Here is a 57,671-nt window from a genome sequence, read left to right on the forward strand (position 1 = left end):
GGGCGGCGCAGTGGCGCCGGGCTGAGCGAGCAGGCGCTGCCCCCGACACCGGCCTGGCCGATGCCGCCGACGCCCGGTTGGGGGTGATCGAAGACGCGGCACGGTCACGCCTGCTGTCCATGCTGTCGGCGGCGGTAGGCGGCGGAACGGTCCTTGCTACCGCAAGCGTCGCTGGAACACCAGCGGCGGCGCCCCGGACGGCTGGTGTCGACGAACAGCAGCGCGCATTCAGGGCTCGCACATTCGCGAATGCGATCGGCGTACTCGCCGGCGAACAGGTCGATGGCGTCGCGGGCCACAGTGCTCAGCGCGGCTGCTTGGGCATCGGTTTCCGGGGCTCGGAGTCGGCGTGTCCCTCGGCGGAAGGACGGAATCAGCGGCGGCTCTGCGGCGGCGGCGTTGATGAGCGCTTCGTCGGCGTCGACTGGTCGGCGTCCGGCGATCAGGGCCTTGGCGCCGCAGTGGATCGCCTCGCGGAGCGTGCGGGCGGCGTCGAGCCCGCTCTGCGTCACGGCGATCGTCTCGTCGAGCAGGCCGGCCTCGCGGTACCAGCGAGCCACGTCCTCGGGGGCGCGCAGGCGTTCGTAGTTGCCGCGCCAGCGTTCGCCGACCGTGGCGACGAACGCCAGGCACAGCCGCCCGGAGCGGAAATTGAACACCAGCTCGTCGGGGGGCACGTCCTGGGTCGGTGTTGCGTCCGGCTTCACGTCACGAGTATAACTCGTGACGTGAGCGAGATTCTGAACGAACCCGCATCCGACAACCGTTCCGTCATCGAGGAGTTCCTGCGCTCTCGGGGTTCCGCGGACATGGCACATCCCGGTACCGAGGACCTGCGCGCCTTCCTGGACGTCACCGCAGCCAACGAGCTCGACGTGTTCGAGCACGACGAGGACCTGGCGACGCGTTCCGGCCCCGGGCTGTACCGGCTGCTGGAACCCGTGCACGCGCTGCTGTCCACAGCCGGGTGGGAGGCGGTGCGGCGCGAGCTGGGCGCCCGCACCGCCGGTTCGTGAAGTCGGCCAAGCCGCCGATACCCGCCTCGATCATTCCGGTGGCCCTGGTCACCCAGGTCGCCGTGTCCATGGTCCAGCAGGGACTGCCGAGTATCAGCATCCCGCTTCAGCGTGATCTGCACGTGGGCCTGGCCGGTCTCGGCCTCGTGCTGGGAGCGGCGAACGCGGCGACGGCGGCGAGCGTCTATGCGTGGGGCCGGTGGTCCGATCGGGTCGGGGACCGGCGGGTCCTGCTGGCCGGGCTGTCGGTCGCGGTTCCAGGGCTGGTCGCCGCAGGTGGCGCTGCCTCCTCCGAGTACCGTGCCTGGACGATCGCGGGGCTGTCGGTCGCCGGCGTCGGAGTCGGTGCCGGCACCGCGGCTTTGGCGCGAGCGCTGGCCGACAGGGTCCCGGGACGGCGTTTAGGCCTGGTACTGGGGCTGCGCCAGGCCGCTGTTCCGGTCGGCGGCCTGGTGGCGGCAGCGCTGCTGCCCGCGGCGGTGGGCATGGCCGGGGTCGGCGCGGCGTTCGACGTGCTGGGTCTGGCATGCATCGTCGCCGGCCTGGGCGTGGCCTTCGGGCTGCCCGCGACGCCTCGGCCCGTTCCACCATCGGACGCGGCGGCGATCGCCGAAGCACCCGCCATACCGGCGGGACGACTGGCCGGACTCCCGACGTTGCTGGCCGCCAACGCCTGCTACTGCGTGGCCCAGACAGGCGCCGTCGCGCTGTCGGTCGCCGCCTGGCACACCGCGATCGGCATCGGCGTCACACCGGCAGTGATCATGTTCGTCGCGGTCCAGTCGTTCAGCGGCGTCCTACGCATCGGACTGGGCCGGTTCGGTGACCGGCGACCGGATCAGGAGCCTGCAGTCCTGATCGTTCTCGGCGCCTGCACCGCGACGCTGCTGACGATGCTCGCGCTCGCCCACATCGCCCGGGTCCCGGCCGCACTCCAAGCCGGGCTGCTGATGGCGGCATGCCTGCCCGCAGGCGGCTGGAACGGGCTGGCGTTCGCCGTCAGCACCCGGCTGGCGGTACGAAGCGGCAACAGACACCGCCTCGGACGCATCCACGGCCTGCAGAACACCGTGCTGTTCACGGCCGTGGGACTGACTCCGCCAGCTCTGACAGCCGTCACGGCATCGGCCGGCTGGACGGCCTGCTGGGCGCTGCTCGCAGCAGGCGCCGCCGCAGGCGCCCTCATTCATGCTCTGTCATCTGCTTCATTCGCTCGGCCCGTTCCACCATCCACCGCACGACAGGAGCCACTCGCATGCGCATCGCCCGCGCCGACCACTTCGTCCTGACCGTCCGCGACATCGACGCCACCGTCGAGTGGTACCGCACGGTCCTGGGAATGCAGCCGATCGTCTTCGGAGACGGCAGGCATGCCCTCGCCTTCGGCACGCAGAAGTTCAACCTCCACCAGGCCGGACGCGAACTGGAGCCCAAGGCCGCTACGCCGACCCCGGGCTCGGCCGATCTGTGCCTGATCAGCGCGGTCCCGCTCGACACTGTCCAGGCGCACCTGCACACGCTCGGCGTACCGGTCGAACTCGGTCCGGTCGCCCGCACCGGCGCGACCGGACCGATCACCAGCGTCTACCTGCGCGACCCCGACCAGAACCTGATCGAGATCAGCGCGTACGACGCCGGACGGCCCCAGGCACCGGACCCCTACGACCTGCTCCCGCCGGTCCCCGCCATCAGCCTGACCAGCGGAGACATCACCGACGGCATGGCCCTGGACGAGCGCCACATCCACGACGGGCTCGGCGGAGGCAACCAGTCCCCAGCGCTGTCGTGGGCCGGTGCGCCAGACGCCACCCGCGGATATGCAGTCACCTGCTACGACCCGGACGCCCCCACCGGAAGCGGCTTCTGGCACTGGATGCTCCTAGGCCTGCCCGCCGACTGCACCGGTCTGCCCGCCGACGCCGGGAGCGGAGACACCACGCACCTGCCGAATGGGGCTTTCCACCTGCGCAACGATTTCGGCCAGGCCGCCTACGGCGGCGCCTACCCGCCGGCCGGAGACCCGGAGCACCGCTACCTGTTCGCCGTCCACGCCCTGGACACCGAGGACCTCGGCCTGCTGTCCGAATCCCCGGCCGGCTACGCCCGCTTCGTCCTCACCGCACACACCATCGCCCGCGGCGTGCTGCGGCCCACTTTCCGGCGCGACTGATGGCCCGCATCGACTACGACCCGGCAACGGCCGCGAGTTTCAAGGAAGTCCGCGAGATCCCGCGCGACGGATTGACCGCCTGGAAGGACGCGATCGCTCAGCATCTGGACCCCGTCAACGGCATGACCGTCGTGGATGTCGGCGCTGGAACCGGGGCTTTCGCGGCGGCCCTGTGCGACTGGTTCCCGGTCAAAGTGATCGCTGTCGAACCGGCCGCCGCCATGCGTACCCTGATACCCCGCCGCCCCGACATCGAGATCCTCGACGGGCACGCCGCCGCCATCCCCGTCCCGCAGGCCAGCGCCGATGCGGCGTGGTTGTCCACCGTCACCCACCACATTCCCGACTTGCGAGCCGCGGCACGTGAGATCCGCCGCGTGCTCCGTCCCGACGCACCGGTCCTCATCCGCAACGCCTTCGCCGGACGCCATGAACGGCTCCGCATCGCTCGCTGGTTCCCCGAGGTGACCCGCCTGCTCGACACCTATCCGACAGTCGAGCAGACCTGCCAGGCATTCGCAGCAGCCGGATTCGCCCCGACATCCTTGGAACCGGTGCCGCAGACCGACATCACGAGCCTGACCGAGCTCCTCGATCGACTGGACACCCTACGTGGCGCCGACACTCTGATGCGCAGCTTGACCGACGCCGAGTACCAGCGCGGCAAACACCGGCTCCGCGAAGCCGCAGCCAGTGAGACACCCGGCGACGTCGATCTCACATCGGCCCTGGACCTGCTCGTCCTGCGCTGACGACCACCCACATCCACGACAAGGAAGACCATGAACAACGCACAGCCGTCGACCATCGCCGTCCTCGGCCCCGGCGGCGTAGGCGGCCTGCTCGCCGGGCTGCTGTCCCGCACCGGCCACAAGGTGATCTGCCTGGCAGGCGAATCCACCACGCAGACACTGAACCGCGACGGCATCAGCGTCCGCAGCACGCACTTCGGCGACTTCGCCGCACCCGTGACCGCCGCGACACACCTGACCGAGCCCGTCGACTTCTGCCTGATCACCTGCAAGCAGACTGCCCTCAACGCGGCGCTGGAGCGCCTCCCCGCCGACGCACTCGCGGACGGACTGGTCGTGCCGCTGCTCAACGGCGTAGAGCACCCTGAGCTTCTCCGGCAACGCTACCGGCCCGAACATGTCGTGCCCGGCGTGATCCGGGTCGAGTCCACCCGCACGGCGCCCGGCGTCATCACCCACGGCAGCCCGTTCGTGCAGATCGACCTCGCCAGCACGACCGCATCACAGGCACAGATCGAAGCCGTGGCCGCCGTACTCGCCGGCGCAGGCGTTCAGACGCGAGTGCTGCTGGATGAGACCGCGACCTTGTGGGCGAAGATGTCGTTCCTGGCCCCCATGGCCCTACTCACCACCTACTACGGCATCACGGTCGGCGATCTGCGGACCGGACACCGCGATGAGCTGCTGACGCTGGTCGACGAAGCGACCACCGTCGCCCGCGCCTGCGGCGCCGACTCGAACGTCGCCGCGGTCATGAACGTCTACGACGCGTTCCCCGCCGAGACGAAGTCCTCGATGCAACGCGACTCGGAAGCCGGCAGCGTCTTGGAACTCGACGCCATCGGTGGCGCACTGCTCCGCGCAGCCGACCGGTACGGCATCGACGCCCCCCTTGCCGCCCGGCTGGTCACGGAACTGGCTGTCACCATGCCGCGACCATCACCCGGGACATCTGCACCTCGGTGTTCGCCCCGCTGAAGCGCCAGGTGGAAGGGGATATTTCGAGTCGTTCCCCGGACCATCCCGGACCATCGATTTCAAGATCCCTGGACCATCCCCGGACCGCGGAACAAAACGGACGGGATCATCAGGGTGCTCCGACGCGGATGCATTGCCGATGGCGACCCGGTTCCTGGACCAATCCTGGACCTGAAACGAAAAACCCCTGGCCAGCTAGGCTGCCAGGGGTTTTGCTACGGGTGCGCCGCCAGGGACTTGAACCCCGAACCCGCGGATTAAGAGCGTGCATGGTCCGGCGCTCGATGGTGATGCGGGGGTTTGGCGCATGCCGGTCGGTGTTGTTCTGTCCGCTTACATCCGCAGTCTGGTGTCAGTCCGTGCCGCTGAGTGTCACCGTGTCGCCGAACGTTCCCTGGACCATCCCTGGACCATCGTCACCGAAAGCGGTGGCCGTCTGCTCGAGGTGAACGAATGTGGTCCAGGGTGGTCCAGGGTTGTGGTCCAGGGAGCGACCGGCTATACCCCTGTTGAAATGCGGATAGAGTCGTTGTGCACGCCGGGCGGGCAGGCACCAAGGTTCGGCGCGGCTCGAAGCGCGACCCGGCTCCGTACGCCGAGGCTGCTCCGGTCCCGCAATTCGCGTGAGGCGGGGCAGGCCGCCGCCGTACCCTGGTGCGCGTGATCAGAGCAACACGGAACGAAGTCGGGCCGTGCGGCAGCCGGCAGGGCACCGCATCGCAGCAGGGCGAGGATGCCGCCGATGCGCCTCGCTAGGGTCCAAGTCGCCAACTACGTCCGCCTGCAGGACGTAGATATAGAGGTTCGGCACCACCTGGTCCTGATCGGCGCCAACGACGTCGGCAAGACCTCGCTGCTGCGGGCGGTGCAGGCTGTTCTGGGCCTCGGAGTGGGGCAGCTGTACCAGACCTACGGCCCGTCGGATCTTCGCGATGCCGACCAGCCGCTTGTAGTCGAGGTCGTGCTGGAGGAGTTCACCGCACAGGAAAAGACGCTGTTCCACCGCGAGATCGACGTCTCGCCCGACGGCCGCCGCGAGACGCTGACCGTCCGGCTGGAAGTGACGCTGGCCGAGGACCCTGAGCAGGTCGAGGTCCGCCGCTGGTTCCCTGGGCGCGGCGACGACCGTCCGCCGAGCCGCGAGCAGATGGAGGCGTTCGGTTGGCGCTACCTGCCGGCCACCCGTGGCACCGGCAACGCCCAGCTCGACGGCCCGGCCAGCGCGATGCGGGCGCTGCTGGACTCGATCGACCTGGGGGCCGAGCGCGGGGAGCTGGCCGCGATGCTCGCGGACTTCAACGCCAAACTCGGCTCGAGCATGACGTTGACCAAACTGCGCGAGGACGTCGCCGAGCACCTGTCCCGCGCGATGCCCCGGCAGATCGGCGCCGACGACCTGGCGGTGCGTTCGGTCGCGGACCCAACGGCCTCGGTACTGGGGAACGTCGCGATGTTCCTGCAGCGCGACGAGGCGTTCGTCGCTCTGACTGACCAGTCCGATGGCATGCGCCAGCTGATGTCGATGACGCTGTTCCTGCTCGCGCAGGGCGCGGCGAATGTCATCGCAATCGACGAGCCCGAACTGCACTTGCACCCCACTAGCCAGCGCACTGCGGCGAACCTGTTCGCCGGCGCGCAGAACCAGCTGTTGCTGGTCACGCACTCGCCGTTCGTCATGGAGCGGTTTGAGCCCTCGCAGGTGGTCGCGATTAGCCCTCAGGGCCGGGCACGTCAGCTGCATGCCTCAGCGCTGACCAGCATCGACAAGCTGCGGGCCCGGTGGTGGTCCTCGCGGCTGCTGGAGGCGCTGTCGGCGCGGTCGGTCGTCCTGGTCGAGGGCGTGGCTGACCGGTACATCGTCGAGAGCGTCGGCCGCGCCCTGGGCATCGGGCTGGACCGACTGGGCTGCACCGTGTTCGACATCGACGGAGCAGACAAGTTCCCCAAGCTCTTCAACTTCCTTGGCCCCAAAGGATTCGACGTTGAGCTGTTTGGCCTGGTCGATGACGATGCGAAGAACAAGTGGACGGGGGCTTTCGGCGGCAACCCGGCCAATGTTCTGGGCAGCCGGATCTGGGTGTGTGATCCGGACCTGGAGGGCGAGTACTGCACCGCCCTCGGAGGCCCGGCCGTCGCGCGGATCCTCATCGACGCGGGCGTGTGCAAGGAGGTAGACCTGCTCAAATCGGCCGGCGTATCCGCGATTGGCGACATTGCCGCCGAGAAGGCCGCGGACTTCTGCCGACAGAGCAGGAACAAGACTGAGGCGGCCCTTGCGGTGGCCGGCGCTCTGACGGCAGCCGAGGCCGCCAGCATCACCAGCGTCGCGGACATGCTGCGGGCGGTCGCGGCCCGGAGCCAGACGTGACCGAACCTCTGACCGCCGCGTCGCTCGCTGAAGCCCCCAGCGACGCGCTGCTGGTGATCGCACCGCCGGGCACCGGGAAAACCGAGCTGTTAGCCCGCCGCGCGGCGGTGCTGATCGAACGTCTGGAACCGCACCAGAAGATCCTCGCCCTGACGTTCTCCAACAAGGCCAAGCGGAACTTGGGAGCCAGACTGCAGCGCGAGCTCGGCACCATCCGGTTCCGCCGCTACATACGGGTGCGCAACTTCCACGGCCACGCCGCCGAGATCTTACGCTCCCACGGCCGCACCCTCGGGCTGGACCCCGCCTTCGCCATGCCCGATGCGCGCACCCTCACCCGCGCGCTGGAGACGGAGGTCGGCAACGACTGGACCGCTCGGGAGGCCATCGCGCGGGCTCTTCGGGAGGCCAAGCAGGGCGCGCGCGACGATTCCGAAGTCGCCGAACTGCTCGAGAGGGTCGACCTGCGGGCCGCGGGTCTGGAGCGTGGCCGGGTCGCCGCCGGGATCCTGCACTACGACGACCTGCTGCGCCACGCCCAGCGCCTGCTGCACGTAGACGCGATCGCCGAGCTGTACCAGAGGCACTACGGAGCGGTGCTGGTCGATGAGTTCCAGGACCTGTCGATGCAGCAGTTGGACCTGGCCATACGCAGCTGCACCGCCCGCCGCACTTTTGTCGGCGACCCCCTACAGGGCATCTACACGTGGGCCGGCGCCGAGCCGACCCAGGTGGAGGCCACCCTGCGGCAGATGTGCGGCAGCCCGTACACGCTCACCGTCTCCTATCGTTCCTCCCCGGCGGTCTTGGCCGTCGTCAACGCCGCGGCCGAGGAACTTGGCGGCGAGCAGCTGGCCGCCGCCGACCCCTCCGCCTGGCGAGATGGCGGGGTCTCGTGCGCTGTGGAGTTCGACAGCACCACCGAGGAGGCCGAGGCCATCGTCGAGGTTTGCGAGCGCATCCTGGCCCAAGACCCCGAGACTTCCGTCGGCGTCATCGTGCGCGCCGCTTGGCGGCGCAAGGAGCTGGAGGACGCCCTCGACAACGCGCACGGACTGCCCCGCTACCGCTGGGATCTGGCCATCGACGACACCGTGCTGGCCGAGCGACTCCGGGACGCCTTCCGGACCTTACCGACGACCTGCACCGTCGAGCACCTGCGAGACAAGGTCCTAGCGCTGATCGACCCCGCGGACGTCGACACCTACCAGCAGGCGGCCGAGGCCCTGGAGATGCTGGAGGAGCTCGCTGGACCGACAGGCGCGGCGTCCAAGGCCCTCGACCAGTTGACCATCCGCGCCGACGACCGGCCGATCGAGCCGGGAGTGCATCTCCTCAACGCGCACACCGGCAAAGGACAGCAATTCGACTGGGTGATCATCGTCGGACTGGATGACGGCCACATCCCCTCCTTCCAGGCCAGCGATAGCGAGGCGCTGGCCGAGGAACAGCGGGTGCTGCTTGTCATGCTCTCCCGCGCCCGCCACGGACTGATCCTCACCCGAGCACAACAGCATTTGTCCAAGGTCGGCAGGCCGTACCCGAAGAGTCCCAGCAGATGGTGGCGGCTGGTCGCCGACCCGTGCAGCACCCCCTGGTCGGAACTACGGCACCACCTCACCGACACCTAATGATCAGACCGGCCTCCTGCTTTAGCGGGAGGCCGGCACGGCGAGGAAATCGATCGCTAGGTGTCAGCCTCGACTCCTAGCCTTGAGGATGTGAGCACAGCGAACGACCCCCGCGGGGAGCGGTGGCCGCTGCCCGGCAAGCCGCACGGCTCAGTCGGCACTCGACACCACCTTCTCCCGCAATTGCACCAGCGCTACTTCGGCAACGAGCGCGGCATGATCGCCGTCGTCGACCGGGCCACAGGGCGCCGCTATACCGCGCCGATTCGCGATGCGGTCGCCGAAAGGGACTTCTACACCAGCGTCGACAACGATGGCGCCTTGGATGGCCGATCCGATCACCTGCTGACCTGGATCGAGGGGAATGCCGCGCCGGTGATCGAGCGCATCGTACGGCTTGGGCTGTTCCAGCCCTTCCCCCCGCCCTTCGCCGACCGGGAGAGCCTCTGCCTGTTCCTCGCTTTCCAAAAGACTCGGGGTCGCGCCGTGCGCCGCATGACTGAGCTGATGGGCGACACCTACATGCACGTCATGGTGCCGAAGGGCATGGACGAGGAGCAGGCGGCGGCGTGGTTGAGCGCGCGCGACGAAGAGCCCACGTCCGAGGCCATCGCGCAGGTGTGCTCGCTGAGCGAGATCGTCGACGACGTCGAGTTCGTGCCGGACCCCAACGCTCACATCGGCGCAATGGGCCCGCTGGCCCTGAAACTGTTCGAAGAGCTCATCACCCGCCCCTGGTACCTCGCTGTCTACGACGAGCCCAGTCTCGTTACGTGCGATGAGCCGGTCGTACTGTTCTTCGAGCAGGGCCGCCAGCCGGGACACCGCACCGGGATGGCGTTCGCGGACCAGATCTGGTTCCCGCTGAGTCCACGACACCTACTCATCCTCGGACGTGGTGACCGGTACGGACCTCCTCGACGGTTCGATGCCGACCCATCGAGCGTCGGCGATGTCAATCTGAGAATTGCCGCCAACGCCTACGAGTCGATCCTCATGCACCCCGATTATGACCATCTCGCCGGAATCGACATCCCGGCACCGGGAGCGTTGTTCACGGTCCACGCGCCGGGCTTTCCCCAGATCGAGCGCCACAACGGGAGGCCGAACCGGACTCGCACCCGCCGACGCCGCGAGTGACCGGGGGCGTATCAATCGCACGGCTCGCCCGTGCGGGCATCTTCTGCCGGGCTGACCAGACCGTGTATTGCACCGTGCGGGCCGTCGGGAGGGGACCGGCACCGAACGGTGGCCTACTTGCGCGGGAGGAGGGCGATAGTGTCGAAGCCGAGATCGATCGAGTGGTCAGTGACGGCCTCCCCTTTGTGCTAAAGGCCCGCACCTGCGGGAAGTACGCGCGACAAGTCCTGCTCTGGTCGCCGATGTGATGGCCCGCTCCTGCGCCGTGTCGGTGCAAGTTGCTACGGTCGCCCCATGGTGGCCGAGGCCGCATTGCGCGGTTATCTCTTGGAAGAGGCTCTTTACTGATCACGATGCGTACCGGCTGACGTTCAATCTGCCTGAGCGCATCGAGTCCTGGATCAGCGCGAACGAGGAGCGGCGGGTTGTCCGCACCCGGAGGATCAAGGCCGAGCTGCTATCGTCGATCACGATCTACGACACATACGGAGGCGAGTCTCAGGTCTACCGCCTGCGATACGACCCGACCACGCTGCGCCGCCCAGCTAGCGACACCGCGACTCAAGAGTGATCTCCAGCAACCCTTCGTAGAACGTCTGAGCGACCAGAAGGTCGGACGTCGCCTCCTACAGCGCTGTTGGCGTGCGCTGAGTCGCGGTCCGCTACGCTGTGGCGAATGATACTTCCCATGGGTAACGGGCACCGGGATGTTTGAACGGGGAATGCGGGTACGGCTGCGCGACCGCCGATGGGAGATCGAGGCGGTACACGGGGCAGGCAGGGACACATTTCTGGAGCTGCGGCGCGCCGACGACCGGCCCGGACCGCGCCGAATCAGTGTTATCGCCCGCCTGGAACCGACGCTGGAGCTGGAGCCCGCCACTCAGCTGCGTTTCGGCACCGGCAACCCTGTGCGCCTAGCCGAACTGCACAACGCCCTGGCGCTCACCATGGCCCACGGTCGAGGAGACCTGCTGGCGGCCGAGCACGGCCGGATCGAGGTGGAAACCTACCAGCTGGTCCCGGTACTGGCCGGGCTGCGCCAGCCCCGCACCCGGTTGCTGGTGGCCGACGACGTCGGGTTGGGAAAGACCATCGAAGCCGGCCTCATTCTGCTGGAACTCGCCCGTCGCGGTCGTGCTGACCGAGTCCTCATCGCCTGTCCCGCCGGTCTTCAGGACCAGTGGGTGGAGGAGATGCGCTTCCGCTTCAACCTGGAGTTCACCAAGGTCGACAGCCGCAAGTGGCTGGACCTACGGCGCAGCTACCCGACCACGGTCAGTCCGTGGACCGCGGTCCCGCTGGCCGTGTCCTCCATCGACTACCTGAAGACCAACCTGGCGGCGATCCAGGCCGCACCGACGTTTGACGTTGTGATCATCGATGAGGCGCAGCACGTCGCCCGAGCCTTCGCAGGAGAGGGACGCACCAACTCTACCGACCGAAGCCGTCTGGCCCGTACCCTCGCCGACCACTCACGCGAGCTGATCCTGCTGTCGGCAACTCCACACAACGGCTACAAGGAGTCGTTCGCCAGCCTGGTTCAGCTACTGTCCCCACACCTGGCCGCCGACGACGGCCGCGTCGATCCCGACGTCTTGAAGTCGTACATCGTTCGCCGCCTCAAAGACGACGTCGCCCGCGGCAAACCGCCGCAGCCGATCAGTCGCCGCAACAGCCCGCAACCGATCCCTGTACAAACCACAGCCCGGGAAAAGGAAATCCACCGCCGGCTGCGCGGGCACAGCAAGCGGGTGCTTGCCGCGCTGAAGGACACCGACTCCTACCACGTCGAAGCGTTCGCCCTGGAGGTCCTGCGCAAGCGCGCGCTGTCCAGCCCCTACGCCCTCTTGCAGAGCCTTCGCAGGCGTGCCGGCAGCCTCGGTGTGGAAACCACCGATCATGCCGGGAAGCGACGACTGGACGCGCAGCGGCAGTACCGTGCCGATCAAGTGTTGCCAGAGCAAGACCTGGAGTCGACAGAGGAACTGGCGCTATCGGGAGTGCCAGCGGCGAAGGCCGCCAACTTCGACCTCGACGGCGAGCGGCGCCTGGTGGCGACGCTGTTGGAGCTGGTGGAAGCAGTCACGCCCGGCGATGACAGCAAACTGACCGAGCTGCGTGGCTGGCTGCGCGGCTTCCGGGCCGGCCGTCGCGGCGACAGGGTGATCATCTTCACCGAGTATCGCGACACTCTGGAGTACCTGCAGGAAAATCTCGGAGTCGCTCCCATACTGCGGATCGACGGCAACGTGCCGCTGGCTCAGCGCCACGCCGTTCTCGCGGAATTTGCCCGCACCCCTGGGGCGGTGCTTCTCGCCACCGACGCCGCCGGCGAGGGGTTGAACCTTCAGGACGCCTGCCACGTAGTCGTGCACTACGAGCTGCCGTGGAACCCCAACCGGCTGGAGCAGCGCAACGGCCGGGTCGACCGCTATGGGCAGAAGGAGATCGTCGAGATCTCCTATCTGTATCTCACCGACACCCGCGACGAGGAGATCCTGCAGCGGCTACGCGAGAAGATCGCAGAAATCACCAAGCAACTCGGTTCCAGCAGCGACATCCTCGGCATTGCCGGACGCAGCGACGTCATCGACGCTCTGCTGGAAGACCTGCCAGAAGAAGAACTGGAAGCCCGGCTTCAAGCCGCCGCCGAACAGGTCCGCCAGTATCTCGACGACACCGGCGCGCTGGCGATTCTGCGCAGCAAACCAGATGAGAAACAGGCTGAGGCCGAGGCCGACGCCTCCCGCGACGCCGCAGGCTGGCTCCTTCCCGACTTCGACGAATTCCGCGACCTGGTCACCTCCGTACTGCGGCAAGACGGCGGCCACGTGACTGGCAGCGCCGACGTCGTCACCATCACCGCTGGCCCGGTGCTGTCTCAATACCCCGGAGTGCCCGCCGAGCCCTTCCCTGCGACGTTCCTGCGCTCGGTGGCTCTGGACCCAGACAACCGCGGCGTCGCCTTCCTCACGCCCGTCCATCCGTTGGTTCGAGCCGTTCTTCAGCGGGTCCGCACGCGGTTGTACGACCCCAGGGCCACAGACCGCGTCGCTGTCAAGGCTATTGTCGAAGGTCCGGAGGGGTGGCTGTTCACCACCATCGGCCGTCTACAGGCCGACGATGGCCGCCTCCTGGAGGAACCACTGATCCCCGTGTTCGTACCCTGTGGGCAGGGCGGTAAGCCGGGTGAGGCCTGCCAAGACCAGGCTTCCGACGTTCGTCGACTTCGCGTGCGGGCGGCACCCGTCGAGTCGAGCGCCGCCGCCGAGGCCGCAATGAACCGGCTCGCCTCCGGCTTCGACGCCGCAGCCGAGCACGCGACGCGCGAGGCCCGACGCCGCCTGGAAGAACGCACCCAACAGACACAAGACCAACTTCAAGCCGAAGCCGAAAGACTGATGCACGACCTGGAACGATGGAAGAACGCTGAGCTCGCTGAGGCCGAACGCCGCTTCGAAACCAGTGCCGGTCACGGCGTCCAGCTCGGTTTGTTCGCTGATGTCGGCCACGGCGACTTCCAGACACTCGACGAAGCTCGCAAGATTGTCGAGGAAGAGTTCCAGCTTCGGAGAGATGCGCTGCACACCGGATACTCGGTCGCAGCTACCCCCGAGCCCGAACTCGTCGGCTGCATCCTGCTGGTGGAGGCCGCCTCGTGCTGAACATCAGCGTCGTGGGCACAGCCCTATCCAGCTACTACCTGGCTGACCCGACCCAGTTCCTGCGCGAGCATCGCCCCCGTACAGGAATCGCCACCGCCGAAGCCGACATCCGCCAGACCAAAAGCGAGCTGCGACGGTTGGTCGCCGACGTCGACGAAACCAGTACGCTCGGCCAGACAAGAAACAGAGTCCTGCATTGGCTCACCCACTTCGGTTGGCAGTTTCCCACCCGCCCGGACACCCTTGAGGAACCTCTTATCGGGCACGATGCTGCCGAACAGCAGGCCGCATGGATTCTAATCAGCCCACCTGGCCAGCACCTGGACACCTCGCCTACCGGTAGGCGAGCCGGTAAGCTCCGCCCCCAACGCCAAGCCGAAGTCGTTGTCCGTGGAGGGACGCTCCCCGCTGTCCTGGTTACCAACGGTTCAGAACTGCGCGTGATCCGGCGCGACCCGGGCCTGGGCGGCGAAGCGAACTATCTGGCGATCGACCTGCCTGGGCTCGCAGAACTCGGCGATGAGCATGAATGGCGGGTCGTCTGGGCCCTACTGCGTCCAGACGCCTTCATCCCAGACGATGCCGGCGCAAACTTGTGGGACCTTGTCGAACGTGCCAGCACACTGGCGGCAACCGCCGTCACCGACAGCCTGTCCGACGGTGTGCGCATCGCCATCAGTCAAATCGCCAACGGTGCACTGGCCGACATGCGCCGCCGCGAAAACACTGATCCGCCAGCTCGCCTGCTGCTAGCTGACGCGCTCCGGGTCGCTTATCGCCTGCTGTTCGTCGCCTATGCGGAAGACCGCGGACTGTTGCCTGTCGGCACACCCGTATACGACCACGGCTACTCGCTGCGCACCCTGCGCCGCCTCATCACCGATGAGAACACTGTCTGGGAGCCCGACAGCGGCTTCTTGTGGCAGACCCTGCGAGCGACCTGGGGAATGCTCCGCGACGGTATCGATGCTGGCGAGCTTAAGATTGCTGGCTTCAACGGCGGACTGTTCGACCCCGAGCAATGTCCTTTCTTGGACGACCCCATCCTGGAGATCGGAGACACGTTCGTCCGCGAAGCCATCTACGCCCTGGCCTACTCCCAGCCGACCCGCAGCAGCCGCGGCAACGTCACCATCGGCCGACAGCCGATCAATTACCGCGAACTCGGGGTCGAACAACTCGGCAGCGTCTACGAAGGGCTTCTCGCATACGAACCCCACATCGCCGAGCAACCCAAGGCTGTCGTGCAGGTGGGGCGCGGCCAAAGCGCCGTCGAACAGGTTGTCAACGCCGATCAACTCCCCGAAGGCGTCGTCCAAATCCTTCGCGAGCTGCCGCAGGGCACCTTCTACCAGTTCCAGGCTACCGGAGAACGTAAAGGCTCTGGCTCCTACTACACCCCCCGGCCACTAGCGCACTTCGTCGTGGTCGAGACCCTGCGTCCACTGGTGGAAAACGCATCCTCGGAGGAGATCCTCAACCTTCGCGTGTGCGATCCCGCCATGGGCTCCGGAGCGTTCCTCGTCCCAGCTGTCCATTTGCTGACCGAAGCCTACGGCGAAGCCCTCATCCGCGAGGGCGCCGACCTCGACCACAAGCTCGATGACACCGAACGCGCTGCATACCGGCGCCTCATCGTCGAACGCTGCATCTACGGCGTCGATCTCAACCCTATGGCTGTGGACCTCGCGAAGGTATCCCTCTGGCTGGCGACTGCAGCCTCGGGAAAACCGCTTTCTTTTCTCGACGCCCACCTACGCTGCGGAAACTCTCTAGTAGGTTCACGTCTGGCAACGTTCGCGGGTATCCCCGTCCCCGCACGCGACAGTCGGACACCCGCAAACAACGAGTCGGCCGCTCCCACTCTCTTCGACCTGCCCGACCCAGACTTGGCCAGCGTCATCAGAACACGGCGGGAGCTGGCAGAAGCCCCGTCCGAGGACCGCCTACAAGTCCGGAACAAGGAACGGCGATTCGCGCGGCTCATGGCCAGCGAGGACTACCAGACACTTCAAGCGCTCGGCGACTGGTGGATCGCACCATTCTATCTTAACCAGTTCAATCGTGTTCCTGAGCTGTGGCGCGAGGGTCGACGTGGAATCAAAGAGCCGGCTGACGCCGCCATCGAACAGGTAGCGAAAGATCGAGTCGGTATCCTGCAATACATCCGCGACGAGATCAGGCCTTTCCATTGGGAATTTGAGTTCCCTGAGGTTTTCTTCGACGAATTTGGTATTCGGCGCCTTGACGCTGGCTTCGATGCCATGATCGGAAACCCTCCTTGGGAAGGCATCTTGTTCAAGTCTGCCGAATTCTTCGGAAGGTTTGACCCCTCATACTCTCTGCTCAAGCGCGCAGATCAACGCTCTACGAGAGAGGCCGAGCTCATGGCTCGGCCAGACGTCACGATTGCAAAGGAAGCAGATGACGTAAGGCTCGCTGGTGTCAAGAGCTTCATCAAGAATTCTGGCCTCTTTGTGATGCTCTACAGCCATGGAATCGCTTTCAACTACTACAGGGCTTTTCTCGAGCTGGAGATGAAGCTTCTTGCCCCTGCAGGGCGAATCGGGCTGACTATCGACGCCGGGGTTGTTGCCGGGGCATCAACCGCCGATCATAGGCGAGCGCTATTCGACCAGCACACCGTCGATTGGTTCGTACTTTGCGACAATTCGAATAAGATCTTCCCGATTGATAGTCGCGAACAGTTTCTTTTGCTCGTTGCGCAACGAGGTGGGCGGACCGACCCGCTGCCTTTCACCAGCGACGTCAGCACGCTCGACCACTTGCTCCACCTTGAGCAACGCACACTCCCGATCCCGCGTGCGACCCTGGATGCACTCGATCCAGAGAACATTGCAATTCCGGACACTCGTGATCCGGCGCTTCTTGACCTGCTGACTGCGATGTATGCAGGCCATCGTACTTTTCTGGATAAGATGCCTGTGGGGGGCTGGAAGATCGACTGGGGGCGCGAGTTTAACATTAGCGACGATCGCGCCAACTTTTCCATCGACGCCGAGGGGGCGCCTCTGCGCGAAGGAAAGCATATTCACCAATTCATCGGCAATTTTGCAGCTCCGACTTATCGCTTACTTCCGGAAGTTGCAGAGTCTAACCTTCTGAATCGCGCGCGGAAGCGCAGAAAGTTCAAACAGGACGCTCAATCGCTGCAAAGGAGACGTGGCGAAGTATTCCTCAACTCAGCTGAGTTGCGTAGTGGCGGTCTTGAGGTTCCGTTCGATCACTACAGGCCCGCCTTTCGGCAGACCGCGAGCGCGACAAACGAACGGACTCTTATTGCGGCAGTAGTCCCCCCAGGAACTGCACTAAGCGAGATGCTTCACTGGTTCTACCGGTCATCGTGGGATGCTGAGCGGCACGCTTATCGAACTGTGCTTCCAGCTCCTGCCATGGTTTACGTCGTCGCTCTAATGAACAGCCTTGTTCTTGATTTCGTAGTGCGACGTAGAGCTGGCTCTCACGTGACAAAAGCGATCATGGCGACGGCGCCAGTAGCTGACTTGCCCCTTGACAAAGGGCCGGGTGCCGACGTTGTTCGGCTCTCCGGGAGACTCACCTGTCGGGCGCCAGAGTTCGATGAGCTCGCCAATGTCCTCGGGGTCGAGTGCGCGCCCATCAGTGAGTCTGACGAGTACGAACTTCGTGCCGAGCTTGACGCAAGAGTCGCTCGCCTCTATGGGCTCAACGCAGATCAACTTGAGCTGCTGCTTGCCGATTTTCGTCAGAGCGATAGCGCCGAATCCTCGCCTGTGCGCCCGAGCGATGACTACAAGAACCGCGTCCGCAACTACTTCAAGTCGTTGGGAGCAGACGGCTCCACCCATTAGCCCTGAGTCGTCGGTGGGGTTACGTAAGCTCGTCCTCTGATGTTCACTGTCCGCGAAAGGTGGTCGACTGATGAACCCGCTGGAACTGGCTGAGCGGCTGCGGGCTGACTACCGGCGATTCACCTGGACCACGTACCCGGTCGCGGACCAGTCGCTGCGCGGCCAGCTTGAGCGGCTCGTTGAACAGGACGCACTGCTGTGGCGCGGTCCGTTCCTTTCGGTACAGCCGCGCTTTGAACTGGACGGAAGTCTGAAGGAGCTGGCCGACAAGGCGGGGCTTCCCGCGGAGATCGCCCGGGCGTTTCCACAGGTCGAGCGGCTGTTCGTGCACCAGGCCCAGGCGATCGAGCGCATCGCGCGCGGGGAGTCGACGCTGGTGGCCACGGGCACGGGCTCCGGCAAGACCGAATCCTTCCTCATCCCCGTCATCGCGCACGCCTACCAAGCCCGGCACCGTCCCGGTGTGAAGGCGATCGCGATCTATCCGATGAACGCTCTCGTCAATGACCAGGAGGATCGCGTCAAACAAGCGTGCGACGCGCTCGGGCTGCGCTACGGCGTCTACACCGGTGGCACGCCGCAGCATCTGCGAGAGCACATGCAGAACAACCCGCCGGACGTCCTGCTGACCAACTACTCGATGCTTGAGTACCTGCTGACGCGCCGCGAAGACCGCAAGCTGTTCGGCGATGGGGTGCTGCGGCACCTAGTGCTTGACGAGATCCATACCTATCAGGGCGCTCTCGGCTCGGAGATCGCCTGCCTGGTGCGGCGGCTGCGCGGTCACGTCGATGCTGACGGGGATCTGGTGTGCATCGGTCTGTCAGCTACCGTAAGCGCTGGCGGTGATCATGCGGCCGGGCTGGCCCGGACCGCGCAGTTCGCGACCTCGCTGTTCGCGACGCCGTTCGACACCGACTCGATCGTCGAAGAGACTCCGGTTATCACCCCAAGCCCGGATCTGGCCCGCCTCGGCCCGGCTCCCGACTCGGCCGTGCTTCGCGACGCGCTGGCTCGGGGCGGTGATCCTGACGAGCTTCGGGCGTTGCTGGGTGACCCCCAGGACAGTGCGCTTGTGGACCTGTTGCGCAGCCGTCTGGCTGCGCCGCGCCGGATAGACGAGCTCGTTCAGATGGTCGCGGAGCTGCCGCAACGCTCCGGTGTTGAGCCTCAGGCGATCGAGGATGAGGTGGCGGCATGGCTGCTGCTGGGGGCCGGATCCCACACGCCGGCCGGGCCGCCGGTGCTGGAAGCCAAGGTGCACCTGTTCCTGCGGTCGATGCCGCGGCTGACCCGCTGCACCGGCGATGGCGAGCACTTGTGGGCCAACGGCGCCACCGAGTGCGCCCATGATGGTTGCGGCGCGACCACAACGTTCTCCCTCGGAGTGTGTCTGGGCTGCGGGCAGGACTATGACTTGGAGCGGGACGACCCTGACGGCCCCGTGCTGCGATACGTCGCGCGCCGTCTGCACACCGATCCGGTGTTCGAGCCCGACGCCAAGGACCGCAGCTGGTTCCCGGCCTTGCGCTGCGTAAGTTGCGGCAAGGACGGAAACGGCGCGCAGTGCATGGCGTGTGGGTCGGCGATGCGCGAGGTCTTCGTCGCACTCCCGGAGGTCGGCAGGGAGCTCACGCGGTGTAAGGTCTGCGGCTACATGCGCGCGGCCGGCGCTGTGGAGGAGTTCACCCAGCGCACCGCCGCCGCCGTGACCGCCACCGCCTTTAGCCTGCACACCGGGCTGGCCGCGCAAAGCGATGACGTGAGCCTGCGCAGGCTGCTGGTGTTCGCAGACTCTCGTCAGGACACCGCGTTTCAGGCCGGCTACATCCGGTCCCGCGCCCGTGCCGCACAGGTGAGGCGCCTGATCGTCGAAGTGGTTCGGGACCGTGCGCAACAAGGCGCGGACCCGGCGAGCTTCGACACGCTGGTGGAGGAGGTGTTCCGGCGCGGCCAGGAATCCGAACTGTACGACAGCCCCGCTGGCTCGGACGCGCGCCGCCGTGTGCTGCGCGTGTGCGAATGGGACGTTCTTGGGGAGATCGCCAGCGATGAGCGGCGCCCTCCGACCCTGGATCGCCTTGGGCTGATCACTGTGGGCTATCCCGGCCTGGAGCAGCTCGACGACGCTCACCTGACGCCGTTGGAAGACGTGGTTGGGCCGGACATCCCGGCCGCACGCTGGCTGTTGGGGCGGATTCTGGACTTCGCACGGACCCGCCGAGCGGTTGGGCACGAGCTGCTCCGTGCACGCCTGGATGCCAAGACCGAAGCCGACCTGCTCGAGGCAGGGGCCACCGTGCGGATCGGGGCACCAGTGGTCGGCTTGAGCAACGCGGTCACCGCGCCGAACGGTACGGATCTGCTCAAGTTGAGCTCCCGCAGCTCCATCGGAGCCATGGCGAAGATCGCCTTCCCGAATCTGATCAACCAACCTGACATCGAACGGGCCATCCAGGTCGCCGTGGCTCTGCTGGAGCGGCACGGCCTGCTCCAAGGCGTCACCGCCGGCGCGGGCAAATCCTCCACGCGCCTGCTGCAGGTGATCCCTCAGGCGATGGAGATCCGCCCTGCCTCGCCAACACTGCACCGCTGTCTGGCCTGCCGTGCTGTCCAGCCGGGCCCTTCACCCCGCAACGCCTGCGTCACGTTCAACTGCAAGGGCAAGCTCCAGCCCTGGTCAGGTGACGCCGACGACTATGAGCGCCAGCTGGCCGACAGCCGCGAGCCTTTGCAGGTGAAGGCGGAGGAGCACTCCGGACAAGTCCCGCTGGAGATCCGCGAAGGCATCGAGGAGCGGTTTAAGAACTCCGAGCTGAACTTGCTGGTCTGCACGATGACGTTGGAACTCGGCGTCGACCTCGGGCAGCTGCTGGCTGTGGTGCTGCGTAACGTTCCGCCGCGGGCCAGCAACTACGCCCAGCGGGCCGGCCGGGCGGGACGCCGCGAGGAGCGCGTGGCCCTGGTGGTGACGTTCGCCGGCACCATGCCACACGACAGCTATTACTACCAGCGCCCCGTGGAGATGATCCGCGGTTCGATCCGCCCTCCGGCGTTCCTGCCCGACAACCCGCGTGTGATTACCCGCCATGCGCGGGCGCTCGCGCTGGAGCTGTGCGGCGAAGACCTGCCCCAGTGGATGCGTGATCTGGTATCGCCGGACACGGAGTCCGCTGGCGAGCTCATCAACATCGAACCGGTACGTGATGCTCTCGCGGCTGACGCCGTCTCGATCGCCCAGCGCATTCATGCATCCTTCCGGCTCGGGCTCGCCGATGACGACATGCCCTGGTTGGACGCGACCTGGTGCCACCGCGTCGTCGCCGAATTCATCGCTGACCTGGATGCGGCGGTCACCCCCTACAAGATCCGGCAGCAGACGTTGGAGGAGGAGCTGCGGCAGGCCAGCGCGACGATCTCCAAGCCGGAGTCCCGGCAGGCGATTATCGGTATCGGCGCCAGCCTGGATGCGATGCGCTTCGCCGACCGCAACCGCGCCTACGTGCTGTCCTACCTCAGCTCGGTCGGGTTCCTACCCTCCTATGCCTTCCCCACCGAGACCACATCGCTGTTCCTGGAGCGCGAGGCCGCGGAACTCGCCCACGACTCGGTGCGGGCGCTGAAGGACTACGCCCCGGGGCAGGTTGTTTACGCGCGCGGCGCGAAGTGGGCGGTTGACGAGATCGATCTGCGCCGCTCCAACCTGGTCAATGCCGACGGTGTTGGCGGCCTACCCAGTCGCAACATCTGCCTGCGCTGCGACACCGTCAACGACGCCACCTCCGCCTCGTGCCTGTCCTGCGACAGCACCGAGCTCAGCCCTCAGATCACCATCCCGATGCGGGCCTTGCGCGCCGAGAAGCGGACCCGGATCACCTCCGATGAGGAAGCCCGCTCCCGGCGACCGTTCGAGATCAGCCACCACCTCGGAGCCCCAAAGACCGCCGAGACCTGGCTGTTCGAGCGCCCCGGCCTGGTGATGCAGTGGGAGCGCAACGCCGCCCTGACCGTCCTGAACCGCGGACGCATCGTCCGCGGAGCGCTGGCCGGCTCGCCTCCGGAGCAGTTCGCCGTCTGCACCGCGTGCGGGATGTGGTTCGACATGCCCCCGGGAACGACCAAACCAACCCAGGCCCAGCGCAAGCGGCTGGAGCGCCACGACAAGCGCTGCAGCAACCACGACGTGCGATACAGCATGCTGATGACCGAACGCAAGGTAGACTGCCTCCAGCTGCTGCCCGACCTGGAAGCCTTCGGTGTCGTGCCGGCGAACCTGCAAGAGTTCCTCGCCAGCATCCGTGCCGCCCTCGACCTCGGCTGCCGGATTGTCCTGCAATCCGGGGACAACGAAGTCGCCGGCTTCGACTGGCCCCGGCCCGACCCGAACGGCAGCGACGCCCTGCTGCGCCTTGCCGTCCTGTACGAAGAAGTGCCCGGCGGCGCGGGCTACCTTCGCCAACTCGGCGAGCGCTTCGGCGAAGTCGCCGCCGCACTGGTGCCCGTGCTGGACGACTGCGACTGCGAGAAGTCCTGCTATGCCTGCCTGCGCTCCTATGGCAACCAGCTGGAGACCGACCTGCTCAACCGGCACGTCGCGGCGGACTTCCTCCGCACATTCATCGGGGCATCGGACGTCGAGGGCGCGCGGGTGCCGGCTTTCGCCGACGGGTTCATCGGCCTGCCGCGATCGCCCATAGAGCGGCGCCTGGCGATCGCGCTTATCGACGCTCATGCCCCGCGAGGCCACGCCCAGTATCCTTGGGGCGATCGCGGCTCACAGGACGGCAACCCGCACCCGATCACGATTGCCGACTTCGCCTGGCCGGACCGCAAAGTCGCGGTGTTCTGCGACGGCTGGGCTCACCACTCCAGCCCGGAACAGCAGGCTGGCGACAAGCGGAAGCGCGATGCCATGCGGGCGGACGGATGGACCGTGCTCGCGTTCTGGGGCGGCGAGATCGTTCGCGACCCCCGCAAGTGTGCCGAACAGATCATCGCTCACCTGCACCCGACGAGCAGCTCCTGACGATTAGCGCAGCCGCAGCAACAAGAACGAGGTTTCAGTGACCTCGACTTTCGCTGATTTCGCAGGCGGGCTGTGTCGTGGTGGCCTGTCCCCGGCGTGCGGTTGCTGGTGTGTTGACGTACTTCGCATTGCCCCGCAAACATGCGCGAACTGAGTTAACCGGCTGATGGGATACGATCGCCACACCGCTTCCTGGCTTGCCCTGCGAAGATCCAGCAGCCGTGTGCTGGACGGGCCAAGGTGAGATGATCGTTCCCGGTAGGAGGATTGCGTTGCCCGGCCTAGACGGCCCTGGTATCAACCTCGCTGAGATCGCCCGGATCGCCAAAGTGTCTCGCGCGGCGGTGAGCAACTGGCGCCACCGTCACGCCGACTTCCCCGCTCCGAACGGCGGTACCGAAGCCAATCCGGAATTCCGACTCGTGGATATCGAAGCGTGGCTTCGCGACCACAAGAAACTGCGGGAGGACACGCTTCCGGCACGCCTGTGGCCGCTGATCGAGAACATCGGTGACCGAACGCTCCAGGCCGCTGTTCTGGCGACCGCTGCGCAGCCGCACATCGACGATGATCACTTCCATGGCGCGCTGGCGGATGCCGCGAAGCGCGTCACCCCGGACGGGCGCGGCCTTGCCGAGCAGGCGCAGCGGATCACCAGCAAGGCGGACACGCGGGAGACACTGGACTTCCTTGTCGGCCGCTGGACAGAGGTCAACGCTCCGCAGTCCAAGGTCGCGGCCCACCTTGCCAGGCTGATGGCCGGCGTCGCCGCTGTCGTGAAGACTCACGCCTCTGGTCAGTCGCTGACCGTGCTTGACCCGGTGTGCGGTACCGGCGACTTGCTGATGGCAGCCGCGCAGCGGTTCGCCGCCGATAAATTGACGTTAGTCGGTGTGGAACCTGATTTGGGCTCTGCAGCCATCGCTGGCCTTCGCCTGGCCCTTGCACATCCTGGGGCGCCGAGCGACGTCCGGCAGGGACATTCCCTGCGCGCCGATCCGCTGCCGGAGGCGCATGCGGACGTCGTGCTCAGCATTCCGCCGTGGAACGAGCGCGACTGGGGCCACGACGAGCTCGCTGATGACGCGCGCTGGTTGCTGGGCAGTCCTTCGCGCGCCGAGTCGGAGCTCGCGTGGGTCCAGCACGTCTTGGCCCGGCTCCAGCCGCGCGGCGTCGCCGTACTCTTGCTTCCGCCTGCGGTAGCCTCGCGCCGTTCTGGCCGGCGGATCCGCTCGGCCTTGGTGCGCTCCGGAGCTCTAAGAGGCATCATCGCGCTGCCCGCCGGCATTGCACCGCCCTACGGGGTATCGCTGACCTTCTGGGTGCTGCAAGCGCCGGACCCGAAGGCAGCCGCCGCTGGCGTGTTCATGGTCGACGCGTCCGCGATTGCACCGGCCGATGGCGCGCGCTCGAATCCCGGCGAGTGGACTCGCATCGCGGCGGAGATCGAGGCGACGGTTCGGGCGGCGGCGGGGGAGCCCACGTCGGAACAGGGGCCGGTCGCCGGACGGTGGGTCGTCCAGTCGGCGCTGCAGCTCCTAGACGATCAGATCGATCTGTCGCCGACGGCGCACGTGCCAGTCGCCGACGCCGTCACCATCCAACAGCTCGACGATATCTCGGCCGAGTTCGCGCGTTCGGTCGACGGCCTTGGCAGCGCCGCGGCAGTGCTGCGGCGACTGGGGTTCGTCGCCGACGGCGTGCCTACCGCGGCGACCACCGTCGGGGATCTGGAAAGCGCGCGGGCACTGACCCTGCGAGCCGGGCAAGCAATCCAGGCGAACGAGGGCACACCGCCCCTGGATGGCGCGATTCCGGTGCTGACTGTGCCGGCCCTGGTGCGACGCGGACGCGCTGACGCCTGGGTCGATGCCGAATCCTTCGCGCGTCTTCTCGATAGCGCTGATCCGCCGGTCGTCGCCGTTGACGGTGATGTGATCTTGGTCGGTGTCGAAACGGTGCAACGCAGCGCTTGGGTTCACGAGGGTCCGCCGACGATTCTCGGTCCCCAGCTGTATGTCGCAGACCACGACAAACGGCTGTTCGACGGCTGGTTCCTCGCCGGGTGCTTGGGCGCGGCTTCGAACATCCGCCGCGCCAGCAGCCGCGCCACCACTTCCACGAAGATCGACGTTCGCCGCCTTCAGGTGCTTCAGCTGCCGCTGGACGAACAGCGTTCCTACGGCTCGGCGTTCCAGGCCGTCGACCGGTTGCGACATGCCGTCGAAGCGATCGCAGGCGGCGGTGAGCAGCTGATCCAGGAGACCACCGAGCTGCTCGCTGCTGGCAGATTGAACATCTATCCGGCCTAGCAGGTACAAGGGTCGGCATCGCGCCGCTCGAGGCAGGGCCCTGGCCGGGGATCGCAGCGCGCTCGACGGCTTCATCGATCCCGGCTCCTGCTCGGCGCGGGGGACCGCCGCTAACAGCGCGTCGAACCGGCACCGGGCCGGAGCGGGCGTCGTCGAAGTAGTCAGCCGTGGGTGCCGTCGCCGAAGGCGCGGCGGTAGTCCTCGGCGGCCAGCTCCATATCGCGGACCAGGCGGTCGAGCGGACCCCACTCGGCCCGAGCCCGTGGCAGCAGGTCGTTGATGAGGGCCTGCCCGCCAGGCCCCGGCTGGCCGCGATCCCGCTCGGCCTTGGCCAACGCGAGCTGGTCGGTCACCTGCCGGCGGTTGAGCCACCGCGATCCGCGGGCTGCGCGGGGCGGGGGCGGCGCTCCGGCATCGCTCGGCGCGTCGGGCGTCGCGCGGAACATGGCGGTCGGATCGGGCTTCAGGCTCGGGTTCGGAGCGGGGTTGCCGGGCTGGGGAAGAAGCGGTGCGACGACCTCGATGACCTCTGATGCGGTGGGTCGTTCAGCGGGCTCCTTGGCTAGCATGCGCATAACCAGGTCGTCGATCGCCTCGGGCACGTTGTACTGAGCCGCGGTCGACGGCGGCGGCGGGATCTCCTCGCAGTGTCGCCGTTTCAGCTGGCTGGCTTGCTCGATGGGGAACGGGGGCTCGCCGGTGAGCAGCAGGTAGGAGATGCAGCCCAGCGCATAGATGTCGGACTTCGGCGTCAGGTCAAGCCCGTCATGCTGCTCGGGGGACAGGTAGCCGCGGCTGCCGAGCGTCGTCCCCTGTTCGGTGTAGCGGGCGGTCTCCGGGCTTACCGGCAGCGCGATGCCGAAGTCGATCAGCTGGGCCGCGCCCCGGGTGTTGATCCTGATGTTGTCGGGCTTGAGGTCCCGGTGCACGATCGGCGGCTCGATCAGGCTCATGCGACCGAGGGCCCACGCGATCTGCGTGATGATTGCGGCAACCGCCGACACGGCGAGGACGTGCCTTTCCAGGAACTCCCGTAGAGAAAGGCCTTCGATGTACTCCATCACGATGTACGGCTCGTCGCCGAACATCCCGGTGTCGAGGTAGGTGACGATGTTGGGGTGGGCGAGGGCGCGCAGCACCGAGGCCTCGCGCCCGAACCGTTCGCGCATCAGTTTGTACTGCTGGGCGTAGACCTCGCTGTTGCCTTCGAACGCTCGCAGAAAGTCCTCCGGTCGCAGGCCCTTGACGGCGACCGTGTTGCCCGTTTGCCGGTCGTGCGCCTTCCAGACCTCTGCCATGCCGCCCTTGCCGAGCGATTCGAGCAGCTCATAGCGCTCGTTGAGCAGGTCCCCGGTCTTCACGCTCCACCTTTCGATAAGGCCCCGAGACCGTCAAGGTTGCGGACGGTAGGACCACGGACGCTCGCTGTGCCGCAAGCAAGGCTACTGTGTATTGAAGATCGACAAGGGCATTGTGTGTGAACCGAGTTTACACTTGTCGGCGGTCCGTGCTTTAGTAGTCGGGTGATGACCGAGCGGAATGATCCGCCATCCACGCCCCCTGATGCAGCACCAGACCTCGAAGCGCCGCGATGGCGCGCACCGGCAGGCACGAGCGGTGCCATCACCCTGATCCGGACCAACCTCGCCGCAGCGCGCCTGGACCCGCGCGACTGCCCTACGGCCGTCGCCGCCAAAGCCCGGCCGCTGCTGGCCGCCGACCCGAAGCCCCCCTACGCCCGGCGTCCGGTCCAGACCTTCGCCATGGGTCCGCTGATGGCCGTCCTCGACCGCATCGAACACGGTCAGGAGCCCGACGCCGCACTCGCCGAGCTTCACCACACCAGAGGCGTCCTCGCCGACCGCATGGCCCCGGCCCACCCCGGACTTCTCGCCTGGACTCGCCAGGCCGCCACCCGGTTCTTGGCCGCCCGGGCCGCTGACCAGAACACTGCCGCCGCCGACGGCCGCGCCCAGACTTACCCGATCGGACACGACTGGGTGGCGGGCCGCCACAGCGAACGCCCCGACGCACGCGGTGCCACGACCTACGAGCAGACGGCATGGGGCCGGCGCTACGCCTCGCCGGACGGAACCCTGCGCGAGCTGTGGCTGCCGTCCCAAGGTTCTGCCAAAGCCTCCCGCCCGGCCGCCGAGATTGCCGCAGCCGCCTACGTTGTGGTCTGTGGCCGCCCCGCCGAAGGCGGCGGCTGGAAGCCCTACGCCCCGCTCCCCGCCAGCGCCCTGCAGCCCGCGCACTCCGTGCCGCCCGACCGTGTGCGCATCATCGAGTTCGGATGCCGTGACGGCGAGCATCACGTCCTGGCCGACTGGGACCGCCAGCAGTGCCTGGACGCCTTCGCCCGCGACGCCGCCCCGGCGCTTGCCGCCGCCGTGGAGCGCGACGGGACCCGGCCGGGCTCGAGTTGCGCGGACTGCAAGGCCATCACAGGATGCCAAGCGCTCACCACGGCCCGCGGCCTGCTGGAGATCGCGCCGCCCCGCGACCGGCCGCCCCGCAGCACCCTGTCGGCCTCGGATCTGCGCTACCACCACGACTGCCCAGCGATGTACCACCTGGTGCGGATGCTGAACCTGAAGTCCGGGCTGCCGGAGAACCCTGCGATCCGCCTGGGTCGGGGTGTTGACGCCGTCCTCAACCGCCGCCACGCCGAACCCGCAGCCCGGCTGTGCCGGCCCGGCGCCGACGGCTGGACCCCGGAGGAGACGGACCTGATCGGCGACCAGGCCGAGACCGCCCGCGGCATGCTCGAACAGCACGCCGACTACTGCCCGCTGGACGGCCTCGACCCGGGCACCCAGCCCCTGCCGCAGCAGCAAGTCACCTGCTTCGACCCCGACATCAACACGGTGTTCATCAACACCCCCGACCTGCTGTACCCCCGCGGCAACGGCTGGGTGTGGCGGGAGACGAAGGCCTCGCCCGGCGGCGTCTACGAAGGCAAACCGCTGCTGGAGAACTACCCGCAGCTCGCCCTCGCCGTCCTCATGATCAACGCGGGCGCCCTCGGCGGCGACCCGCGCCACAGCCTCATCGAACTGGAAGTCCTCGGCCCCGACGACACCACGTTCCTGGAGATAAGCCCGGCCCGGCCCGAAGTCGCCGCCCAGGCCCGGGCGGCGCTGCGGGACCACGCCCAGGCGCTGCTGGCCGACCGGGAGTTCCCGGCCCATCCCGGCCGGGCCTGCACGGGCTGCGAAGCGCTGCCGTGGTGCGCCCCCGGACAGGCACACATCACTACTGATCACCCCGATCCGACAACCGGAGCCCGACCGTGAACGACACCGCCGTGCAGCAGGACTGGAGCGGCTTCCCCGACCTGGTGCTGCTGCGCACGATCGCCGGGGCCGTCATCGAACTGGCCGACAAGACCGGCCTGGCCTCCTTCTCACTGCCCTACCCAGACGAGGCGCAACGCGCCCTAGACCGCATGATCCTCACCTGCCTGGAGCGCGGCGTCGGCCAGATGCCGCGCTCGGTGCCCGACCTGGTCACCTGGTGCGCCGAACGCCCGATCGAGGACTGGCCACTGCAGCTGCCGCCCGACGCCTTCAGCCCAGACGACGTCCTGGTCGACCCCGACGCCCGCGTCCCCACCCAGCTGTGCCACGAGTGGTGGATCCAGCGCCAAGACACGGCCAATGTGCTGTTCGACAGGGACATCGTGCACAGGGCCATGAAGATGTGCCGGCTCTCCGGCGCGCCGGAGAGCTACACCGCGTTCCGTCGACTGCTGGTCGAGCACCCCGTCCTCACCATCGACGAATGGTTCGACGTCCGCACCGACCTGTACCTGGAGCCGGTGCGGGAACTGATCGAACTGTGCTACCTGCCGGCTCCGGCCAGCTACCTGCGCGATGGCGCGTACATGACCTGCTGCCGGTGCCTGACGCTGCTCACACCGCTGCCGGACGGCACCTGGTGGTGCGAGCGTGACACCTGCCGACGGCAAGGGCCGGCCCAGCCGCATCGCAGCCTGGTCGTCGACGAGGTCGGCGAGCCCTACCAGCTCGTGCGGCCCCTGAGACAGTTCGTCGCAGGCCCCGGCCGCGCCGAGGCCGACCTGAAACGACGCCTGGAAGAACTCGACGCCGACGGTCGGCGCCTCAACATCCAGATGTGGCCCGGCTTCGACGCCTACGACGTGCGCATCACCTTCCCCGACGGGTACGTGTGGGCCGTCGACGTCAAAGACTGGCGACACCCCGGGCTGCTCGGCCGCAGCGCCAAGCCGGTACGCCCCGAACCCGCCTACGACGAGGCGTGTTGGGTCGTCCCCAAGATCCAGGCAGACAGCCACGGCAGCTACCTGGCCACTTTCTACCGCAACCGGGCGCCTCAGGCTGCCGGCCTGCCGCTGCTGCTCGACAAGCAGCTCGTCGAGCGCGCCGCTGCTCGGCTGGCCGGGGACACCGGCGTCCACCTCCACAAGCACACCGCGGACAAGGGAGCGGGCGATGCGTGACACCAGCGGCTGGTACGAGAAGCTAGCCAAAGAGATCAAGCCGTACTGGCCGCGAGACCCGCAGTACCGCGACGTCAAACCGTCGCTGCTGTTCCAGGTCGAGCTCAACTTGCGGCTCCTGGAGCGGCTGGACCCCGCCGCGGACCCTAAGTGCGCCTACACCCTGCTCGGCGGGTACCCGTTCGCCGCAGCCGCTGGCATCGCCACGACCGACGAGCACACCGGCTGGATCACCGCGGTCCGCCACCGGCTGTGGAAGCTGCGCCGCCGCTACGTCTGGGTCCAGCACCTGGAGACGTACTGGCAGCTGCCCGAGCGGCTGCGCCGCTACCGCGAACCGGTCGGCGCCGAACCCATGTACGCCGTCGAGCCGACCGTGCTGCGCGAGCGCCTGCAGGTCTACGACGAGCAGCTGGCGACCATGCCCCGGTACGCCACCGAGCCGCTGCCACCGGCCGAGGCCGGACAGGCCAGGTTCGTCGAACGCCGCCGCCCTGCCTCAGTCACCATCCCCCAACAGCTGTGCCTGCCCGAGCCGCCCGGCCACGACCTGGCGTCCGTGCCCGCGACCACTCGCGGCCCTCTTCAGATCCCGCTGGCTGAACTGGCCGACACCGCCCGCTGGATGGACGACGAAGCCCGGGAACGGGGCCTGAAATTCGGCAACTGGGTGCAGCGCCTCGACGACCTTAACCTTGACGTCCTGGCCCCCGACGGCCGCACCTTCCAGGAATCCGACACGCTCGTCCTGGACCGCCTCACCCACCTGGTCGGCATGGTCGGAGCCGGCAAGAGCACCCTGATGACCCTGATCGCCGTCTGGGGTGCGCACCCGGACCGGGGCTACCGCACGACGCTGATCGTCGGCGACGTCGCTGAACAGCTGACGCTCACCACGATGCTGTGCGACCTCGGCCTGGCCGCCACCCCCGTCCTCGGCGGCAGCACCCGCGAACGCCACGCCGCCCGCCTGCACCGGCGGCTCGCAACCCGTGGGAAGGACAACCTCCTGGCCCACGACGACCCCAGCTTCGACGCGGTCAGCACCGCCTGCCCGCTGGACGCGCTGCGCGGCCTGGAGCCCGCGCACCCTCTGCGCTACGCCGACGCCCCGTGCTCACATCTGTACCCCGTCAAGCCGAAGAAAGTGACCACGGTCAGCGACGCTGACCTGCCAGCGCCCTACGGCTCGCACGCATCCTCGCGGTTGGCCGACGAAGATGACGACGATCTGCCCAAGGGCGACCCTTACAGCTGTCCGATGTGGAGCGCCTGCCCCCGGCACGCCCCGGACCGCGACATGGTCGACGCCCTGATCTGGATCGCCAACCCCGCGAGCCTGCTCATCTCCACCGTGCCCCGCCAACAGAATCCGCAGAAACTGCGCCGTCTGGAGCTCGCGTGCCTGCGCAGCGACATCATCATCGTCGACGAGACCGACCGCGTGCAGATGAACCTCGACACCAGCTTCGCCCCGGCGGCAACGCTGGTCGTCAAAGGCCCCGAGTCCTGGCTCGACCGCCTGCACACCCACAAGATCGACGAGCTGGCCCGGCACGGGCGCCTGCAACTGTCCGATCGCGACGTCGAACGCTGGACCGCGGCCCTGGACGTCGTCAGCACCGCCACCAACCGGATCTACGCCATGCTCATCGCCGACCCGGACCTGCGCGCCTGGGTCGACATCGAGTACTTCGCCGCCTGGACCCTACAGGAGAAGCTCCTCAACGCTTGGTACCCGCTGGCCACGGCAGACGCCGACGACGACGGCCTGCTCAACGACGCCGACGTGTACGAAGCCGACGACCAGGCGACCGGCGACCCGACCGGGCTGCATGCCGGCGACGAGCCCTGGGCGCCACTGCGCGCGGCGCTGACCGAGGCTTTCGACGATTTCCGGGACGATCCTCTGGGCGATCGCGGGCGGATGCGCCACGGCGCCACCGGCCTGATGGTCGCCATGACCCAGGACCTGCTGCACACGCTGCGCGAACGCGAGACCAAGGCGCGTCTGCGCTCGCTGCTCGACGTGTTGCTGGACGGCAGCCCCATGACCACCGGGCAACTTCGCCAACCCGAGCCCGCCCCCGGCGACCCCGAACGCAACCCTGCCGACGTGTGGGGATCGGCCGCCTGGCTCGAGCGCAACACCACCCGCCTGCGTTTCATGCTGCTGGTCGCAGTGCTCAACCACCGCCTGGACCGCGTGACCAACCTGTGGCCCCAGGTCGAGGCAGCCCTGCGGCTGGAATCCGCCGACAACGAGCTGTCCCGCCGCCCCCCGCAGGACTATGCCCCCGTAGTCCCCGAAGCCCCGATGGGCAACGTGCTGGGCTTCCAATATCTGCCCGACGAACCCGCCCCCGACGGCAGCGAACAGCGAAGCGGCACGTTGCGGTTCTTCCGCTGCGCCGGCGTCGGTCGGGAACTGCTGCTCAACCTCCCGGCATTCGGCGCCGACCCGGCCGCCGGGCGCCCCGGACCCAACGTTCTGATCATGTCCGGGACCAGCTGGGCCGGCACCTCCACTCGCGCTCACGTCCTGGCCCCGGTCACCGCGATCCTCAAACCCAATCCCGACGCCATCGCCGCAGTGCGCGGCACCCGGTTCCGCGTGCGGTTCCTCTACGACGGCGCCACCCCGCTGCGCCTGTCCGGCGCCCGCCCCGACACCCGGCACACCATCCTGCGACAGATGGTCACCAAGCTCGGCAAACCCCAGCCCGGCGCTACCTCCAGCATCCTGGACCAGGAACTGCGTCGCATCGGCGACGACCACCGCCGGCGTGCTCTGTTGCTGGTCGGCAGCTACAAGGAAGCCACCATCGCCGCCGACACGCTGGAGGAGATCCCGCGCTGGGCCGGCCGCGTCCGCGTCCTTGCCAACGACGACGCCGAACTCGACAGCCCCGGCACCCCTGGCGACGGTCTGACCCACGCCGCCGCACTGCGCCGCGGCGACCTCGCCTCCTTCGCCGACGACCCCGACGCCGAACTGCTGGTCGCACCCCTGCTCGCTGTCGAACGCGGCCACAACATCCTCAACTCCCAACGCACCGCCGCCTTCGGCGTCGCGCTGTTCCTCGCCCGGCCCCACCCGCGGCCTGACGACCTGTCCCTGGCCGTGTTCGCGATCAACGACTGGGTCACCCGCTTCACCCGCGACCTGCCGGGTCTTGAGGCCGGTACCTTCAGCAAGCTCGTCGCCGACGCTGCCCACCTCGACGCCGCCGGCCTGGCGTTCCGGCACCTCGCGCGCGGCGAATGGCGCAGACTCCTGTCCCGCCGCTACGCCTACTCCAGCCTCACACCGGCGGAGAAGACCAGCTTCGCCTGGGACCAGCTCGTCACCATCTGGCAGGTCATCGGCCGCCTCGTGCGCGGCGGCGTCCCCGCCGAAGTCGTGTTCGTCGACGCCGCCTTCGCCCCCGCCTACGCCCACGCCATGGCCCCGGCCGAGGACGACGAAACCGCAGGGCCGCGCCGCCGGCGCCGCAACGACCCCGGGCTCCTGATCAAGCTACGCGACGTCCTCGCCCCCTACTTCGCGACCGACGCCGACGCGAGGGCGTTCCCCAACCCCTCCGACCCTGCCCTCGTCCAAGCCCTCTACCAGCCGCTGTACGACGCCCTGTGCGGCATGGACTTCACCGTCCAGCCCTACATCCCCAACTCGACCGCCCGAACCCTGGGAGCATCCGGTGCCCGCACGCTATGACGACATCAGCCGAGCCGCCTACACCATGAAGGCCAACGCGACGCCGTGGCAGGCCACGTTCGACGCGCTTTCCTTCCCCGAACAGTGGGACCCCTGCGTCCTGGCGCTGTGCAACCTCGGCCGCGACCCGGACAAGACCCCCTACTACACCGCCCCCACCTCCCGCCTGGACGCCACCTTGCAGGCCCTGGCGCCGCAGCTGATCGTCCGCTCCCGCCTGCGGGGACCCGGCGCCGACCAAGCCGCGGACGCCTGGCTGTACGCGCTCGCCGACGAACCGCCGCCGCTGCCCGACGACGTCCTGGACCGGCTGATCGGAGCCTGGGCCGCCGACCTGCGCCCCGAACCCGAATACCAGCAGGCCCGCATCCAGACGCTCGAACAGCTGCGCGCCGACAAGCCGCAGTGGCGCCGGGAAACCGTCGACCTGTTCAGCACGCAGACCACCGCCGGCGGCACCGCCGCCCCCGCCGCCCGCCAGTTCCAGCTCGCCCCCGACGCCCTGGCCCGCAAGATCCTGGAACTCAAGCCCTACGACTTCGGCGCAGGCGTCCTGCGCTTCCGCGCCGTCCCGCGCGGCCCCCGGGCCAAAGGCGCGGAACTGGTCTCCCAGCCGCTGCCCCACGAGGTGAAGAAGAAGACCTGGTGGTTCTCCATCTACATCAACATCACCCTGCACACCGCGCCGTTCGACCCCGCCCCCCGGCTGCACGTCCACCTCGGAGTCCGGCGCTGGGCCACCCACCCCAGCGCCACCAGCGGCATGGTCTACCTGCCCTACAAGCGCACCGCATCGGTCTACCTCACCACCGGCATCCCCTGGCTCAAAGGCGCGCCCACCAGCGACCGGTTCGCCGTCCTGCAGCTCAAGCGCGACCGCGCCACCGGCGACTACCGGTGGGGCGGCAACAGCGCCGGCCGGATCCTGGACAAGCTCAGCCGCGACCACGACTTCCCCGACCCCGCACAGCTCCTGACCGACCCGCTGGAATGGCTCGGCGACGGCGACGGAGTCCGCGCCGGCATCGTCCACGCCACCAGCATGGGCAAGCACGGCATCGGCGCCGGCCTGATGTCCCACCAACGCTCCAAGATCATCGAGTGGCTTGAGCAGGCCCTGCCCGACGGCATGCGCCGCGTGCCGAACCTGACCCTCACCACACACGGCACCTCCGCCCCCGCCAACCCGCGCCCCGCCCCCACCGCGGCACAGGCCAAGCAGACCGCAGAACAGCGCGCCGCCCGGGCCCGGCGGACCGCGCTCGCCGCCACCACGCGCTTCGACCGAGGAACCGACACCACGTCCGCCGCGGCGACGCCGCACATCGAGGCGCGCCTGCTGTGGCAGACCCCAGAGCTCCGCGACGCGGCGATCACCGCCCTCACCGAGGTCCTGGGCCTCGACGGCGCCGGCGGAGCCCCCGTGGAGGCCAGCGCGTTCGACACCGCCATCCCCGGTCTTCCGGTGCTGCGCACCTGGCACACCCCGGAGCTCACCGTGACGCTGCGGTGTCTGCGGCTCACCGCCGGCCTGGGCGAGTCGCTCGGCATCGCCCCGAAAGCCACCGGCAAGAACCAGAAGCTGAAGACCGCCATCGCCGAGCGCCGAGCGGCCACCGCCGCCTTCCTCGCCGCCGACGGCGCCCACCAGGCACACCCGCAACTGGCCCTGGTGGAAATCGACCGGGCGAAGGACTTCGGCCTGCGCCTGAACGACCCGAAGTTCGCCCTCCGGCTGGGAGCGGCCGACGCCGGAATCCTCACCCAATTCGCCCTGGTCCCCAAGACCGCCAAGGGCTACAACAGCGTGAAGAACCTCAGCCACCGCGTCCGCTCGGCCTGGCAGGACGGCCTGCGCCAGCTCGGCGTGCGCGTCATGCCCGAACACACCCTCGGGAACGGCCTCCCAGAGGGCCTGCGCTACGCGGCCGTGTGGATGGTCAAGCGGCGTGCCGACGGGCCGACACGCCTGGCCAAGCACGTCCCTGTCACCGTCATGGCCAGCCCCGTCCCCGGGGAGCCCGGGCTGGCCGCATTCACCGGGTGGGACCCCGAAAGCCGTACCTGGATCCCGTACCCGGACCTCCTGCTGCGCCTGGTCAAGGACGCCGAGATCCCGCTGGTCGAAGAAGAAACGACTGGCGACGACGGCCAGACGTTCATTACCTACAAGATGTGGCGGCAGAACCTCGACGAACAGCGCCAGTCCACCGAACGCTACCTGCAGAAGATGATTCGCTCCCTGCGCGGCCAGCCGACCGTGCTGCTGGCTCACGGGCAGAACGCCCGCATGCACTGGACCTGGCTCCAGGACGGAAAGCTCGAACCCGACCTGATCAAGCTCGGCCACGCCCCGGCCGCATTCCTTGACCCCGACCTGCGGCTGGTCCGCATCCGCAGCGGCGACGGCCGCGAGACCCCCCAGTGGTGGGGCAACGCGGCGGCCGGCGGCGTCAACGGGCTGCCATCCGGCCTGTGGTGCCAACCCGTCGCCGACGATGCCGAGCGCGCAGCACGCGTCTTCTACAGCACCACCCCGAAAGCCAGCACCTTCCGCGACTCCGCCGTCGAGGCGGACAAACTCGCCACCCGACCGCTGCGGCAGGGCAAGAACAAGGGCGAGCCGACGATCGACACCCACATCCCCGCCTGGAACCCCGACCTGATCGAGATCGCGGTTGCCGGCTGCCACGAAGACGACGGCGACGTACCCGAGGCGTACGCCCTGGCGATGCATCAACTCCGGCAGGCACCGGACTACCTCGACGCGCTGGCTCTGCCGCTGCCGCTGCACCTTGCAAGCCTCGCCCAGGAATACGTGCTTCCGACCGTCACGGAAAACGGCGATGAAGCCGACGAAGATAGCACCGGAGACGATCTAGAGGAGGACCTGGTCAGCGGACCGGAAGCACAGCTAGTGGCGGCGCTCGGGCTCATCCCGCGGCAACGGAGCGCGGCGATGGAGCCGCAGACGCACGACTCAGACGTCGGGATGCCCGGGCTCGACCAGGAGCCCGACGGATCTGACTATCTCTTCTGAGACGTGACGCTGCTCTCTGCTATATCGCCTAGATCGGCAGGGAGCAGTCCAAGATCACCGTTGATGACGATTTTCAGGGCGCGGTATCGGCACCAGGGTTCTGGCAAAGGCTCGTGCCCTCCATCCCGACTGCCAATGGTGCACCAGTGGGCAGTACGTGACTGCCCGGACCTTCTGGGCGCAGGCGGCATGTCGCAGTGGTGATCGCCGCCTGCCTCCAGGCGATCAGCTGCGACCGTGTTCGCGTATCGACTCGTGACTGGGCCCTGGAGGGGATGCCTCCGACGTGTGCTCGAGGCTACCGCCGAGGTTCCGGTGATACGGCGGGGAGGTATTTGTCGAGGCTGATGCCGTTGTTCCAACGGCTGAGCAGGTCGCGGTCAATGAGCACGACCTGCTGGCTGGCCGCTAGTTCGCGGCTCTGCTTGGTGAATCGCCAAGCGGTGGTGACGAATACCGGGACATCGGCGTTGTGGATGGCGCGTACGGTGCCCAGGAAACGCTGAAGGTCCGGTCCGGGGACAGGATTCCCGGGCTTGTATCGCTTGCACTGGATCACGACGCGGCGACCGTCGGGCGCCTGGGCGACGACGTCTGCGCCAAGGTCACCCGCACCGCCGTTTCGCTGGATGACGGTGAAGCCGTCACGGTGGCATAGTCCGGCGATGAAACGCTCGAAGTCACTGCCGGACATCGCGTCCATGGCCGCCAGGCTCTGGTGCCTCGCGGCGCGCTCCAAATCTGCCAAGCGGCGGCTCTCTGCGTCGCGCTCAGCGCGCCCCGCGCGAAGTATCGGCGTCAGCGCGCCGAGTGCGGCCACGAGCACCGCGGCCGGGATCAACGGCCATAGCGAGCTCAGACTGCCGGTCACGGCTACGAGGAGCACGGTAGTCCCGCTGGCCGCCGCGACGACAATCACGCCCCGGGCGTGGGCACCAGCTGCTTGGGCGGAACGAGGTCGGGGACGCGCCGTGGCAGCGGATACTACCGAACGAGGTCGACCACGAGCCGTGGATGTGGACGCTGGTGAGCGACGCGTCGAAGGTGCGACCATGATCCCCCCAAGGTGTCGACACTCGCTGGAGGCCGAAGCGTATCGACGTCCGAGCGCAACGCACAGTGGCTACATAACTGCATCCTGGCAAAAGATCGGGTGATGGCAAGACTCGATAAAGGGGCTTCGCGCGATCGACCGTCATCCTCGACGCCTGCTGCCGACGACCTTACGGCTGCGGCGACAAGACGCGAGCCGACAGCCGCAGGGCTGCCGTGGCCCTGAATAGGGCGAAGACATCCAGATCACTCATGGTGCCATCTCAGTCGTGCGGTGTGGGTCCTGTCCATTCGATCTGGGACGACGGGGAATGGCCGTCAGGCCACGTGACGGCGCCAGCGATCATGTGTGCGCCGGCGAACTCCGCGTCCCCCTCGAACTTCGTACAGTAGAAGGACGCCTGCTTGTCGAATCTCGCCTCGAAGAAGCTCGCGTCCTTGGTGAAGATCGCGTGCCTGAAGTCGGTGGCGCCTAAGAACTCGGTCTTTCGGAAGGTGCTGTATCCGGGGAATCTTGCCGCCTCGAACAAGGCGTCTCCACGGAACTGCGCGCCGCTGAACTCTGTGTACCCTTCGAAGGCGACGCCCCCGAACCAGGCGTCTCCTCCGAACTCTGTGTCCAAGAATCCGGCGTAGTGCTCGAACTTGACGTCGCCGAACTGCGCGTCCCCTGCTACCGAGACCCTCTCGAAGTGTGCCTCCCCTGTGAAAATCGCCTTCGCTACGTTGATGCTGCGCATCACTGCGCCAGACAGGTCGAACTCGATGAGGTGTGAGCCGCGAAGGTCGACATCAGCGTCTTCCCAGAAGCCGGCATGATCAGGCTGCAGCCGCTTGGCGAGGACTGTCTGCGCCGTACGGCGGACCTCCGTCTCGGCCGGGTCACCCTTGTCCGGGTCAACGGCCATGCGCAGGTAGGAGCACAGCACGCTGAGGCATGTCGGGCGGTCCCGGGCCGAGTCGTCCGCGATCCTGGCAAGCGCGTAGACGCCTGCCAGGCGAACAGCAGCGGCAGTGTTTCCGAGCTGTGCGGCGGCTTGCGTGTACCGCTCGGTGAACAGCTTGTCCTGGTCTCTGATGTGGTTCGCCTCGTCGGTGCGCTGCTTGCGGTAGGCGACGTACAACCCAGCCAGGGCGCCGGAACCGCCGACAACCAGCAGCGCCGTCTTGGCCACGTCGAGCTTTGTCGACAGCGCCGCCCCGCCGCCATGGGTGAGCGCTAGGAGGAGGAAGTACACCCCAGCAGCGCCGGCAACGCCAGCGATCAGCAGAGCTCCGTAGATGGTTGCGAATGGCCTCGGCTGGTATGGGCGAGGCTCGCGGCTGCGGCGACGTGCTCCACGACGATTGCGCTTCTCAAGCCCCCCACTCATACCGAAAGGCTAGCGTTTCATCAGAGCTCTGCGAATCCAGTCGATTCGCTGCGTTGACGATGCGCGCCATTGAGCTTGGAACGCGAAAGTGGCAGCGCCAGAGCCCTCGTTCTGACGCGGCCACTCTTCGAGCTGGTACGGCTATGCGGCGCCGCTGCTGCGTCGTGCGCCGGTGATGGCGGCGGCGATCGATCTTGCGGCGGCATGCTTCAACTCGTCGTAGACGCTGGTGTACGTGTCACGGGTGATCACGGTGGTGCTGTGCCCGAGCATCTCGGAGACGACCTTGATGTCGATCCCGGCGGCCAGCGCCAAGGACGCCGCTCCGTGCCTCAAGTCGTGCAGGCGGATCGGCGGAAGGTCGGCGACCTTCTGCAGCGCAGCGAACTGGTCGGTGACGTTCGCCGGGTGCAGCGGAGTGCCGTCGGGTTCGGTGAACGCCAGACCGGTGTCGGCCCAGCCGGGCCCGTGTGCGAGCCGCGCCTCGGCCTGGGTGCGCCGGTGGGCCTGGAGGATCCCCACGGTGAGCGCATCCAGGGCGACGTCGCGCTCGCCGGCGTCGCTTTTGGGTTTGCTGATCTCGGTTTCCCAGCCGATCTGCACCATCTGCTGGGCCACGGTCATGGTGGAGGCGTCCAGGTTAAGGTCGATCCAGCGCAGGCCGCACGCCTCGCCGCGGCGCAGCCCGGTGAAGGCGATCAGGTGGTAGAGCGCGAACAGCGGGTGTTCGGCGGCGTGCTCGAGGAATATCGCGGTCTGCTCGGCGGTCCACACCATGACCGGCGAAGGGGCCTCGCCGGTGGCGCGCCAGCGGGCCACCCGCGCGCTGTTCCACACCAGGGCCTTGGGGCGCTTGCCGGATTCGAGCTCGACCAGCTTAGCGACGTTCACCGTGAGCAGCTGCTGTTTGCAGGCCGCCGTCAGGGCCGACCGTAGCGTGGCGCGGATGCGCTGCCGGGTTGCGGCCTGCGCCGGGCGCCGGAACGGCGGCATGCCCGCCAGCTGTTCCCGGCACAGGCGCACCGCCTCGGGGTTACTGTCCTTCCACGCCTTGGCCGCGGCCTCCTTCATCGCGCGCCGGGCGGCGTTCTCCGCGGGGATGATCTCGGCCTCCTCTGCGATGGCGGTGAACATCGCCTGCAGGTGCGCGACCCGCAGCTTGTCCAGCGGGACCGTGCCCAGGTGCGGGATGAGGTAGTTGTCGATGTGGCTGGCGTAGATGCGCTTGGTGCCTTTGGCGATAGTGCCCTTGCCGTCCAGCCACTGGGTGAGCCATTCGGCGACGGTCATCTTGTTGATGATTGGTATGCCGAGGTTGGCGGCCTGCCGGATCTCCTCGACCGACGGCAGCGGGCGGCGCTCCTTGAGCGCGATGCGGAGGCGTTCGACGATGTCGCCGCGCAGGCGCAGTGCGGCGGCCGGGTCGTCGTCGTGTTCGTCGGCGATGGCGATCAGGGTGCGGATCTTGGTGATGGTGCTCTCGGCCTCGGTTTCGGTGGCCAGGCCGCCTTGGCCCAGGTGCCGCTCCGGCTCCGGCGTCATGGTGATCTCGATCTGGAAGTGCCACGTCCCGTGTTTGGGGTTCCAGCGCGAGCCGGAGCGCAGCTGCGGGCAGGACGCGCCCAGCCGGCGCATCTTCGGCTTCCCCGCCGCGTCCAGCGCCGGCTCGCCGTCGACGACGACCGCTTCGCGGCAGCCGCACTTCTTGAAGATGGGGTTCTTGGCCAAGGTGTTTCCTTACGTTGTCGGTGCTTCGCGGATCGGCGCGGCGAGCCGCGCGCTGGAGCGGCGCGTGTGGACGCTGAAATCCGCTGGGGTGTGGGTCGATGGAGCCATCGACCCACACCTATGTCAAGCCACTGTTATTGAGGCTGCTGCACTCGGCGGCCTGAGGTTCCTGCGATCGTGAGTGTTAGTTGACCCCGGTGAGGACCCCAACATCTAGTACAGCGGGACGGCCGGGGAAATCCGGCTCGATCGATGCCCGAGAGGAGGAGGATTGAAGGGTGCCTCCGAACCTTTCCGACCGGATGATCAGTGACCACGAGTACCGCCAGCGGATCCGCCGCTACCGCCCCAGCTCCCTGCTGCCCCTGATCGCCGCTGCCGCAGCCGCCTACGGCAGTCCCGAACGGCCCCGTGCCTGGCTGGACCCCCGCCTGAACGCCTACACCCCGTGGGCACTCGCCGACGTCGCGCGGGTGTCCCTGGTCAGCGGCAACGAGTACCGCGCGGAGGCGACCACGGACGACCTGGCCGTGCTCCTCGCGCACTACGCCGCGCTTGATGACCCTTTCGGGACCAGCGGCGACCCGGCGCACGACGTGCTGGGATTCCTCCTGCGTACCTCCGGGGAACAGTTGACCTGGCAGGAGTCGGATAAGGCCACCCTCGCCCGGACCGCGGCCCTGTTCTCCCAGACGCCACCGACCCGGCCGCTGAAGTGCATTACCGCCGGCTGGGATCAGGACGTACTGGGATGCTCGCTGTCGGATTACGTTGGCACCGCGCAGACGCTGTGGGGCGCAGCGGTTAGCAATGCTGGCCGCTTCGACCCGGCCCAGATCGACGCGGAGCTGGCGGCGCACCTGGACATTCCGACGGTGACCAGCATCCTCGACACCCACTTCGCCACCGACACCGACGGCTTCCGGGCCGAGGAACTGGGGCAAGCCGAGCAGCGCCGTCAGGCCGGCATCCGAGAAGATCCGCAGCTGCGCCGCTTCGAATACAACCCGCTGCGCGGCCGTCCGGCCCTGACCGGCTTCGGCCCCGGCTACCTGTGCCCGGTTCCCGGACTGGTGTGGGCCAAGGCCAGCCCGACGGGCGTGTACTTCACCGGCTTCAACCATTTCGGCTCGGACTTCACCAACGACCTCGGCGACCTGTTCGAGCAGTACGTCGGCCGACAGCTGCGGCTCATCAGCGGCGCCACCGTGATTCCCGAGATCACCTACAAGCAGGACGGCAACACCAAGCGCAGCATCGACTGGTTCATCGTGTTCGACAAGCTCGTCCTGCTCGTCGAGGTCAAGTCGACCATGCCGAACCGGCCGGTCCGGCTGGGGTCCGCCGACGCGATCCCGGAGCTCGCGAAGAAGCTGGAGAAGGCGTACAGCCAGATCGACAACACCGCGGCGCTGATCGCCAACCAGCACCCGGACTTCGCGGCGATCCCCACCGACCGGCCGGTCCTGGGCATGATCGTCACCCTGGAACCGTTTCACTTCGCGAACTCCACCATCCAGCGCCAGCACCTGACCGCCACGACAACGCGGACCGTCCTGGCTGGCATCTCGGAGCTGGAACACCTGGTGTGCGTCGACGACATCGGCGTCGCCGATCTGCTGCTGGCCCGGGACGCCGACCAGGAACAGTCGACATGGTCGCTGCACGGCGTGCTCCAGGGGCACAGCGCCGGCCCGAACCCTGTGCTGGACGCCGGGTGGGACACCTACCCCTGGGCCTCGGCAAACCGTGGCCGGCGTACTACGGCAGCCAACAACACCGAACAGGCATAGCCAGTTCGGCGCACCGGATCTTGGGGTCGGATTTCCCTCACAGGATTCAACCATCGCTCACAGTCACAGTTCCGGGGAGGCGTCCGCCGTGCCGGGGTTGGCGGTGTCGATGCCGAGCAGGCGTAGAACTTCGGCAGTCGGGACCACGAAGCCGGCTCCGGTCGGGATGACTCGGGTGGGGAAGGTGCCAGCGCGGGCCATGGTATAGGCGCGGGTGCGCCCGATGCGCAGCATCCGTCCGGCGGTCGGGAGGTCGAGGCTGACCGGCAGGTCGCCGATCTCGGAAAAGGTTGGTGTGTTCATGCGGCAGTACTCCTGGGGATGAAGGGCGGCGGGCCCGGGGCGATGCGCGGTGCCTTTGAGGTGTCGGTCGGCGCTGTCGTTGGGCGAACCGGGCTCGGCCGGTGTGCGGCCGGGGGCCGAGCGTCGGTGGGCTGGGCGTTGGCCTCGATCCAGTCGACGTGTACCTGGCAGCGGGTCGCTTCGGCGACCACCTCGGCGGCCAGGGCTCGGTGCGCGAGCTCGGCGTCGTCTTCTCCGGCCTGGCGGGTCAGGCCGTGCCGGTCGACGAGGGCCCGGATGTACGCGTCGAGACGGAAGTCGGCGCCGGCGGCCGGGACGCCCTGACGGGTCCAGTGCTCGTCCAGCCACAGGTAGAAGACCTTCTGCCGGACGGCGATGCTGCGAAGCTCGGCGTCGGTGGCGCGGACGGCCGCATCGAGGTCGTCGGTGTCGTCGGGCTCGGGGCGGATGTGGTTCTTCGCGATCACGTCGCGGATGTAGGGGATGTAGGGGATGTAGGGGTCGTGGGTCGGCACTGCCGACCTCCTCACAGTGCGGGACGGCAGAGGGGAGCGAGGCGCGCCGTTTTGGCGCCGCGCGGGGCGTGGAGGGTCGGGGCCGGTGCAGTGCGCGGGGGGGCGGGCGCCGCACCGGCTCGTCTGGCTCAGCAGATGAGGGCGGTGCCGGCGGGCAGCAGCCGAGGGTCGTTGATCCACGACGGGGCGACCTGGTCCAGGCCGGGGTACAGCCACTCGGCGGTTACGCGGGCCCAGGCAGCGAGCCGCCGGGCAGCGAGCTGCAGGCTGTGTGCCTCGCAGCGCAGCGCAGCGCGAGCCGCGTCGGTGGCCGGCTCGCCGTTGTCGGCGGCCAGATGGTGCTCGGCGAGCAGCAGATGCAGATAGGCGTCCAGCACGAAGTCGCCGTCGCCGGCCGGAGCGCCGGCCTGGGCGTCCCAGTGCGCCTTGAGCCAGTCGCCTAAGACTTCGGCGCGCTGGGTCAGGAGCCGGTCCTCGGCGGCGAACGCGCGCAGCGCCACGGCGTACCGGTGCCGGTCGCCGGGCTCGGCGACGACGCCGTGCCGGCCCGCCAGGGTGCGGGTGTAGGCCAGGGCCTGGCCGGGTGCCGAGGCCAGGCGCGCGGCTGCGGCGAACTGGCTGGTGCCGTGCAGCGCCAGCACGGCCAGCTCCAGATCGCTGCACACGGCGGCACCGGCCCGGTTCGGCTGCTGCCGACCGGTGTGCGGGCGGCGGCCGGCGACCGTGTGGCTGTGTCGGACGGCGAGCCGGGCCAGGCGTTCGGCGTGGCTGGCCGAGGCGCGTACCGTGATCGCGTCGGCAATCTCGCGCGGCTCGGGCCGCGGCAGCGATGACGCTGTGCCGGAGGCGGCGGAGCTCGGGGTTATGTGCGTAGCACGCATGAAGAATTCCTTGAAGAGTGAGAGTCGGATCAGGGCGGCGCGGTGCCGACGGGTCCGGGCAGGTGTCGACCTCGCGCTGGTCGACGCGCGGCTTCGCGGTGAACGGGTCGACACCGGTCGCCTGGCGGCCGGCGGTCAGGGCGGCGGCGGCGACGGCGGCCAGGATGAAGAACAGCCAGTCCATGAAGCCGTGTGAGGACGACACGTTGTCGGCCAGTTCGCCGATGTGATCGACGATGCGGCCGGCGCTGATGCCGTAGCGCCAGTTCAGGCCCAGCCCGACGCCGAGGATGTCGCCGCACCAGCCGACGCCGAACGCCAGCGCCGCGGCCAGCGGCGGGAACCAGGTGCGGCGGGCCGGGGTGCTGGTCAGCACCCGGGCCAGGAACAGGCCGACGAGCAGGCTGGCGAAGGCGAAGTGGTGCTCGGTGGCGCCGGCCAGCACGGCCCAGGCGACGGTGAGGCCGGCGGCGGCAGCTGCGGCGCGGCCGACCGCCTTCGCCGGACTCACGTCGGCGTCGACAACCGGGACGCCGGCCGGCTGGTGGTCGTTCGTGGGGACGGGCATGAGGTACTCCTTGCGAGATCAGGGGAGGGAGCGCGGCCCGGCCGCGAAGCGCAGGCGGACGGGCCGCGTGGAGAAAGGGGAGTTGCCGACGCGCTCGGGCACGTCGAGCGGTGCTGGCGAGGCCCGAACGCCGGCCCGGACACGGAGTCCGGCCGAGCCGACGCGGCGGTTAGACCGGCTGTCCGGTCAGGCGCGCGGCCAGGACCTCGGCGGCCTTGAGTGCCGAGCCGTTGTCCTGGCTCGGGTAGTTGTCGCTGACGACGGCGAGCTTGTCGCCGACGCGCACCAGGATCAGCTCGGGCTGCTGGTAGGCCGCGGCGTTCGGGCCGGTCGCGGTGACGCGGACGTCCAGGGCTTCGTCCCCGAGGCCCGGGAGCGCGGTGGCGGTGACGGTTCCGCCGACGCTGGTGCCGTCGGAGTTCGGGGCGCTGAACGTCCGGCAGCGATCGGCCAGCGCCTTCACCTCGTCGATCTGCCTTTGGGCGTCGCCGTGGTTGGTGCCGGCCAGCACGAGCTGCGCGATCGGGGTGTTGTGGACGGTGATGGTCTCCTTGGCGTGGGACGCGCGGTAGTCGCCGCTGGCCTCGTCGGCGGTGATCTGCGGCAGGGCGGCGCAGTCGGCGCCGGCCAGCCTCGGTGCCGCAAGGGCGTCCGGTGTGGTCCAGTCCGAGCCGCTGTCGGCGGCGTCGGTGACGGTGACGCCGGAGGCCAGATCGGAGCCGGCGGGCAGCAGCGACTTCAGGGCGCTGCCGGTGGCCGTCGGGTCCGGCGCGCCGCCGGTCGCCGGGTTCTGGGCAGCGGCACGCGAGGCGCCCGGATCGGTCTGGTGGTTGCTGCCGCAGGCGGTGAGGCTGGTGGTGATGGCGCCGGCGGCGGCGAGGTAGGCAGCGGTCTTGGCGAGGGTGGTGCGGCGGTTCAAACGGTTCTCCGTACAGGTAGTGCGGTTCTGGGCGGTGCGGGTGCTGGTGTGGATGCGGGTCTCCTCGCGTGGTCCGGTTGTTGTCGTGGGCGGGCGGCACCCCGTGACGGGCGGATGCCGCAGTCGTCGCTGAGGGCGGCGCTACTTGTCGGCCAGGCGGCCGGCGAGGTACTTGGCGATCGAGACGGTGGCGCCTTCGTTGTGGGCCTGGTCGTTGTCCGAGGCGGCGGCGAGCTTGTCGCCGACGCGGACGAGGACCACCTCGGGCTGGGAGTAGTGGTCGGCGTTCGGGCCGGCGGCGGCCACACGGATGCGGATCGCCTCGTCGCCGATTCCGGCGAAGGAATCGACGGCCACCGTCCCGCCGACCGACAGTCCGGTGGAGTCTGGGGCGGTGAAGCTGGCGCACCGCTGCGCGAACGCGCGCAGCTCGTTCAGCTGCCGGGCCGCGTCGCCGCCGTTGGTGGCCGCGACGATCAGCTGGACGCTCTCGCCGTTGTTGTCGAGTTCCTCGCTGGCGTAGGCGGCACGGAAGTCCGCCGTCGCGACGTCCGCGTTGAGCGATGGTGCGGCGGTGCAGTCCGCGCCGGGCAGCGACGGGGCGGGCAGATCGGCTTCAGCAGTGAAGTCGGTGCCGGTGTCGTAGACGCCGGAGACGGTGATTCTGGACGCCAGCTGCGCGGCGGTCGGCAGCAGGGCCCGCAGCGTCGCGCCGCTCGGCCCCGCCGGGCTGGCGGTGGTGGTCGGCGCCGTCGGCGCCGCGGCGGCCGTGTGGGTTCCAGGGCTGCCGGCGGCGGGCCGGTGCGGGGTGGTTCCGCAGGCGGACAGCGCGACGGCCAGCACGCCGGTGGTGGCGACGGCTGCGGTGACGGCGCAGGTGCGGGGGCGGGTGGTGCGCAAGGACTTCTCCTGTTGGTAGGTGGTCTGGGGTCGGGGTGTCGGGGAGGCGCGGATGGCGGCTCTTGGGTCTCGTGGTGGAAGCGGTCAGCCGGTCGGCCGGCGGTCGGGGACGATGGCGTCGGGACCGCCTGCATCGACGAGCCGTCGCGCGTGGTTTCGGCACAGCCGCAGCCCTCGGGTGCGGGTGGTGTTTCCGGCGGCGATCGCCGTCGCGCGGCAGGCCGGGAAGCGGCCGTCTTCAGGCCAAGTACGGCGGCACGAGCGGCACCAGGCCCCGGCGGGATCGACGGCCAGCGCGACGCCGCAGCGGTCGCAGATCGGCGGCAGGCCCTGGCACCGGCGGGGGTCGTCGGGCGCGCTCATTCGCAGTCCGGGCCGGCGAGGTGATCGCCCGCGTCGGCAGCCGACTCCGCGGCGGAATCGCCGCTGCGAGGGCAGCAGTCGTCGGCGCACGGCTCGCGGTCTGTCGTTGCCGCTGCAAGCGGCCGTCGGAGCACGATTACGTCCTCGTGCGTGATGACCGCCTGCAGCTGTCCGGCCTCGCGCTCCTTGCGGATGTTGGACAGCTGGAAGAACGACGGCCGTGCGATGAACTGGCCGTCGCGGATCCCGCCGAGTAGTGCCACGCACCGCTCGATCGGCTCTAGTCCGGCGCGCACTCCGGCGGCGACGACTTCACCGGGAAGGTCGACCAGCTCGCCGTGCTCGCGCCACGGCCGGGTGGTGATGACCACGACGCCCCCTGGTCGCAGAAGCTCCCGGCACCCGGACAGGATCTTCGCGAAGCCGTCGATCAGTTCGGAGACCTTGACGTGCGCGAGGTTGCCCTTGTCGGTGGAGTACCGGTAGTCGAACTTCTGCACTCCGGACTGGCCGGTCTCGGCGGTCGGCTTGACCTGTCCGTGCAGGCTCGCCCCGTACGGCGGCGAGGTGATCACCAGGGCCGCGGTGCCGTGGATCTCGGACGGCACCGCGGAGAGGATCGCCCGGGCGTCGGCGTTGAAGACCTGTGCGTCGCCCGGGGCGTACTGGGAGTGGGCCAGGGCGATGTTCGCCTCGGCCAGCGTGGTCCAGCGGGCCTCGTACTCGGTGCCCACCGCGCGCCGCCCGAGGTGCATCGCCTCCACCAGTGTGGTGCCGATTCCGCACATCGGATCGACGACCAGATCGCCGGGCGCGGTGTACTGGGCGATGGCGTGCCGGACGATCTCCGGGAGCATCTTCGCCGGGTGCGCCACCGACTCCTGGACGTACCGGCCGACGCGCTGGGAGCGGGAGTTGCGCTGCGCGGTGAGCCACACCGAACCGCGGTGCGCGCGGTCCGCGGCGTGCTCGATCGCGGCGAGCGCGGCGGCGTCGGTGATGACGATCTCGTCGGCGGCGCCGGCAGTGGTGTCAGTCGTGGTTTCGGGCATCAGGCAGCGCCTTTCCGGGTGGTGTTGGTGAAGACCAGGACGTCGTGGTGGACGCGGGCGTGGACCGGGGTTCCGCCGTCGATGAGGGCGGTGTCCGCGAGGACCGCAGCGTCGGTCGGGATGGCGATCTGGTCGCCGTCGATGTCGGCGTCGATGACGGCTAGGTGCTGCAGGTAGAGGAAGCCGGCGCGGCGGGCGGCGGCGATGGCCTGCGAGGTGGTGTCGGTGAATCCGGGGCCCGGTGTCGGGCGCTCCAGAACGACCGCGAGGGTCCCGCCCTTGACGACCATGAGCCGCGCCTGCTTCAGGACTTCGAGCAGTTCGCTGCCGGTGTCTTGCGGCGTAGTGCCGTCGGTCTGTCCGGTGAGCAGTTTCGGGCGGCGCGGACGTCCCTCGACGACCGCCAGCCCCGTCGGACCGTGGCTGTACAGCCCATAGCCGCGGTGACGCGGCGTCTGGAACCGCGGGTAGGACGGGCCGGCGTTCTCCAGGCGACGCGGCCCCAGAAGCAGCGCCGAGTGGCCCGCCGGGAGGTAGATGTCGATCAGGTGGGCCAGGGCCCAGTCCGGCAGGATCCCCTTGCGCGGCTCACTGTCGTGGGCCGTCCAGCAGTACGGGGTTCCGGGGGCCTTGATGCAGACGGTGGTCGGAAGGTCGATTCCCTTCGTCCGGGGTGGGCGGCGCTCGCCGGTGGCGGCGTCGGAGCGCGGGTGGTTGTCGCGGCCGTTCTGGCCGGTGGTGTTGTTCTGCATGGCGGTGCGGTGTCGTGCCGCCGCCGAGCGTTCGTGCTGACCTACACCAGAAGTGAAAATCGGGCCCGATTTTTCTCATAGCCTCCGCGAAAGCCCAGGTAAAAGGCGGTGTTTTTGCCGTTAGTAACCGCCGGCGAGCCCGGATCCCGCCCGGCGTCGGCGGCGCCGAGGCAGCGCAGAACCTGCGTCGTATCAGGAGGGCGACGCGGTGCCGCCCATGGGCAGCGCCTGCGGCCCGCGACAGTGGAGACGGCGACCTTCTAGCGGCTATCGGTGCAGGTCAACGGGCAGCGTCTAGCCGTACGTCGCGCCACGGCGCTTTTGACTCCCCGGCCGGCATCGCCGCTCGGTCGTGCTCGGCGCGCAAGAGCCGGCCCCAACTTTTTCAAGATCTTTTCGGGTGTGGGTGCGGTGCTCGGTGGGCGCCGTTCCGGTGCAGGTCACGCGGGAGCTTCTAGCGCCGAGCGGGTTGGCCTGCCGGAGCTTTAGTAGCCGCTGAGTCCCAGGTGAGTCTGTGGCGATTCCCCGGTGAGTCTTGCGTGAGTCCCCAGTGATTCCCCGCCGGTTTTCGATGTGGCTCCCACCGCGCGCAGCGCACGGCCGCGCGGTTCGTCTCCAGGAGCCCCACATGATCGACATCGATGACAACGACGCCTGCATCGCCCCGTCCGGCGACACCCCGCTGGACCATCTGCGCCACGCCTTCGCCGCGCTGCTGGCCGATCCCACCGGGCCCGCCCTGCCGGGCAAGGAGCTGGGCTTCGGCCTGCCCGAGCGGGACATTCCGCTGGCTGAGCTGAAGGATCTGCTGATGTCCGCCGCGACCGCCGCCGGCGCCAAGCGCGCCATCTGGGCCGCGGTCGTCGACCGCTGCCAGGCGAAGCAGCAGGAGTGGATATTCGTCGCGACCGGACTGGCCTACCCGGGCCTGGCCGGGCTCGGATTGCGGATCTGCCGGGCCCGGCCCGGAGAGGCCGACGACATCCAGGGCGAGCTGCTTGCGGAGTTCGTCGAGGCGCTGTACGCGATCGACACCGCCGACCCGGACATCGCCGACGTCGCCGGCTGGCTGTGCTTCCGCGCGGTCAACGCCAGCTTCAAGGCCCGCGAAGCCCTGGACGTCTCCGAGGTGGTCATCACCCACAAGGTTCCCGAGTCCGCGGCGCCCAGCCTGCAGGTCGGGCACCCGGACGTCGTGCTGTCCCGCGCGGTGCGCCTAGGCGTGCTGGAAGCGAAGGAAGCCGACATGATCGCCCGGCTGTTCCTGGAGGACCAGCCGGCCGGCAAGGTCGCCCGCGACATGATGCCGCGCGACAAGGTGGGCGCGAATCGCACGAAGACCCGCGGGGTCTCCCAGGCCACGTTCTACCGGTACCGCGACGAGGTCACCGCCAAGCTGGCCGCCGCCATCGAATCCGGCGTGCTGCGCAGTTTCTAAAACGCCGCCGCACCGGAGTTACTAAGTCCGAAAACGCAGTCGTTGACCAGCAACGATGCCGGGCCATTGAGAAAAACGGGCCCCGATTTTCACTTCTGGGATGCCAGGCCGCTCCGGCCGGCACGGACCAGATCCGGCACGAGAACCCGCTCTCCCCGGGGTCGCCGCCCGCGTGGTGCTGACCCCTCCCGCACGATCCGACATCTCACCGCTCCCCTCGAGAGGAGGAGGTGTCGTGCACCCCGGGGAGCGCGTCTCCGCCGCCGGTGGTCCGGCCGCCGCCCCGCCTGGTTCGCACCGCCCGCGCCGCATCGCCGCGCGGGCCTTTCCAGCCCAGAAAGCGAACCACCCATGCGTGCTTCCCAGCCCCACCGCACCCGCGCCCGGCGCGCGGTCGTCACCGCCGCGGCATGCGGCTCGATCCTGATCCTCGGCGCCGCCGCACCGGCGATGGCCGACACCCACGGCCAAGTCCTGGCCGTCGGCGACATTCCCACCGTCATCGGGAACCTGCGCAACTGGCTGATCGGGATCCTGGCCGCCGTCGCCACGCTGTTCCTCACCATCGGCGGCGTCCGTTACGTCATCTCCGGCGGCAACCCCGGCGAGATCGAGAAGGCCAAGAGCGCCTTCAAGGCCGCCGCCGTCGGCTACGCCCTGGCGGTCCTCGCCCCGGTCTTCATGACCATCCTGCAGAGCGTCGTCGGCTGACCGATGACCGCCACCCACCGAAGGGCCGGGTGCCCGCGAAAGCACGGGCACCCGGCCCCACACGCCCCCATCCGCCGCCTCGTCGCGGCCCTGCTCGCCGTGCTGTCCGGCCTGATCCTTCTCACCGCCACTGCCACGCCGGCCTCCGCGGCGACGCCTCACACCGTTGTCTCCTCGGCCGCCGTCCCGGCCGCCGATCCGGCGCCGGCGCCGAGCCCTTCGCCGTCGGTTCCCGGCATCGGCTTGGGGCCCGGAGCACCAGGACCGGTGGTGACCGCACCGCCGCCGGCCACCGCCGGCGGCAGCACATCCGGAAGCAGCGACGACCCGTCCTGGTACGACATCCCCGGACAGATCAAGAAGGCCATCGACGACTTCTTCGCCGGCCTGGTGAAGGACGCGTTGAACCCCGTCCTGTCGCTGCTCGGCCGCACGCTCCTGGCCACCCCGGACGTCACGACGATGGGCCGGGTCGGTCAGATCTGGACCGGCATGGCCGTGCTCGCCAACAGCCTCTACGTGCTGTTCGTCCTGGCCGGTGCGGTCATCATCATGACCCACGAGACCCTGCAGAACCGGTACGCCGCCAAGCAGATCATCCCCCGGCTGTTCGTCGGATTCATCGCCGGAAACGCCTCGCTGGCGCTGTTCGGGCTCGTGATCCACATCGCCGACATCGTCTCCGAAGGGATCATGGGCCAGGGCCTGGATCCCAACCAGGCCGGACCCGCCCTCGCCAACATGATCACCGGGTCTATCACCGGGCTCGGCGGCGGGATCTTCCTGTCGGTCCTGGGCCTGGCGGTCGCCGCGATGGCGATCGTCCTGCTCATCACCTACATCGTCCGCGTCGCCCTGGCGATCATCCTGGCGGTGTCCGCGCCGCTGGCGCTGGCCTGCTTGGCGCTGCCGCAGACCGAGGGCCTGGCCCGGCTGTGGTGGCGCGCCTCCCTTGGCACCCTGGCCGTCCAGATGGGCCAGTCCCTCACCTTGACCGCGGGTCTGCAGGTGCTGCTCGATCCCGGCGGCGTTAACGCGATCGGGCTGCCGACCTCCGGCGGATTCGTCGATCTGCTCGTCTTCTTGGCGCTTTTCTGGATCCTCATCCGGATCCCCGTCTGGGTCAGCCGCATGATCTTCGGTCGGGCGCACTCGACGCTGATGAAGGTCGGCAAAGAGGTTCTGGCCTACAAGGCCATGGGCTTCGTCGGCAAGGCGTTCAAGGGCCGGGGCAAGCCCTCGGGCCCGGACGACGCCGTGCCGAACCGCCCGGGCGCAGCCCTTGCGCTGCGCGCCGCCGCGGCCGGCGGCGGTGGGGGAGGCGGCGGCTTCCGCCGCGGCCCGTCCGGCTGGCGCCCGGGGCCGGCGACGGTCACCGTCACCCGCGTCCCCGACCCGCAGACCGCCCACGGCCCACGAGCTCTGCCCGGGGCTGGACCGCGGCTGGCGATCGGCCCCGGAGACACACCGGCGCCGCCGTCAGGGCCGCCGGAGCTTGGACCGGGACCGCGCGGACGGCGCGCGATGGGGCCGAACGGCGAGCACCCCGGTGACCCGCGCGGGCCGTTCGCGATGCCGCCGGGCAGGCAGGGCCGACTGGACGCCCGGCAGGGCGCGGCGGCCGACGAACCGAAGCCGCGCTACGTCCAGCGCGGCCTGTTCCCACCGGTGCCCAAGACGCCGCGCCCCGCGCCAGCCTCGACGATCTGGCCCGAGCCCCCGGCCCCGGCCCGGCCGCGAGTCCGGCAGGACGCGCTGTTCTCCCGCTCGGCCGCGCTGGCACCACCGCCACCGTCGGCTTCCGAACCGGTCCGGCCGGCCCGGGCTCCGCGTGCCGCCGCACCGCCTGCGGCGCGGCCGACGCCACCCTCACCCGAGGCGCCCGTGCGGCGCACCGCACCACCCCGTCCTGCGGCCCCGGCCGCAGCTCCCGCTCCGCGCGCGCCGCGCGCCCAACAGAAAGGTCCGACCCCGTGACCGGCAAGACCACCTTCAACGCCCGCCGTGCCCGCTACAGCTCCCGGGCCCGGCACCGCCGACCGCACACGCTGCGGCGGGCGCCGATCGCCCGGCTGATCGCCGCCTTCCGCGCCCGCCAGGCGGCGACCATGAGCATCCGGGTGCGGCCGGCCAAGCAGATCGCCCGCGCCGCCCGGCACGAGCAGACCCGCCAGTCGGGCGGAGTCTGGCGTGTCTGAGAGCGAGTTCTACTACGCCGCCCGGATCCCCGCCGACATCGACCGGCCTGACGCCCTTGTCATGGGCTTGTCGTTCCGGCAGGTGGGGATCGTGGCCGGGACCGCCGCCGGCTGCTGGCTCGTCTACACCGCCGTCCACAACGTCGCGCCGCATCTGCCGGTCTTGGCCGTGCTGGCGCCGCTGGCGATCGTGCTGACGGTCGCCGCCGGGATCGCCGTGGGCGCCCGCGACGGCATCTCCGCTGACCGGTTCCTGCTCGCCGCGGCACGCCACGCCCGCCGCCCCCGACGCCTGGTCGACACCCCCGAAGACGAAGGAGTTCCGCCGATGCCGTCGTTCCTGCCCCAGCGCTGGCGCAACGCCCAGGGATCCGACCCCTCACCGCTGATGCTGCCCGTGACCGGCGTGAACGAGCAGGCCGTCGTGGACCTGCGCGACGCCGGGGCGGCGGGGGTCGCGGCCTGCTCCACGGTCAACTTCGCGCTGCGCTCGGCCGGGGAGCAGAACCACCTGGTCGCCGGCTTCGGCCGGTTCCTCAACTCCCTGTCCGGCCCCACCCAGATCCTCATCCGCACCCGCCGCGTCGACCTGGCCCCGATGGTCGCCGCGCTCGAGGCCGACGCCGCCGGGCTGGCGCACCCGGCGCTGGAGGCCGCGGCCCGCGACCATGCCGCGTTCCTGGCCGAGATCTCCGACGGCCGGCGCCTGCTGTCCCGGCAGGTGCTGCTCACCGTGCGCGAGCTGGCCGCCGGCAAACACGGCGCCGACGCCGGTCCGCGGATCACCCGCCGCCTGGCCGAGGCGGCCTCCGCGCTGTCCGGCGCCGGCGTCGTCGTCGCCGCCTACACCCCGACCGGCGCGGCCGACCTGCTGTCCGAAGCCTGCGCCGCCACCGCGGCCTGAACCCCACCCACCACCTTCCTCCCGAGGAACGGAGCAACCTCCCATGTTCACCACGAAGATCCGTCGCCGCGGCGGCGCGGCCGGGACGAAGCCCGGCGTCCCGGCCGCGCCGATCGCCGGCCCCGGAGCGGTGGAGGTCACCGCCCGGCACTTGGTCATCGACGACGTGTACGCCGCCAGCTTCGCCGTCACCGGCTACCCGGCCGAAGTCCACGCCGGATGGCTCGAACCCTTGCTGACCTACCCCGGACGCCTGGACGTCGCCCTGCACGTCGACCCGTACGACCCGGTCACCGCCTCCACCAAGCTGCGCCGCCAACGCGCAAGGCTGGAGTCCTCCCGCCGCGCCGATGCCGACCGCGGCCGGCTGGCCGATCCCGAGGCCGACGCCGCCGCCCAGGACGCCGCGGACCTGGCCTACCGCCTGGCGCGCGGGGAGGGAAAGCTGTTCCGGGTCGGGCTGTACCTCACCGTCTACGCCGAGTCCGAGGACGCCCTGACCCGCGAGGTCGCCGCCGTCCGGTCGCTGGCCTCCTCGCTGCTGGTCACCACCGCGCCGGCCACGTTCCGGCAGCTGGCCGGCTGGACCACCTGCCTGCCGCTGGGCATCGACGCGCTCGGCTCGACCCGCACCTTCGACACCGCGGCACTCGCCGCGGCATTCCCGTTCACCTCCCCGGACCTGGCGCCGGCCGACCCGGCCGACACCCGGCCGGCCAGCGGCGTCCTGTACGGGGTGAACGCCGCCAGCTCCGGGCTGGTGTTGTGGGACCGCTGGGCCCAGGACAATCACAACTCGATCACTCTGGCGCGCTCGGGGGCGGGCAAGTCGTACTTCACCAAGCTCGACATCCTGCGCTCGTCGTACACCGGGGTGCAGGTGTTCGTGATCGATCCGGAGAACGAGTACACCCGCCTTGCCACAGCCGTCGGCGGCACGGTGATCGCCCTGGGCAGTGAGGGGGTCCGGCTCAACCCGTTCGACCTGCCCGCGCACGCCGCCAACCCCGCGGCCGGGCCGGCGGCGGGCAACGCCCTGGTTCGGCGCAGCCTGTTCATCCACACCTTCATCGCCGTGCTGCTGGGCTGCGAGCTGTCCGCGGTGCAGCGTGCCAGCCTGGACAAGGCCGTCCTCGCGGCCTACGCGGCGGTCGGCATCAGCCGGGACCCGCGTACCTGGAGCCGGCCGGCGCCGGTGCTGCGGGACCTGATCGAGGCGCTACTCGACCTGGGCACCGAGGCCGGACTGGACTTGGCCGCGCAGCTGGAGCCGTTCACCACCGGGTCGTACTCCGGACTGTTCGACGGCCCGACCACCACCGCCCCGGCCGGGCACCTGGTGTCGTTCTCGCTGCGGGAGCTGCCCGACGAGCTGAAGACCGTCGGCACCCTGCTGGTGCTGGACGCGATCTGGCGTCAGGTCACCTCCCCGGAGCGCCGGCGCCGCCTGGTCGTGGTCGACGAGGCGTGGCTGCTGATGCGCGACCCGGCCGGCGCCACGTTCCTGCTGCGCATGGCCAAGGCCGCGCGCAAGCAGTGGGCTGGCCTGGCTGTGATTACGCAGGACGCCGCCGACGTCCTGGGCTCCGATCTCGGGGCGGCGATCGTCGCCAACTCCGCCACCCAGGTGCTGCTGCGCCAAGCGCCGCAGGCTCTGCCCGCGGTGCGCGCGGCGTTCCGGCTCTCCGACGGCGAGGCCGCCCTGATCGCCTCCGCCCCCGCCGGCCTGGGTCTGCTGGCTGCCGGATCTTCCAGGGTCTCCTTCCAGGTCATCGCCTCCGACGCCGAGCATGTCCTGTGCTCGACGTCACCGGCCGACCTGGCCGACGACGACGGCGACGGCTACTTCGCCGACGAACCCACGCACGCCGAGGCCGAGACCGGCGTGTCCGCCCCCGAAACCGACCTTCTGCCCGACGACCCCGAGGGAGACCTGCTGTGACCGCCGCCCACCTGTTGCTCGATACCGCAGTGCCGGGCGGGCCGACCCCGAGCCCGATACCGACCTCGAGCCCGATACCGACTCCGGGAACGGTGCCGCCGCCGATCCCGGCCCCGCACAGCCCGCTGATCAGCTTCCTGACCCATCCCGGCCCGGCCCTGGCCCGCCTGGGCCACCACCTGACCGCGTGGGCCGGAACCTGGGGCCTTCCCGTCGGCGCGGCGGTGTTCGCGGCGATCGTGCTGACCGTCGTGATCCGTGTCCGGTGGCGGCTGCACCGGCACGCCGCCCTGGCCGACGGAGCCCGCGTGATCACCGTGCTGGCGCCGCCGAAAGTTAGTCAGGCCGCTGCGGAGATGCTGTGGCAGCAGCTGATGGGCCTGCTGCGTCCGGCGTGGAAGCGCCTGGTGTTCGGGCAGCCGCACCTGTCGTTCGAGTACGTGTGGTCGCACACCGGCGTGCAGGTGCGGCTGTGGGTCCCCGGCACCGTCCCGCCCGGGCAGGTCGAGGACGCGATCGCCGCGGCCTGGCCGGGCGTCGGCGTCAGCACCGCCGACGCGACGCAGGCCGCGGCGCTGGTGCTGCCGGCCGCCGCGGTCGCCACCGGCGGCCGGCAGGTCCTGGCCCGGCCCGAGGTGCTGCCGATCCGCACCGACTTCGACATGGACCCGCTGCGCGGATTGCTGGAGACCTGCGGACCGCTGACCGAGGACGAGCACACCGCGGTGCAGGTGCTGGCCCGGCCGGTCACCGGCCGACGCGCGCGCAACGCCGCGAAGGCGGTCACCGCGCTGCGCGACGGCGGCACCGGCGGCGGGCTCGCCTCCAAGGCCCTGGACGCGATCACCCCCGGCGGCACGGCCGGCGCCTCGAGCACGCCGCGCACCGGGACCGCCGGGATGGAGCCGGCCGAGGCCGACCAGTACCGGCAAGCCTCCCGCAAGGCCGCCGGCTCGCTGTGGGAGGTGCGGGTCTTCTACGCCGCCGCCTCCACCAGGGCCGGGGTGAAGCCGAACGACGGGCGGCTGCGCGGGCTGGCCGGGAAGATGGCCTCCACCTTCCCGGTGTTCCGCGCCGCGAACTACTTCGACCGCAAACGCCTGCCCTCCCCGGTGCCGGTGCTCAACGGCCGGCAGTTCGCCGGGCGCGGGCAGCTGCTGTCGGTGCCGGAGCTGGCCGCGCTCGCGCACATCCCCACCGACGCCGTCGCCGCCGGGCTCGAGCGGGCCGGCGCGGCCAGCGTCCCGCCGCCGCCGGGCATCCCGGCCCCCGACCCCAAGGCCGGGATCAAGCCGATCGGGGTGGCCGACAGCGACGCCCGCAAGAAGGTCGGGCTGGCGGTGGCCGACGCCCGGCACCACCTGCACATCATCGGGGCCACCGGCGCCGGCAAGTCCACGCTGATGACCAACCTCGTGCTCGACGACGTCGACAACGGCCGCGGCGTCGTGGTGGTCGACCCCAAGGGCGACATGATCCTGGACATCCTGGCCCGGCTGCCGCGCCGGATCGCCGACCGCACCGTGCTGTTCGACGCCGATTCCGCAGCCTGCCCGCCCCGGCTGAACGTGCTGCAGCCCGAGTCGGCCGCGGACGTGGACGTGGTCGTCGACAACGTCACCGGCATCTTCAAGCGGATCTTCTCCGGCTACTGGGGGCCGCGCACCGACGACCTGTTCCGGCAGGCGTGCCGGACGCTGCTGCACCACGACCGCACCGGTCAGGTGAACCTGCGGCACGTGGCGCTGATCCTCACCAACGCTGACGAGCGCGCCGCCTACACCGCCGCCGGCCGCGCCGCGGACCCGGACCTGCGCGGGTTCTGGGACGAGTTCGACGCGCTGTCCCCGGGCATGCGCTCGTCGATCACCATGCCGCTGATGAACAAGCTGCGGCAGTTCCTGGGCCGCGACATCGTCCGCAACTCGATCGCCGCCGGCCCCAGCACGTTCGACATGGGCGAGGTCCTGGACGGCGGGCTGTGCCTGGTGCGGATCCCCAAGGGCGGGCTGGGGGAGCAGACCGCGCAGCTGCTCGGGTCGCTGGTGGTGGCCAAATGCTGGCAGGCTGCCTCGGCCCGCTCCAGCCTGCCGCAGCACCAGCGGATCGACGCCAGCCTCCT

38 protein-coding genes (1 of these 38 running past the window's edge) are annotated in these 57,671 nt (G+C 69.1%); 25 read left to right on the forward strand and 13 right to left on the reverse strand.

Annotation, left to right across the window (positions count from 1 at the left end; all coding sequences use genetic code 11):
• Nucleotides 1-104: 104 nt before the first annotated feature.
• Nucleotides 105-707, reverse strand: a complete 603-nt coding sequence (locus tag ABD466_RS12335; RefSeq protein WP_344657120.1) for a CGNR zinc finger domain-containing protein — start codon at nucleotides 705-707, stop codon at nucleotides 105-107.
• 21 nt (nucleotides 708-728) lie between these two features.
• Between ABD466_RS12335 and ABD466_RS12340 the strand changes: the two genes are divergently transcribed.
• The 12 genes from ABD466_RS12340 (at nucleotide 729) to ABD466_RS12395 (ending at nucleotide 24,912) form a co-directional block, all read left to right on the forward strand.
• Entirely contained in the window at nucleotides 729-1,016 is a 288-nt protein-coding gene (locus ABD466_RS12340; protein ID WP_344657121.1) for a hypothetical protein, read from the forward strand.
• Complete coding sequence (locus tag ABD466_RS12345; RefSeq protein WP_344657122.1) at nucleotides 1,013-2,305, forward strand: MFS transporter; 1,293 nt, start codon at nucleotides 1,013-1,015, stop codon at nucleotides 2,303-2,305. The genes ABD466_RS12340 and ABD466_RS12345 overlap by 4 nt, the downstream gene beginning before the upstream one ends.
• Nucleotides 2,272-3,186, forward strand: coding sequence for a YbhB/YbcL family Raf kinase inhibitor-like protein (locus ABD466_RS12350; RefSeq protein ID WP_344657123.1), 915 nt, complete (start codon nucleotides 2,272-2,274; stop codon nucleotides 3,184-3,186). Before ABD466_RS12345 ends, ABD466_RS12350 begins: the two co-directional genes overlap by 34 nt.
• A complete protein-coding gene (locus ABD466_RS12355; protein ID WP_344657124.1) occupies nucleotides 3,186-3,938 on the forward strand; it encodes a class I SAM-dependent methyltransferase in 753 nt (250 codons plus the stop codon). Before ABD466_RS12350 ends, ABD466_RS12355 begins: the two co-directional genes overlap by 1 nt.
• Before the next feature lie 30 nt (nucleotides 3,939-3,968).
• The gene (locus tag ABD466_RS12360) at nucleotides 3,969-4,916 is read left to right on the forward strand and encodes a ketopantoate reductase family protein (RefSeq protein ID WP_344657125.1); all 948 of its coding nucleotides are present in this window, start codon (nucleotides 3,969-3,971) and stop codon (nucleotides 4,914-4,916) included.
• A gap of 742 nt (nucleotides 4,917-5,658) precedes the next feature.
• On the forward strand, nucleotides 5,659-7,284 hold the full coding sequence (locus ABD466_RS12365) for an ATP-dependent nuclease (protein ID WP_344657126.1): 1,626 nt from the start codon (nucleotides 5,659-5,661) through the stop codon (nucleotides 7,282-7,284).
• Nucleotides 7,281-8,915: a UvrD-helicase domain-containing protein gene (locus ABD466_RS12370; RefSeq protein WP_344657127.1), complete on the forward strand. Its 1,635-nt coding sequence runs from the start codon at nucleotides 7,281-7,283 to the stop codon at nucleotides 8,913-8,915. Before ABD466_RS12365 ends, ABD466_RS12370 begins: the two co-directional genes overlap by 4 nt.
• A gap of 90 nt (nucleotides 8,916-9,005) precedes the next feature.
• Nucleotides 9,006-10,055: a DUF4238 domain-containing protein gene (locus tag ABD466_RS12375; RefSeq protein WP_344657128.1), complete on the forward strand. Its 1,050-nt coding sequence runs from the start codon at nucleotides 9,006-9,008 to the stop codon at nucleotides 10,053-10,055.
• A gap of 707 nt (nucleotides 10,056-10,762) precedes the next feature.
• Nucleotides 10,763-13,723, forward strand: a complete 2,961-nt coding sequence (locus tag ABD466_RS12380; protein ID WP_344657129.1) for a helicase-related protein — start codon at nucleotides 10,763-10,765, stop codon at nucleotides 13,721-13,723.
• Nucleotides 13,717-17,574 (forward strand): Eco57I restriction-modification methylase domain-containing protein, encoded by a 3,858-nt coding sequence (locus ABD466_RS12385; protein WP_344657130.1) that lies wholly within the window; start codon nucleotides 13,717-13,719, stop codon nucleotides 17,572-17,574. Before ABD466_RS12380 ends, ABD466_RS12385 begins: the two co-directional genes overlap by 7 nt.
• 70 nt (nucleotides 17,575-17,644) lie before the next feature.
• Nucleotides 17,645-22,600: a DEAD/DEAH box helicase gene (locus tag ABD466_RS12390; RefSeq protein ID WP_344657131.1), complete on the forward strand. Its 4,956-nt coding sequence runs from the start codon at nucleotides 17,645-17,647 to the stop codon at nucleotides 22,598-22,600.
• Between the two features lie 245 nt (nucleotides 22,601-22,845).
• Nucleotides 22,846-24,912, forward strand: coding sequence for an N-6 DNA methylase (locus tag ABD466_RS12395; RefSeq protein ID WP_344657132.1), 2,067 nt, complete (start codon nucleotides 22,846-22,848; stop codon nucleotides 24,910-24,912).
• A 161-nt stretch (nucleotides 24,913-25,073) separates the two neighbouring features.
• Here ABD466_RS12395 and ABD466_RS12400 read toward each other — a convergent pair whose 3' ends face one another.
• Nucleotides 25,074-26,273: a serine/threonine-protein kinase gene (locus tag ABD466_RS12400; protein WP_344657133.1), complete on the reverse strand. Its 1,200-nt coding sequence runs from the start codon at nucleotides 26,271-26,273 to the stop codon at nucleotides 25,074-25,076.
• Nucleotides 26,274-26,438: 165 nt separating this feature from the next.
• On the opposite strand from ABD466_RS12400, the gene ABD466_RS12405 reads away from it, so the two are divergent.
• From ABD466_RS12405 to ABD466_RS12420, 4 genes are read left to right on the forward strand one after another with little or no spacing between them, the layout of a single operon-like run.
• Nucleotides 26,439-28,211 carry a PD-(D/E)XK nuclease family protein gene (locus ABD466_RS12405; RefSeq protein WP_344657134.1) on the forward strand — a complete coding sequence of 591 codons (1,773 nt, stop codon included), beginning with the start codon at nucleotides 26,439-26,441 and terminating at the stop codon, nucleotides 28,209-28,211.
• Nucleotides 28,208-29,398, forward strand: coding sequence for a pPIWI_RE_Y domain-containing protein (locus ABD466_RS12410; RefSeq protein ID WP_344657135.1), 1,191 nt, complete (start codon nucleotides 28,208-28,210; stop codon nucleotides 29,396-29,398). Before ABD466_RS12405 ends, ABD466_RS12410 begins: the two co-directional genes overlap by 4 nt.
• Complete coding sequence (locus ABD466_RS12415; protein WP_344657136.1) at nucleotides 29,391-33,116, forward strand: pPIWI_RE_Z domain-containing protein; 3,726 nt, start codon at nucleotides 29,391-29,393, stop codon at nucleotides 33,114-33,116. The genes ABD466_RS12410 and ABD466_RS12415 overlap by 8 nt, the downstream gene beginning before the upstream one ends.
• Nucleotides 33,100-36,156 carry a pPIWI_RE module domain-containing protein gene (locus ABD466_RS12420; protein ID WP_344657137.1) on the forward strand — a complete coding sequence of 1,019 codons (3,057 nt, stop codon included), beginning with the start codon at nucleotides 33,100-33,102 and terminating at the stop codon, nucleotides 36,154-36,156. Before ABD466_RS12415 ends, ABD466_RS12420 begins: the two co-directional genes overlap by 17 nt.
• A gap of 298 nt (nucleotides 36,157-36,454) precedes the next feature.
• Here the strand turns inward: ABD466_RS12420 and ABD466_RS12425 are convergent, their stop codons facing one another.
• The 3 genes from ABD466_RS12425 to ABD466_RS12435 form a co-directional block, all read right to left on the reverse strand.
• On the reverse strand, nucleotides 36,455-37,027 hold the full coding sequence (locus tag ABD466_RS12425) for a restriction endonuclease (RefSeq protein WP_344657138.1): 573 nt from the start codon (nucleotides 37,025-37,027) through the stop codon (nucleotides 36,455-36,457).
• Nucleotides 37,028-37,472: 445 nt separating this feature from the next.
• The gene (locus ABD466_RS12430) at nucleotides 37,473-38,582 is read right to left on the reverse strand and encodes a pentapeptide repeat-containing protein (protein WP_344657139.1); all 1,110 of its coding nucleotides are present in this window, start codon (nucleotides 38,580-38,582) and stop codon (nucleotides 37,473-37,475) included.
• A gap of 141 nt (nucleotides 38,583-38,723) precedes the next feature.
• Complete coding sequence (locus ABD466_RS12435) at nucleotides 38,724-40,310, reverse strand: site-specific integrase (protein WP_344657140.1); 1,587 nt, start codon at nucleotides 40,308-40,310, stop codon at nucleotides 38,724-38,726.
• Between the two features lie 278 nt (nucleotides 40,311-40,588).
• On the opposite strand from ABD466_RS12435, the gene ABD466_RS12440 reads away from it, so the two are divergent.
• On the forward strand, nucleotides 40,589-42,103 hold the full coding sequence (locus ABD466_RS12440; RefSeq protein ID WP_344657141.1) for a hypothetical protein: 1,515 nt from the start codon (nucleotides 40,589-40,591) through the stop codon (nucleotides 42,101-42,103).
• Between the two features lie 63 nt (nucleotides 42,104-42,166).
• Here the strand turns inward: ABD466_RS12440 and ABD466_RS12445 are convergent, their stop codons facing one another.
• From ABD466_RS12445 to ABD466_RS12455, 3 genes are all read right to left on the reverse strand, one after another.
• The gene (locus tag ABD466_RS12445; RefSeq protein WP_344657142.1) at nucleotides 42,167-42,406 is read right to left on the reverse strand and encodes a DNA-binding protein; all 240 of its coding nucleotides are present in this window, start codon (nucleotides 42,404-42,406) and stop codon (nucleotides 42,167-42,169) included.
• Nucleotides 42,403-42,921: a hypothetical protein gene (locus ABD466_RS12450; RefSeq protein ID WP_344657143.1), complete on the reverse strand. Its 519-nt coding sequence runs from the start codon at nucleotides 42,919-42,921 to the stop codon at nucleotides 42,403-42,405. Before ABD466_RS12450 ends, ABD466_RS12445 begins: the two co-directional genes overlap by 4 nt.
• A 128-nt stretch (nucleotides 42,922-43,049) precedes the next feature.
• On the reverse strand, nucleotides 43,050-43,802 hold the full coding sequence (locus ABD466_RS12455; protein ID WP_344657144.1) for a hypothetical protein: 753 nt from the start codon (nucleotides 43,800-43,802) through the stop codon (nucleotides 43,050-43,052).
• Between the two features lie 17 nt (nucleotides 43,803-43,819).
• Here ABD466_RS12455 and ABD466_RS12460 point away from each other — a divergent pair, with 17 nt between their 5' ends.
• Nucleotides 43,820-44,032, forward strand: a complete 213-nt coding sequence (locus ABD466_RS12460) for a hypothetical protein (RefSeq protein WP_344657145.1) — start codon at nucleotides 43,820-43,822, stop codon at nucleotides 44,030-44,032.
• Nucleotides 44,033-44,539: 507 nt separating this feature from the next.
• Here ABD466_RS12460 and ABD466_RS12465 read toward each other — a convergent pair.
• The 5 genes from ABD466_RS12465 to ABD466_RS12485 all read right to left on the reverse strand — a co-directional run bounded on the left by ABD466_RS12465 (nucleotide 44,540) and on the right by ABD466_RS12485 (nucleotide 48,356).
• Nucleotides 44,540-45,289: a hypothetical protein gene (locus tag ABD466_RS12465; protein ID WP_344657146.1), complete on the reverse strand. Its 750-nt coding sequence runs from the start codon at nucleotides 45,287-45,289 to the stop codon at nucleotides 44,540-44,542.
• A 141-nt stretch (nucleotides 45,290-45,430) separates the two neighbouring features.
• The gene (locus ABD466_RS12470; RefSeq protein WP_344657147.1) at nucleotides 45,431-46,189 is read right to left on the reverse strand and encodes a hypothetical protein; all 759 of its coding nucleotides are present in this window, start codon (nucleotides 46,187-46,189) and stop codon (nucleotides 45,431-45,433) included.
• 84 nt (nucleotides 46,190-46,273) lie between these two features.
• A complete protein-coding gene (locus ABD466_RS12475; RefSeq protein ID WP_344657148.1) occupies nucleotides 46,274-46,552 on the reverse strand; it encodes a hypothetical protein in 279 nt (92 codons plus the stop codon).
• Nucleotides 46,549-47,604, reverse strand: a complete 1,056-nt coding sequence (locus ABD466_RS12480) for a TRM11 family SAM-dependent methyltransferase (protein ID WP_344657149.1) — start codon at nucleotides 47,602-47,604, stop codon at nucleotides 46,549-46,551. The genes ABD466_RS12475 and ABD466_RS12480 overlap by 4 nt, the downstream gene beginning before the upstream one ends.
• Nucleotides 47,604-48,356 carry a hypothetical protein gene (locus ABD466_RS12485; protein ID WP_344657150.1) on the reverse strand — a complete coding sequence of 251 codons (753 nt, stop codon included), beginning with the start codon at nucleotides 48,354-48,356 and terminating at the stop codon, nucleotides 47,604-47,606. The genes ABD466_RS12480 and ABD466_RS12485 overlap by 1 nt, the downstream gene beginning before the upstream one ends.
• A gap of 628 nt (nucleotides 48,357-48,984) precedes the next feature.
• On the opposite strand from ABD466_RS12485, the gene ABD466_RS12490 reads away from it, so the two are divergent.
• The 7 genes from ABD466_RS12490 to ABD466_RS12520 form a co-directional block, all read left to right on the forward strand.
• Complete coding sequence (locus tag ABD466_RS12490; RefSeq protein WP_344657151.1) at nucleotides 48,985-49,794, forward strand: hypothetical protein; 810 nt, start codon at nucleotides 48,985-48,987, stop codon at nucleotides 49,792-49,794.
• Nucleotides 49,795-50,145: 351 nt separating this feature from the next.
• Nucleotides 50,146-50,505 (forward strand): pilin, encoded by a 360-nt coding sequence (locus tag ABD466_RS12495; RefSeq protein WP_425558635.1) that lies wholly within the window; start codon nucleotides 50,146-50,148, stop codon nucleotides 50,503-50,505.
• A gap of 3 nt (nucleotides 50,506-50,508) precedes the next feature.
• Nucleotides 50,509-52,482, forward strand: coding sequence for a TrbL/VirB6 family protein (locus ABD466_RS12500; RefSeq protein ID WP_344657152.1), 1,974 nt, complete (start codon nucleotides 50,509-50,511; stop codon nucleotides 52,480-52,482).
• Nucleotides 52,479-52,703, forward strand: a complete 225-nt coding sequence (locus tag ABD466_RS12505; RefSeq protein ID WP_344657153.1) for a hypothetical protein — start codon at nucleotides 52,479-52,481, stop codon at nucleotides 52,701-52,703. The genes ABD466_RS12500 and ABD466_RS12505 overlap by 4 nt, the downstream gene beginning before the upstream one ends.
• On the forward strand, nucleotides 52,696-53,607 hold the full coding sequence (locus ABD466_RS12510; protein WP_344657154.1) for a PrgI family protein: 912 nt from the start codon (nucleotides 52,696-52,698) through the stop codon (nucleotides 53,605-53,607). The genes ABD466_RS12505 and ABD466_RS12510 overlap by 8 nt, the downstream gene beginning before the upstream one ends.
• Before the next feature lie 43 nt (nucleotides 53,608-53,650).
• A complete protein-coding gene (locus tag ABD466_RS12515) occupies nucleotides 53,651-55,549 on the forward strand; it encodes a VirB4 family type IV secretion system protein (protein ID WP_344657155.1) in 1,899 nt (632 codons plus the stop codon).
• Nucleotides 55,546-57,671, forward strand: partial view of a type IV secretory system conjugative DNA transfer family protein gene (locus ABD466_RS12520; protein WP_344657156.1) — the 5' portion only. It continues 463 nt past the right edge of the window; 2,126 of the gene's 2,589 nt are visible here — the first part of the coding sequence; its start codon is at nucleotides 55,546-55,548; its stop codon lies off the right edge, out of view. The genes ABD466_RS12515 and ABD466_RS12520 overlap by 4 nt, the downstream gene beginning before the upstream one ends.

The sequence above is a fragment of the Catenulispora subtropica genome, from assembly GCF_039531675.1.
Taxonomy (GTDB): Bacteria; Actinomycetota; Actinomycetes; order Streptomycetales; family Catenulisporaceae; genus Catenulispora; species Catenulispora subtropica.

What these genes read in the sequence shown, in the direction of transcription:
- ABD466_RS12455 (WP_344657144.1), bottom strand. Translation starts at nt 43,802, where the DNA reads ATGCGTGCTACGCACATAACCCCGAGCTCCGCCGCCTCCGGCACAGCG.
- ABD466_RS12485 (WP_344657150.1), bottom strand. Translation starts at nt 48,356, where the DNA reads ATGCAGAACAACACCACCGGCCAGAACGGCCGCGACAACCACCCGCGC.
- ABD466_RS12445 (WP_344657142.1), bottom strand. Translation starts at nt 42,406, where the DNA reads ATGAACACACCAACCTTTTCCGAGATCGGCGACCTGCCGGTCAGCCTC.
- ABD466_RS12355 (WP_344657124.1), top strand. Translation starts at nt 3,186, where the DNA reads ATGGCCCGCATCGACTACGACCCGGCAACGGCCGCGAGTTTCAAGGAA.
- ABD466_RS12480 (WP_344657149.1), bottom strand. Translation starts at nt 47,604, where the DNA reads ATGCCCGAAACCACGACTGACACCACTGCCGGCGCCGCCGACGAGATC.
- ABD466_RS12395 (WP_344657132.1), top strand. Translation starts at nt 22,846, where the DNA reads ATGATCGTTCCCGGTAGGAGGATTGCGTTGCCCGGCCTAGACGGCCCT.
- ABD466_RS12475 (WP_344657148.1), bottom strand. Translation starts at nt 46,552, where the DNA reads ATGAGCGCGCCCGACGACCCCCGCCGGTGCCAGGGCCTGCCGCCGATC.
- ABD466_RS12350 (WP_344657123.1), top strand. Translation starts at nt 2,272, where the DNA reads ATGCGCATCGCCCGCGCCGACCACTTCGTCCTGACCGTCCGCGACATC.
- ABD466_RS12490 (WP_344657151.1), top strand. Translation starts at nt 48,985, where the DNA reads ATGATCGACATCGATGACAACGACGCCTGCATCGCCCCGTCCGGCGAC.
- ABD466_RS12515 (WP_344657155.1), top strand. Translation starts at nt 53,651, where the DNA reads ATGTTCACCACGAAGATCCGTCGCCGCGGCGGCGCGGCCGGGACGAAG.
- ABD466_RS12430 (WP_344657139.1), bottom strand. Translation starts at nt 38,582, where the DNA reads ATGAGTGGGGGGCTTGAGAAGCGCAATCGTCGTGGAGCACGTCGCCGC.
- ABD466_RS12360 (WP_344657125.1), top strand. Translation starts at nt 3,969, where the DNA reads ATGAACAACGCACAGCCGTCGACCATCGCCGTCCTCGGCCCCGGCGGC.
- ABD466_RS12380 (WP_344657129.1), top strand. Translation starts at nt 10,763, where the DNA reads ATGTTTGAACGGGGAATGCGGGTACGGCTGCGCGACCGCCGATGGGAG.
- ABD466_RS12495 (WP_425558635.1), top strand. Translation starts at nt 50,146, where the DNA reads ATGCGTGCTTCCCAGCCCCACCGCACCCGCGCCCGGCGCGCGGTCGTC.
- ABD466_RS12365 (WP_344657126.1), top strand. Translation starts at nt 5,659, where the DNA reads ATGCGCCTCGCTAGGGTCCAAGTCGCCAACTACGTCCGCCTGCAGGAC.
- ABD466_RS12390 (WP_344657131.1), top strand. Translation starts at nt 17,645, where the DNA reads ATGAACCCGCTGGAACTGGCTGAGCGGCTGCGGGCTGACTACCGGCGA.
- ABD466_RS12415 (WP_344657136.1), top strand. Translation starts at nt 29,391, where the DNA reads ATGCGTGACACCAGCGGCTGGTACGAGAAGCTAGCCAAAGAGATCAAG.
- ABD466_RS12500 (WP_344657152.1), top strand. Translation starts at nt 50,509, where the DNA reads ATGACCGCCACCCACCGAAGGGCCGGGTGCCCGCGAAAGCACGGGCAC.
- ABD466_RS12405 (WP_344657134.1), top strand. Translation starts at nt 26,439, where the DNA reads ATGACCGAGCGGAATGATCCGCCATCCACGCCCCCTGATGCAGCACCA.